Genomic DNA, 57,436 nt, shown 5'->3' with positions numbered 1-57,436 from the left:
CCCACCCACACCGCCCCACCTCTGACAGATCTTCGCGGCTGTTGGTAGGCGTCGACCTTGGTCGACACGATTTTTCTGTCAGATATCGAAATCGATCTGGGGTCAGATCCGTTTTCCTGCGGAAAACGGATCTGACCCCAAGAGCATCTCCAACAGTTCGCGGAAAACTGTCGAAGGCGGGGTGGGTCCGGTTGCGGGAGTGTCCGCGGCATGGATGCCGCGGCCAAGCCCCCATGGATGGGTTTACGGCGTCTCCCGCAACCGGACCCACCCCGCCATCCCACGGGAAACCCGCTGTTGCTTCGGCTGTTGCTTCTGAGGTTGCCGGCCAGCGGCCGGCACTACGGCGGGTGCAGGGCGCAGCCCTGCCGATACCCCTCCCCCCGGCCGGGCTGGCAGAATAGACGTCTCTGCCGTTATCCGAAGCCGACGATGCGCCTCTCCCAGTTCCACCTGCACACCACCAAGGAAACCCCCAGCGACGCCGAGCTGACCAGCCACCGGCTGATGCTGCGCGCGGGCATGATCCGCAAGCTGGCATCGGGCCTGTACACCTGGTCGCCGCTGGGCCTGCGCGTGCTGCGCAAGGTCGAGCGCATTGTTCGCGAGGAAATGGACCGGGCCGGCGCGGTGGAATTCCAGATCCCGACCATCCAGCCGAAGGAACTGTGGGAGCAGACCGGCCGCTGGCAGAAGTTCGGCCCGCAGCTGCTGAAGATCAAGGACCGCAAGGACCAGGTGTTCTGCTACAGCCCGACCGCCGAAGAAGCCGCCTGCGACTTCGCGCGCAGCGAGCTGTCCAGCTACAAGCAGCTGCCGGTGAACTTCTACCAGATTCAGACCAAGTTCCGCGACGAGATCCGCCCGCGCTTCGGCGTGATGCGCGCGCGCGAATTCCTGATGAAGGACGCCTATTCGTTCCACCTGCACGATGAGTGCCTGGTGCGCGAGTACGAGAACATGAAGTCGGCCTACAGCCGCATCTTCACCCGCCTCGGCCTGGATTTCCGCATGGTGCAGGCAGACTCCGGCGCGATCGGCGGCGATGCCTCGCAGGAATTCCACGTGATCGCCGATTCCGGCGAAGACGCGCTGGTGTTCTCCACCGGTTCGGACTACGCGGCGAACATGGAGGCGGCGATCGCCGCCGATCCGGCACCGCGTGCGGCCGCCACCGAAACAATGCGCAAGGTGGATACCCCCACCCAGAAGACCTGCGAGGACGTCGCGGCCCTGCTCGGCATCGACCTGCAGCGCACGGTGAAGTCGGTGGCACTGATCGCCGGCGAAGGCGAGGCACAGCAGTTCGTGCTGGTGCTGGTGCGTGGCGACCATGAGGTCAATGAAATCAAGCTGGCCAAGGTGGCCGGGCTGGACGAGCAACGCTTCGCCAGCGAGGCGGAAATCGCCGAGCACCTGGGCAGCGTGCCAGGCTTCCTCGGCCCGGTCGCGCCGGCCAAGGCCATCCGCGTGGTCGCCGATCGCGAAGTGGCGGCAATGGCCGACTTCGTCGTCGGCGCCAACGAGGCCGGTTTCCACCTGGCCGGCGTCAACTGGGGCCGCGACCTGCCGGAACCGGAAGTGGCCGACATCCGCAACGTGCGTGCCGGCGATCGTGCCGTGGACGGCGGTGAACTGAAGATCGCCCGTGGCATCGAAGTCGGCCACGTGTTCCAGCTCGGCCGCAAGTACGCCGAAGCGCTGGATGCCACCGTGCTGGATGAAAACGGCAAGGCGGCGGTGATGGCGATGGGCTGCTACGGTATCGGTATCTCGCGCGTGGTGGCTGCCGCGATCGAACAGAACCATGACGATGCCGGCATCATCTGGCCGGACGCGATGGCGCCGTGGCAGGTCGTGGTGTGCGTGATCAACCCGAAGGGCGATGCCGTTGTGGCCGACGCTGCAGCCAATCTGCTGCAGGAGCTGCGCGACGCCGGCCTGGACGCCGCGCTCGACGATCGCGGCCTGCGCCCGGGCGCGATGTTCGCCGACATGGAACTGATCGGCATCCCGCACCGCGTGGTGGTCAGCGAACGTGGCCTGGCCGCCGGCACCTACGAGTACCGCGCGCGCCGCGCCAGCGAGGCGGAGAGCCTGGACAAGGCCACCCTGCTGCAGCGACTGCAGGGCTGACGTGGAAAGACCGGGGCCTGCCCCGGTCTTTTTTTTTGGGGGCGCGCGGCCTTTCCCTATATTGCAGCGGACATAATCCGGTCAAAATCACCGCGATAGCGTCTGCATGCCGCCACGCCATGACCCGCCTGCATTTGTGCTGTGATTAATTCATCTCTATTCTGTCCGCCGACGCCATGGACTGGCTTGTCCCGTCCACACATTAGTTTCCGGAGTAACCGTAAATGAGCATTGACCTGACCGGCCTGTCAGCACGCGAGCTGGGCGCCCTGATCCGTACCGCCAAGAAGCAGCAGACCATCGTCGCCAAGCGCCGGCCGATCACCAAGGTGCGCGCCCAGCTGACCAAGCTGGCCAAGACCGAGGGCTACACCATCGAGGAACTGTTCGGCGACGCCCCGGCACCGCGCGCGCGCAAGGTGGCCAAGGTCGCCAAGGCACCGTCGAAGACCGCCGGCCGCAAGCTGGGCAAGGTTGCCCCGAAGTACCGCAACCCGGCCAACCCCAAGGAAACCTGGACCGGCCGTGGCAAGCAGCCGCGCTGGATGGCTGAACTGACCGCCAAGGGCAACAAGAAGCCGGAAGATTTCCTGATCAAGAAGGCCTGAGGCCGGATCGGGGAGCAATAAAAAACGCCGGCGAAAGCCGGCGTTTCCTGTTTGTAGAGCCGCGCCCACGCTCGGCTATCCATATGCAAAGCCGAGCGTGGGCTCGGCTCTACAGGGTCTTGCGCGCCGGCATCAGCAGGTTGCCGAACAGCAGGCCCGCCACCAGCGCCATCACCACGTTCAGAACGGTGAGGAACACGCTCTGGCCGGCGCCCACGTCCTGCTGCTGGACCAGGGTCAGCACGCCACGCAGGCTGGTGCTGCCGGGCACCATCATGATGATGCCCGGCAGGCGGATGATCGCGCCCGGACGCCCGACCAGGCGACCGAACAGGTTGCCACCGGCGGTCAGCAGCATTGCCGACAGGAAGATGCCGGCCGGCGCGCCCCAGGCGTGGCCGCCGAACTTGGAGATCGCGTAACCGGCCACCGAGGCGGCGATCACCCACGGATAATCGCGGCGATTGGCCTTGAACAGCATCGCGAAGGCAAATGCGGCGGTCAGCAGCGAGCCCCACTCCACCCACGGCCCCTGCGGACGCGCGGCCCGGATCACCGGATCCAGGCCGAGCACATCGGCCAGGGTCACCGCGATCATCGCGCCGACGCTGAGCTTCATGATGGTGGTCAGCGCGCCGGCAAAGCGCGCGGTACCCGATACCCAGTGCTGGCTGGCCAGCTCATTGACCGCATTGGTCAGCGACATGCCGGGCAGCAGCACCACCAGCGAGGCGATGATCACCGTATTGAGGTTGAGCGCACCAATGAACGACGCGACCAGGGTGGCGACCATGCCGGCCAGCAGCGCGGCCAGTGCCTCGGCGGCTTCGCGGGTGGCCGGGCGGCGATCGGTGACCATGCCGAGCAGGCCGATCATCAGGCCGATGACACCGGCGGTGGCGATGTCCAGCCACGGCAGCTTCCACATGCCCGCCACGCCCGCCGCGCCGAGGGTGAACGACAGGATGGTGCGCAGCTTGCCGCGCCGGCCCGGATCCTTGTCCAGCTGGCGCAGCGCAGTGTGGCCCTGGGCGATGCTCATCCGCCCGTTGGACACTTCTTCGGCGATGTGGTCGGCAACGCTGAGCTTGTGCAGGTCGTTCTCACCCGGTGCCAGGCGGATCACGCGGGTGATGTCGCTGGAGCCGATCGCCTGGGCCGGATCGCTGAAGCTGAGGATGATACCGGTGGGATTCGACCACGGTTCACAATCCAGATCGAGCTGGCGGGCCAGTGCAACCACCGCCGTTTCCAGGCGCTGGGCCGTGGTGCCATAGCTGTGCAGGCGTCCGGCGATCTCGGAAACAAAGGCCACGCGCTGTGCGTAGGTGGCCTGGGGTGTGGGGATCGTGTGAGCATCTGCGGACATGCGCCGTAGTATTACCTACGCTGGGGCCCGCCGGAGAAATTCATCCAAGTTCGACGCGAAGCCCGATACAGAACGGTTATGCTGCGACCCGAATGGCCCACGTCACCCCGAACCTCGCTCCCCAGCTCGAACAGGATGCCCACGACCCGGGCCTGATCCGCCTGTCCGGCACCTGGACCTTGAAGACCGCGCTGGCCGCGGCCGAAGTCCTGCGCGGCGTTCCCGACGCGCTGACCGGCATCGATGCCACCGGCATCGAGCAGCTCGATTCGGCCGGCGTGCTGCAGGTGCTGCGCGTGGCCCATCGCGCCGATCTCCACGAAGACGCGCTGCAGTTCCGCCCGGACCACCAGGCGCTGGTGTGCACCATCGAGGAAGTGGCCGATGACCGGCCCAAGGCCAAGCGCGATTTCGGCGTGCTGGCCGCGCTGGAGCGGCTGGGCGTCAGCGTCCACGCCACCGGCCACAACATCAAGGCCCTGTGCAGTTTCCTCGGCGAGAACCTGGTCAAGGCGGCGCGGCTGGTCAAGGAACCCCGCCGCTTCCGGCTGACCGCCACCGTGCATCAGATGGAGCAGGTCGGGCTGGATGCGGTGCCGCTGGTGGCGCTGTTGTCCTACCTGGTGGGTGCGGTGATCGCCTTCCTCGGCTCGACCATCCTGCGCGACTTCGGCGCCGAGATCTACGTGGTCGAGCTGGTCAACATCGCCTTCCTGCGCGAGTTCGCCGTGCTGCTGACCGCGATCGTGCTGGCCGGCCGTACCGCCAGCGCGTTCACCGCGCAGATCGGTGCGATGAAGGCACGCGAGGAGATCGATGCGATGCGTACGCTGGGCCTGGACCCGGTCGACCTGCTGGTGCTGCCACGCTTGCTCGCCCTGCTGGTCACCCTGCCCTTGCTGACCTTCATCGCGATGATCGCCGGCCTGGCCGGCGGCATCACCGTCGGTGCGTTCGACCTCGACATCCCGCCGCAGATGTACATCGCGCGCATGCACGAGACGATGGAAGTGCGGCACCTGCTGGTGGGCCTGTCGAAGGCGCCGGTATTCGCCCTGGTGATCGGCCTGATCGGCTGCCTGGAGGGCCTGAAGGTCGAGGGCACCGCGCAGTCGGTCGGCGAGCGCACCACTTCCAGCGTGGTGCAGACGATCTCGCTGGTGATCATCATCGACGCCTTCGCAGCGTTGTGGTTCATGCACATGGACTGGTGACATGAGCACATCCGCCCTCCCCGAATCCATCGACATGCGCGACGACCAGGGCCACGAACTGGCCATCCGCGTGCGTGGTCTGGTCAACCGGTTCGGCAGCCAGACCGTGCACGAAGACCTGGATCTGGACGTACGCCGCGGCGAGATCCTGGGCGTGGTCGGCGGCTCCGGCACCGGCAAGTCGGTGCTGATGCGCTCGATCCTCGGCCTGCGTGTGCCGGATGCTGGGCAGATCGAAGTCCTCGGCCGCGATGCGCGTGCCGACGACGCCGAGAGCCGCCTGCACATCGAACGCAATACCGGTGTGCTGTTCCAGGACGGTGCCCTGTTCTCGTCGCTGACCGTGGGTGAGAACGTCCAGGTTCCATTGAAGGAACACCACCGCGAACTGCCCGAGCGCTGGCACTACGAACTGGCGCTGCTGAAAGTGAAACTGGCCGGCCTGCCCGCCGACGCGATCAACAAGCTGCCTTCGCAGCTGTCCGGCGGCATGCGCAAGCGCGCCGGCCTGGCCCGGGCGCTGGCGCTGGATCCGCCGTTGCTGTTCCTGGACGAACCCACCGCCGGCCTCGACCCGATCGGCGCGGCCGCGTTCGACCGCCTGATCAAGACGCTGCAGGAAGCGCTGGGGCTGACCGTGTTCCTGATCACCCACGACCTGGACACGCTGTACGCCATCTGCGACCGCGTCGCCGTGCTGGCCGACCGCAGGGTGGTGGCCAATGCGCCGCTGCCGGACATCGAGAAACTGGATCATCCGTGGATCCAGGAATACTTCCACGGACCCCGCGCGCGCGCCGCGCGTGGCGAACAGATCGAGAGTGCCTGAGCCATGGAAACCAAAGCCAACTACGTGCTGATCGGCGCGTTCACCCTGATCACCGGCCTGGCCCTGCTGGCCTTCGGCCTGTGGGCGGCCAAGTACTCCTCCGACCGCACCTGGCAGGAGTACCGCGTGGTGTTCCGCGAAGCGGTGACCGGCCTGTCGGTGGGCAGCCCGGTGCAGTACAACGGCATCGCGGTGGGCTCGATCACCGAACTGAACCTGGTGCCGGACGACCCGCGCCAGGTGGTCGCGCGCATCCGCCTGAACTCCAACACGCCGGTCAAGACCGATACCCGCGCCAAGCTGGCGATCACCAGCCTGACCGGCCCGTCGATCATCCAGCTCAGCGGCGGCACGCCGCAGTCGCCGGCACTGACCACGGTCAACAAGGATCCGGCACCGATCATCCCGACCACGCCCTCGGCGCTGCAGAACATCACCGACGTGGCCAACCGCATCGTCGAGCGCATGGACCAGATCCTCAGCGACCGCAACGTGGCCTCGATCAACGCGACGCTGGCCAACCTGGAGACGATCAGTGGTGGCCTGGCCGACCGTGACCAGGGTACGCAGGCGCTGCTGCTCAGCGCGCGCGATGCCGCCCGCAGCCTGGACACCACGCTGAAGACCACCAACGGCACCATCGAGCGCCTGGACAGGAACCTGGTGCAGCAGCTGCCCGGCATCATCGACAAGCTCGACACGACCCTGGCCAAGCTCGATTCGGCCGCCGGCAACGCCGATTCGATCCTTGGCGAGAACCGAGCCGCGATCAACAGCTTTGCCAACGATGGCCTTGGCCAGCTGGGCCCGACGCTGACCGAACTGCGCGGCCTGATCCGCGACCTGCGCCGGGTCAGCGACCGCCTCGAGAACAACCCCGCGCGCTACCTGCTGGGCCGCGACGCACCGAAGGAGTTCGAACCCAAATGAGCCCGACCACCCTTCCGCGCCTGCTGCTGGCCGCTTCGATGGTCACCCTGCTGGGCGGCTGCTCCATCCTCGGCAGCAGCGAGAAAACCGCGGTGACGCTGTACTCGCCGTCCGTGCAGGTCAAGGCGGACCCGGCATGGCCGCAGGCCAGCTGGCAGCTGGTGCTGGCCAAGCCCAGCGCCGCGCGCATGGTCGACAGCCCGCGCATCAATGTGCGGCCGACACCCTCCCAGCTTGAGATCTACAAAGGGGCCAGCTGGGCGCAGCCGGCCACCGACATGATCGAGGACACCCTGCTGCGTGGCTTCGAGGATTCCGGCCGCATCCGCGGCGTGGCCCGCAGCACTGCCGGCATCCGCGCCGACTACAAGCTGTCCACCGACGTGCGCCGCTTCGAATCGGATTACCAGGGCCAGGCCACGCCGACCGTGGTGATCGAGGTCAACGCCAAGCTGATCCATGTCGCCGACCAGCGCGTGGTGGCTGACCGCACCTTCCGCCAGGCGCAGCCGGTCGGCAGCACAGACATACCAGCGGTGACCGCAGCCTTCGAGCGCGGCCTGCAGCAGCTGGCGCAGGACATGGTGGGCTGGACGTTGACCAGCGGCCAGGCCGACCAGCCGAACGTTGCGCGCTGATCTCCGCATTCGCCGGGCACGTGGTTGCGGGGTCAGATCCCTTTCCTGCCGGAAAGGGATCTGACCCCTTCTTCGTCAACGCGGCGCAATCCAGCGGAACGTCAGGTTGATGCGCTCGCCCTGCACCCGCGTCATCTTCGGCAACGCGTGCTGGTAGAAGCGCTGGGTATGCCCGGCCATCAGCAGCAGGTCACCATGGCCAAGCACGAATTCAGCCTTGCGCGCCGGATCGTCGCGTCGGCGCAGCAGGAAACGGCGCGCCGCACCCAGGCTCAGCGACGCGATCACCGGGGCCGGCCCCAGCTCCGGCTCGTCATCGCTGTGCCAGCCCATGTAGTCGCCGCCACCGCGATAGCGGTTCAGCAGCACGCTGTTGAAGCGGCCGTAGCCTTCAGCCCGCAGGCGCTCGCGCACGGCCTGCAACACAGGCGGCCACGGATGCGGCACGAACTCGGCACCGGAGTAGCGGTAGCGCGCCTGCGGGTCGCCGATCCAGCAGCTCAGCCGCGGCGAATCCACCCAGTTGCCGAACATGCGGATGCGGTGGACGTCCCACCGCACGTCGGCCTGCAGCGCCCCCATGAGCCGGTCGGCGTCGGCAGCAGCCAGCCATCCCGGCAGGTGCAGGACATCGGCATCGGGCAGGTCGTGGGGGAACAGCATGGTCACACGCTAGCACGCCGCCGTTTGCCGTCATGGCCGCCAACACCGAAAATGGCGCCATGACCGTTGCCCAGATGCTGATCCCGTCCTACCGCCCGCTGTCGCGAGGCCTCACCCGATGAGCCTGCGCCAGTCGCTGTTCCCGTTGCTGCGCGCCGTGTTCCGGGCCTTGCCGTTGCCGCAGGCGCAGCGCGACCGGTTGCGCACCCGGCTGTTGGCACGGCATGGCGACTGGGTGCCGCCGCCGCCCAAGGGGCAGCAGGATGAGTGGGGCGCGCGCGCCAGTGCCCAGCTGCGCTGGCGTGCCGATGAACCGGCGATCGGCCACGTGCCATGGCGTGAGGGAGCATTGCCGTCACCCATGCCAGCGACGCTGGTCGCTTTCTACCTGCCGCAGTTCCACACCTTCCCGGAGAACGACGCCTGGTGGGGCAAGGGCTTTACCGAGTGGCGCAACGTGACCCGCGCCCTGCCGCAGTTCGAGGGTCACATCCAACCCCGCCTGCCGGCCGACCTCGGCTTCTATGACCTGCGCAACCCGCAGGTGATGCGTGACCAGGCACGCTTGGCTGCGGAGTACGGCATCGGCGCATTCTGCTTCTACTACTATTGGTTCAGCGGCCGCACGCTGATGGAAGACCCGCTGCGTCAATGGCTGGCCGATGACAGCATCGACCTGCCGTTCTGCCTGTGCTGGGCCAACGAGAACTGGGCACGACGCTGGGACGGCCGCGACGACGACATCCTGATCGGCCAGCAGCACAGCGCAGAGGACGATCTGGCCTTCATCGCACATGTCGCGCCCTACCTGCGCGACCGCCGTGCATTGAAGGTCGAGGGGCGGCCGATGCTGCTGGTCTATCGCCCGAACCTGCTGCCCGACGCCAGTGCGACTGCCGAGCGCTGGCGCCGCTGGTGCCGCGACAACGGTGTAGGCGAGATCCACCTGGCCTACGTCCAGGGCTTCGAGCGCCCCGACCCGCGCGACATCGGCTTCGATGCGGCGGTCGAGTTCCCGCCCAACATGAGTAATCCGCGCTCACTTTCGGCGCAGCAGTGGCTGCTCAATCCCGACTTCAATGGCGACGTGCGCGACTGGCGCGAACTGGCAAGCGAAATCGCCGCCCGTCCGCTGCCCGATTACCCGCTCTATCCCGGGGTCAACCCCGGTTGGGACAACGAGGCCCGACGTTCCGGTCGCGGCCGCGTGTACCTGCACGCTTCACCACGTGGTTACCGTGACTGGTTGCGCACCACGATCCATGAACGCCTCTCCGCAGCACCGCAGGCGCAGCGACTGGTGTTCATAAACGCCTGGAACGAGTGGGCTGAAGGTGCCGTGCTGGAACCGGATGCCCGCCTCGGCCATGCCTGGCTGCAGGCCACCCGTGAGGCGCTGTTGCCGTCTGCCGTCCGGCAGACGCCGGCAAGACCATGCGTGGTGATTCATGCCTGGTATCCGGACGTTTTCGCCGAACTGCTGGACAAGCTGAAGGCCACCGGTCTGCCCTGGCGCGTGGTTGTCACCACCACCCACGAGCGGCATGCTCAGATCAGGCAGGTGCTGAAAGCCAGTGGCATCAATGCTGAGATCCGCGCATTTGCCAACCATGGCCGGGACATTCTTCCCTTCCTGCACGCGGCCGAATCGCTGCTTGAAGACGGCGAGGATATTGTCTTGAAGCTGCACACCAAGCGCTCCATCCACCGCAACGATGGCGACCGCTGGCGTAACGAGCTGATTGATCGCCTAATGGCGCCCGACCGGGCGTCCGGTATCGTCGATGCGTTTGCCAAGGACCCCTCTCTTGGCCTGGTACCGCCGGAAGGGCACGTCCAACGCCTGGACTATTTCTGGGGCGCGAACGAACGTAACGTGCAGGCATTGCTGAGCCGTTTCGGCGTATCTCAGGGCGACATCAACGCCGATAGTTTCATCGCTGGCAGCATGTTCTGGGTGCGGCTTGAAGCCCTGCGGCCCATGCTGGACACGCACCTGCAACCGTCGCTGTTCGACACCGAGGCCGGGCAGGTGGACGGCACCCTCGCCCACGCCATCGAGCGGACCTTCACACTCGTCGCGCGCCATGCGGGCTACCGCCAGCAGGATGCGGCCGCCCTGCTAGGCCTACCCTCGCCCCAGGACACGACGTACGCCTACGCTCGCCGCAGTTGAGCGCCGGGGGCCAACGGCCCCCATGCTTTCGATCAGTCGCGCTGGAACGCAACGCCGGTCTTTTCCTTCAGCTCTTGATCGCTGACGCCCGGCGCGGCTTCCACGAGCTGCAGACCAGTATCAGTCACGTCGAACACCGCCAGGTCGGTGATGATGCGGTCGACCACGCCCACGCCGGTCAGCGGCAGCGTGCATTCGGCCAGGATCTTGTGCTCACCGTTTTTGGCGGTGTGCTCCATCAGCACCACCACGCGCTGCACGCCGGCCACCAGGTCCATCGCACCGCCCATGCCCTTGACCATCTTGCCGGGCACCATCCAGTTGGCCAGGTCGCCCTTGTCGGTGACCTGCATGGCGCCGAGGATGGCCAGGTTGACGTGGCCACCGCGGATCATCGCGAAGCTGTCGTGGCTGCCGAAGTAGCTGGCGCCGGCGCGTGCGGTGACGGTCTGCTTGCCGGCGTTGATCAGGTCGGCGTCGACCTCGGCGTCGGTCGGGAACGGCCCAATGCCGAGCAGGCCGTTCTCCGACTGCAGCCACACATCCACGCCGTCGGGAATGTGGTTGGCGACCAGGGTCGGCAGGCCGATGCCAAGGTTCACGTAGGCGCCATCGGTCAGTTCCTGGGCGGCACGGGCCGCCATTTCATCGCGGGTCCACGCCATGTCAGTTGCCCTCCGCGCGGATGGTGCGCTGTTCGATTCGCTTCTCAGGATGCGCGTTGTGCACGATGCGGTGCACATAGATGCCCGGCAGGTGAACCTGGTCCGGATCAATCGCACCGACCGGCACCACGTCCTCCACTTCCACGATGCAGACCTTGCCGGCCATCGCACAGGCAGGGTTGAAGTTGCGTGCGGTCTTGCGGAACACCAGGTTGCCAGCCTCGTCGGCCTTCCAGGCCTTGACCAGCGCCACGTCGGCGCGCAACGCGGTCTCCATCACGTAGTGCTTGCCGTCGAATTCGCGGGTTTCCTTGCCCTCGGCCACCACCGTGCCGTAGCCGGTGGCAGTGAAGAACGCCGGAATACCCGCGCCACCGGCACGCAGGCGCTCGGCCAGGGTGCCCTGTGGGTTGAACTCCAGCTCCAGCTCGCCGGCCAGGAACTGCCGTTCGAATTCCTTGTTCTCGCCCACATAGGACGAAATCATCTTCTTGATCTGCCGCGTTTCCAGCAGCTGGCCCAGGCCGAAACCATCGACGCCGGCATTGTTGGAGATCACGGTCAGGCCCTTGGCGCCGCTGTCGCGCAGCGCAGCGATCAGTGCCTCGGGAATGCCACACAGGCCAAAGCCGCCCACGGCCAGGGTCTGGCCATCGGCGACCACCCCCTGCAGGGCCTCCGCCGCACTGGCGAAGCGCTTGCCGCGCTTACCGCCGGTCGTTGCTGGGTTGCTCATCTACGCCCTCACCTCGTTGGTGTAATCCGCCCATTCTAGGGCAGCGCACCGGTCGGTCACGTGGCGTTGCGGCATGGAAACGATTCCCATACAGGACTGGGACTACAATCTTGGGCTGAGTTCCCCAAGGATCCGATCAATGCCCCTGCCCGCCTTCAAGGCCTATGACATCCGCGGCCGCGTGCCGGAAGAACTGAACGAAGCGCTGGCGCGCCGCATCGGCGTGGCGCTGGCGGCGCAGCTTGCGCCGGGCCCGGTGGTACTGGGCCACGACGTGCGCCTGACCAGCCCCGCGCTGCAGGATGCATTGGCCGCAGGCCTGCGCGGTACCGGGCGCGAGGTGATCGACATCGGACTGTGCGGCACGGAAGAAGTCTATTTCCAGACCGACCATCTGGGCGCGGCCGGCGGCGTGATGGTCACCGCCAGCCACAACCCGATGGACTACAACGGCATGAAGCTGGTCAAGGAGAACGCGCGGCCGATCAGCTCCGATACCGGCCTGTTCGCGATTTCCGATGCGGTCGCCGCCGACACGTCCGAGGCGCAACCGCCGCGTGCCGCGCAGAGCGCCCGGCACGACAAGAGCGCGTATATCCAGCATCTGCTGAGCTATGTCGATGCTGGCAAGCTGCGCCCACTGAAGCTGGTGGTCAACGCCGGCAACGGCGGCGCCGGTGCCATCGTCGACCTGCTGGCACCGCACCTGCCGTTCGAATTCATCCGCATCTGCCACGAACCGGACGGCAGCTTCCCCAACGGCATTCCCAACCCGCTGCTGCCGGAGAACCGCGCCGCCACTGCCGACGCGGTGCGCGAACACGGCGCCGATTTCGGCATTGCCTGGGATGGTGACTTCGACCGTTGCTTCTTCTTCGACCACACCGGCCGCTTCATCGAGGGCTACTACCTGGTCGGCCTGCTGGCCAAGGCAATCCTGGCGCGCAACCCCGGCGGCAAGGTCGTGCACGACCCGCGCCTGGTCTGGAACACCGTGGACATGGTCGAACAGGCCGGCGGCGTACCGGTGCAGTGCAAGAGCGGCCACGCCTTCATCAAGGAAAAGATGCGCGCCGAAGACGCGGTGTACGGCGGCGAGATGAGCGCCCACCACTACTTCCGCGAGTTCGCCTATGCAGACTCCGGCATGATCCCGTGGTTGCTGATCGCCCAGCTGGTTTCCGAAAGCGGGCGCTCGCTGGCCGATTGGGTCGAAGACCGCATGGCGGCCTACCCCTGCAGCGGCGAGATCAACTTCAAGGTCACCGATGCAAAGGCCGCTGTCGCGCGCGTGATGGAGCACTTCGCGGCGCAGTCGCCCACCCTGGACCACACCGATGGCATCAGTGCCGACTTCGGCGACTGGCGCTTCAACCTGCGCAGCTCCAACACCGAGCCGCTGCTGCGCCTGAATGTTGAAGCCCGGGGCGATGCCGCGCTGATGCAGGCGCGCACCGACGACATCTCCCGCCTCATCCAGCAGTAACCGAGGAACGCATGAGCAGCATCCAGCCCGTCATCCTGTCCGGTGGATCCGGTACCCGCCTGTGGCCACTGTCGCGCGAGGCGTATCCGAAGCAGTTCCTGCCCTTGGCGGGTGAACTGACGATGCTGCAGGTCACCTGGAAGCGTGTCGCGCCGATCGCCGCGCGCGGACCGCTGGTGATCGCCAACGAAGAGCATCGCTTCGTCGCCGCCGAGCAGCTGCAGCAGGTTGGCGCCGAGCCGGCCGCGATCATCCTCGAGCCGGTCGGCCGCAACACGGCCCCGGCGATCGCGGTGGCCGCGCTGGAGGCCACCCGCGACGGTGCCGACGCCCTGCTGCTGGTGCTGCCCTCCGATCACGTGATCACCAACGAGACTGCGTTCCGCAGCGCCGTGCAGGCGGCGGCCGGCGCTGCCCAGGCCGGCAAGCTGGTGACCTTCGGTATCGTGCCGACCGGCCCGGAAACCGGCTATGGCTACATCAAGGCCGCCGATGGCCAGGGCCTGCGCGCGGTCGAGCGCTTCGTCGAGAAGCCGGACCTGGACACCGCGACCGGCTACGTCAGCAGCGGCCAGTATTACTGGAACAGTGGCATGTTCCTGTTCAAGGCCTCGCGCTACCTGCAGGAGCTGGAACGCTTCCAGCCCGCGATGCTGGCTGGCAGCCGCCAGGCCTGGCAGCAGGCGCGCCGAGATGCCGACTTCACCCGCCTGGACAAGGACGCCTTCACTGCCGTTCCGTCCGATTCGATCGACTACGCGGTGATGGAGAAGACCGCCGACGCGGTGGTGATTCCACTGGATGCGGGCTGGAACGATGTCGGATCGTGGACTGCGCTGCGCGACGTCTCGCAGCAGGACGGCGATGGCAACGCGCACCAGGGCGACGTGATCGCCATCGACTGCCGCAATACCTATGCCTACGGCCAGCGCCTGGTGGCCATGGTCGGCCTTGATGACGTGATCGTGGTCGAGACCGACGATGCGGTGCTGGTGGGCCAGGCCGACCGCATGCAGGAGGTCAAGACCGTGGTGGCACAGCTCAAGGCCGAAGGCCGCAGCGAGGCCACCTGGCATCGCAAGGTCTATCGCCCATGGGGCGCCTACGATTCGATCGACAACGGCGAGCGCTTCCAGGTCAAGCGCATCACGGTCAAGCCCGGTGGCACGCTCAGCCTGCAGATGCACCACCATCGCGCCGAGCACTGGATCGTGGTCAGCGGCACCGCCGAGGTGACCCGTGGCGATGAAGTGATCCTGCTCAGCGAGAACCAGAGCACCTACATTCCGTTGGGCGTGACCCACCGCCTGCGCAACCCGGGCAAGCTGCCGCTGGAACTGATCGAAGTGCAGTCGGGCAGCTACCTGGGCGAGGATGACATCGTTCGGTTCGAGGATACCTACGGGCGCAGCTGAGGTTTGCCCGGGGTCGGATCCGGTTGCTGCGCAGCGGGCTGTGACCCGTTCCTGATCGGCCCGGCCGCGCTGCGTCGCCGGGCATGGCCCGGCGCTACGGCCATCAGGCCAGCTCCGCCATCACCCGCTTCAGGCCGTCCTGCCAGGTTGGCAGCACGATGCCGAAATCCTGCTGCAGCTTGCGGTTGTCCAGCACCGACCAGGCCGGACGCTTGGCCGGGGTCGGGTACTCGGAGCTGGGAATCGCCTCGACCGTCGGCACCTTGGCCAACACGCCGGTGGCCAACGCTTCGGCGAAGATCGCCTCGGCAAACCCATGCCAGCTGGTCTGGCCGCTGGCGGTCAGGTGCCAGGTCCCGGACAGCTGTCCTGGATGCTGCACCGCCTGCAAGGTGACATCGGCGATCAGCGCGGCCGGCGTCGGCGTACCGACCTGGTCGGCCACCACCCGCAGCGCATCGCGCTCGGCCCCGACGCGCAGCATGGTGCGCAGGAAATTCGCGCCGTGCGAGGCATACACCCACGCCGTGCGGAAAATCAGATGGCGGCCACCGGCCGCACGCACCGCGTCCTCGCCATCGCGCTTGCTGGTGCCATACACGCCCAGCGGTGCGGTCGGCTCGTCCTCGCGATAGGGCGCGCTGCCCTGGCCATCGAACACGTAGTCGGTCGAATAGTGTACGAACGGCACGCCGTGGGCCGCGCACCAGCGCGCGATTGCGCCCGGCGCCTGCGCGTTGGCAGCGAAGGTCGCATCAGCGTCCTGCTCTGCGCGGTCAACGGCGGTGTAGGCGGCCGCATTGACCACCAGCGACGGCTGCACGCGATCCAGCAGTGCCGGCAGGCTGTCGGGCTGGCCGAAGTCGGCCGTTTCGCATGCACTGCCGTCCGGCAGCTGGCCGCTGCGGGTAGTCGCGACCACCTTGCCCAGCGGCACCAGCGCGCGCAGCAGCTCCTGGCCGACCTGGCCATTGCCACCGAACACCAGCACGGTCATGGCACGTAGACCGGCAGGCGGTCTTCAGCAATGTCCTTCAGGAATGGCGCGTTCTCGTCCTTGGCCGACAAGGTCGGGGCACTGACCGGCCAGTCCACGGCGATGTCCGCATCGTTCCAGCGCACGCCGGCATCGAAGTCCTTGAGGTACACCTCGGTGCACAGGTAGCTGAACACCGCACGCTCGGACAGCACAGCGAAGCCGTGCGCGAAGCCCTCCGGAATCCAGAACTGCTTCTTGTTCTCCGCGCTCAGCACCACCGCTTCCCACTGGCCGAAGGTCGGCGAGCCGCGACGGATGTCGACGGCCACATCGTAGACCTCGCCTTCGAGCACGCTGACCAGCTTGCCCTGGGGGCGCGGCCACTGGTAATGCAGTCCGCGCAGTACGCCCTGCGCGGACGTCGACACGTTGCTCTGCACGAAGCGATCGGGCAGGCCCAGCGCGGCGAAGCGCTCGGCATTCCAGGTTTCGAAGAAATAACCGCGGGCATCGCCGAACACCGCCGGCTCGATCACCACGCAACCGGGCAACTTGGTTTCAATCACTTTCACGGAACGACTCCACGCAGGGCAAGCTTGTGCAGGTACTGGCCGTAGCCATTCTTGATCAGCGGCGCAGCCAGTGCTTCCAGCTGCTCGGCGTTGATCCAGCCCTTGCCGAACGCGATTTCTTCCGGGCAGCAGACCTGCAGGCCCTGGCGGGTCTGGATGGTCTCGATGAAGTTGGAGGCCTCCAGCAGCGACTGGTGCGTGCCGGTATCGAGCCAGGCATAGCCACGGCCGAGGGCCTCCAGGTGCAGGTGGCCCTCGCGCAGGTAGCGCTGGTTCAGATCGGTGATCTCCAGCTCGCCACGCGGCGACGGCTTGAGCTCGGCCGCATAGTCGCTGGCATTGCCATCGTAGAAGTACAGGCCGGTGACCGCGTAGTTCGAACGCGGATTCTCCGGCTTCTCGACCAGATCGATGACCTTGCCGTCCTTATCGAACTCGGCTACTCCGTAACGTTCCGGGTCGTTGACCCAGTAACCGAATACGGTCGCGCCCTGCTCTCGCTGGTCGGCGTTGCGCAGCACTTCGCGCAGGCCGTGGCCGTGGAAGATGTTGTCGCCCAGCACCAGGCAGCTCGGCTTGCCGGCGACGAAGTCGCGGCCGATCAGGTAAGCCTGGGCCAGGCCGTCCGGACTCGGCTGCACCGCGTACTGGATGTCCATACCCCACTGCGAGCCGTCGCCCAGCAGCTGCTGGAACAGCGCCTGCTCGTGCGGGGTGTTGATGATCAGAACTTCGCGGATGCCCGCCAGCATCAGCACGCTGAGCGGGTAGTAGATCATCGGCTTGTCGTACACCGGCAGCAGCTGCTTGCTGACGCCCTTGGTGATCGGATACAGCCGAGTGCCGGAGCCACCGGCGAGGATGATGCCTTTACGCTGCGTCATGTCGTCTCCAGGGTTCAGGCCGCAGTGCCGATGCGCTGCAGACGGTAGCTGCCGTCCAGCACGCCGTTGACCCACTCCTGGTTGCCCAGGTACCAGTCGACGGTGAAGGCGATGCCCTGCTCGAAGGTGTAGGCCGGCTCCCAGCCCAGATCGTTCTTCAGCTTGGACGCATCGATCGCATAGCGGCGGTCGTGGCCGGGGCGGTCAGTGACATAGGTGATCTGGCTGCTGCGCGGCTGGCCATCCGCACGCGGGCGGCGCTGGTCCAGCAGTGCGCAGATCGCCTGCACCACTTCGATGTTCTGCTTTTCCGAATTGCCGCCGACGTTGTAGGTCTCGCCGACCTTGCCCTTGGCCAGCACGGTGCGGATCGCCTCACAGTGGTCGGACACGAACAGCCAGTCGCGCACCTGCTTGCCATCGCCGTACACCGGCAGCGGCTCGCCGGCCAGCGCCTTGGCGATCACCAGCGGAATGAGCTTCTCCGGGAAGTGATACGGGCCGTAGTTGTTGGAGCAGTTGGTGGTCAGCACCGGCAGCCCGTAGGTGTGGTGGAAGGCACGCACCAGGTGGTCCGAAGCGGCCTTCGACGCCGAATACGGGGAATTCGGGGCGTACGGCGTGGTTTCGCTGAACTTGCCGGTCTCGCCCAGGGTGCCGTAAACCTCGTCGGTGGACACGTGCAGGAAGCGGAAGGCCGCGCCCTGTTCGGCCGGCAGCGCCTTCCAATAGTCACGGACCGCTTCCAGCAGGCCCAGGGTGCCCACCACGTTGGTCTGGATGAAAGCGCCCGGGCCGTCGATGGAACGGTCCACGTGGCTCTCAGCGGCGAAATTCAGTACGGCATCGGGCTGGTGTTCGGCCAGCAGGCGGGTGACCAGGGCGCTGTCGCCGATGTCACCCTGCACGAACACGTGGTTCGGGTTGCCGTCCAGGCTGGACAGGGTCTTCAGATTGCCGGCATAGGTCAGGGCGTCGAGATTGACGACCTTGATGCCACGGGCGACCGCTTCGAGAACAAAGTTACCGCCAATGAATCCGGCACCGCCGGTGACAAGCCATGTGGGCACTACCTGTTCTCCTGATCGAAATTCATCCAAGGGGTGCCATGAAGCACCCCAGCACAGCAGCACAGGATACATGTGGTTCGTCTTCACGACTGCCTGCGTGACGTGAACGACGCACTGGATTCACGCGAGCCATGCCGCAGCGCAGCATAACCATACGCATTCGCATGGTCGTCCCAAGCCAGCTAGAATCGGGATCCCACCCCCGAACCGGTTGCTGTTGCAGGACCGGACGTTCTCCCCGTTATTGAAGGACCCCGTACCAGATGAAAATCCTCGTCGCGTACAAGCGCGTGGTGGACTATAACGTCCGCATTCAGGTCAAGCCGGACGGTTCCGGCGTGGTCACCGACGGCGTCAAGCTGTCCCCCAACCCCTTCGATGAAATCGCCCTGGAAGAAGCGCTGCGCCTGCGCGACAAGGGCATCGCCAGCGAAGTCGTGGTCGCCACCATTGCTCCGGCCGATGCCCAGGCGCACCTGCGCAACGGCCTGGCCATGGGCGCCAACCGCGCCATCCATGTGGTCACCGACCAGGCCATCCAGCCGCTGACCGCCGCACGGACCCTGCTCAAGCTGATCGAGAAGGAACAGCCGGACCTGGTGATCCTCGGCAAGCAGGCCATCGACGACGACGCCAACCAGACCGGCCAGATGCTGGCCACGCTGTGGGGCCGCCCGCAGGCGACCTTCGCCAGCAAGCTGGACATTGCCGACGGCAAGGCCACGGTGACCCGCGAAGTCGACGCCGGCCTGGAAACGCTGGAAGTCGATCTGCCGGCGGTGGTCACCACCGACCTGCGCCTGAACGAGCCGCGCTTCATCAAGCTGCCGGACATCATGAAGGCCAAGGCCAAGCCGCTGGAGACCCTGCAGCTGACCGACCTCGGCGTTGAAGCCGCCGACACCTTCAAGACCACCCAGTACGCCGCACCGTCCAAGCGCAGCAAGGGTGTGATGGTCAAGGACGCGGCCGAACTGGTGGCCGCACTCAAGCAGAAGGGGCTGCTGTAATGAGCAAGATTCTCGTCATCGCCGAGCACCACGACGGCAAGCTCAACGGCGCCACCGCCAAGACCGTCAGCGCTGCTGCCGCCATCGGCGGGGCCAGCATCGACGTGCTGGTGCTGGCCGCCGATCCGGCCGCCGTCGCCGCCGAGGCCGCGAAGATCACCGGCGTCGCCAAGGTCCTGACCGTTGCCAACGCTGCCAACGCGCAGGCCATCGCGCAGGTGCTGGCGCCGCAGATCGCGCAGCTGGCCAAGGGCTACACCCACGTGTTCGGCCCGTCGACCACCTTCGGCAAGGACCTGATGCCGTGCGTGGCTGCCCTGCTGGGCGTCAACCAGGTCTCCGACCTGATGACCGTCGAAGGCAGCCACACCTTCAAGCGCCCGATCTATGCCGGCAACGCGATCATCACCGTGGAAGCCCCGGCCGACCAGATCGTGGTCGCCACCGTGCGTGCCGCGTCGTGGCCGGAAGCCGCCCAGGGCGGTAGCGCCGCCATCGAAGCGGCCAGCGTCGACGCTGCCCTGCCGACTCACACCCGCTTCGTCGGCCTCGCCGCGGGTGCCAGCGACCGCCCGGACCTGCAGAGCGCCAAGCGCGTGGTCTCCGGTGGCCGTGGCGTCGGTTCGGAAGAGAACTTCAAGGTGATCTTCCAGCTGGCCGACAAGCTCGGTGCCGCCGTTGGTGCCTCGCGCGCCGCGGTCGATGCCGGCTACGTGCCCAGCGACCTGCAGGTGGGCCAGACGGGCAAGATCATCGCCCCGGAGCTGTACGTGGCCGTGGGTATCAGCGGTGCGATCCAGCATCTGACCGGCATCAAGGACGCCGGCACGATCGTCGCGATCAACAAGGATCCGGATTCGCCGATCTTTGAGATTGCCGATATTGGGTTGGTGGGGGATCTGTTTGCGATCCTGCCGGAGCTGGAAGCTGCGCTGTAATGTCCGGCTGCACGTCCCCGGCGCCGGTAAAGCCGGCTCGCCGGGGCCGCGCAGGCCTGTGGGTCGCCGCCACGGCGGCGGCCTATCTGGCGGTTCTCTGGTACATCGACCGCGACCGCAACATCGTTTCGCAGCTGGCCGCGCAGGCCAACACGCTGCTGCTATGCAGCGGCCTGGTGCTGACCAGCTATGTGTTCCGCTACCAGCGCTGGCGCGCTGCGCTCGCCGCACAAGGGTTGCGCCCGCACAGTTGGGGCCGGGGCGCACTGGCCTACCTGGCCGGCTTTGCCTTTACCGCCTCGCCCGGCAAGGCGGGCGAATTGCTGCGCATCCGCTACTTCGGCTGGCAGGGCGTACCGGCGGGCGCCACCCTGGCAACATTCATCTTCGAGCGCGCCCTGGATCTGTTGGTGATCACCGCGCTGGCGATCGGCGCGGCCCACCTGATCCCGGCGTTCGGCGTACTGGTGGCGATCATTCTGGGTGTAGTGCTGGCCTTGGCCCTGCTGGGCTGCTGGCCGCCGCTGGCGCGCACCGCGCATCGCATCATCGAGCACCTGCCGGGATCGCCGGTGCGGCGGCTGGGCCACTTCCTGGTCAGCGGCGCAGGCGCGCTTGGCCCGCTGTTGCGCGTACGCCTGCTGCTGCCCGCCAGCCTGCAGGGCGCTGCCGCATGGTTGTTGACCGCCGCTGCTTTCGCCCTGCTGTGCCAGGCGCTTGGCATTACCCTGCCGTGGCCGTTGGCGGTGGGCATCTACCCGCTGGCCATGCTGGTCGGTGCCCTGTCCTTCGTCCCCGGCGGCGTGGGCACCACCGAAGCGGCGATCGTGGTCATGCTCGGTGCCAGCGGCGTTTCGGTCGATACCGCGCTGACTGTAGCCATCGGCATCCGCTTGGTCAGCCTGTGGCTGGCGGTGGCCGTGGGAATGATTGCAATGGCGTTTCTGGAGCTGAAAGCCCGGCCGTGACGATCAAAAGGTGGATGGCTGCGCGTCACAGCCGGTTCCCTTATCATTCAGGGTGAATTTAACCGTGTGGGAAAGGAAGTACATGCAGTTTTACGCCGCATTCTCCGAAAAGGCACGTTCGCTGTGACCTCATCACGTGCCCTGTGCGTCGACCTGGATGGCACCCTGCTCCGCTCGGACATCCTGTACGAATCGCTGCTGGCCCTGCTGGCCCACAACCCCCTGTACATCTTCCTGGTGCCGTTCTGGCTGCTGCGGGGCAAGGCCTACGTAAAGCGCCAGCTGGCCTCGCGCGTGCACCTGCCCGCCGAGACCCTGCCCTATGACGAGCGGGTCCTGGAGATCCTGCGTACGACCACCCAGCGCCCGCGCGTACTGTGCACGGCCTCCGATCGGCTGCTGGTACAGCCCATTGCAGACCATCTCGGGCTGTTTGAAGAGGTGATGGCCAGCGACGGCCACACCAATCTGTCCGGCAACAACAAGGGCCAGGCACTGGCAGCGCGCTTTGGCGAACGAGGCTTCGATTACATGGGAAACGGTACGGTCGATCTGAAGGTCTGGGCCCATGCCGGCGGTGCGATCGTGGTCAACAACGGGGCCGGGCTGGCCAAGGCCGCGGCCAAGCAGACCGAAGTGCTCGCCCACCTGCCCTCGCAGAACGGCGGTCTGATCACCTGGATCAAGGCGCTGCGCGTCTACCAGTGGCTGAAGAACCTACTGGTGCTGGTGCCGCTACTGACTGCCCACCGCTTCTTCGATCTCACCTCGATCGTCGATGCAGGCACGGCCTTCCTGGCCTTCGGTCTGTGCGCATCAGGCGTATATCTACTCAATGACCTGCTCGACCTGACCCCAGATCGCATGCATCCGCGTAAGCGCAAACGGCCCTTCGCAGCAGGCACACTGCCGCTGCTGCACGGCCTGCTGGTGGCGCCGTTGATCACCCTAGCCGGCTTTGCGCTGGCGCTGGCCTGCAGCCCGACATTTGCCGCGGTACTGCTCTGCTACTACGTGATGACCCTGAGCTACTCGCTCAAGCTAAAGCGCGTGGTGATGATCGACGTAGTAATGCTGGCAGCCCTGTACACGGTGCGCATCATTGGCGGTGCCGTGGCGATCGGCTCGGAACTGTCGTTCTGGCTGCTGGCGTTCTCGATGTTCGTGTTCCTCAGCCTAGCCATGCTCAAGCGCTACACGGAACTGGCATCTGCCCTGGCCAACGGCAAGGACGTGGCCATCGGCCGCGGTTACTCGGTGACCGACCTGCCGCTGGTGCAGTCACTGGGGGCGGCGGCCGGCTATATCGGCGTGCTCGTGTTCGCGCTGTACATCAATAGCCCCGAGAGCCTTGAGCTCTACAGCAATCCCAAACTGCTGTGGCTGCTGTGCCCGATCCTGCTGTATTGGATCAGCCGCATGTGGATCGTCTCGCACCGTGGCGACATGCATGACGACCCGATCGTGTTCGCCGCACTAGATCGCGGCAGCCAGATCGTCATCGGCCTGTGCGTGCTGATCGTACTGATTGCCATATGAGCGCAGTGCCCGGCCAATCCTGGGGCCGCTACCCGCGTGTGCAGCAACGGATTGTTCCCGTGCTCGACCGCAGTGCGCCGCTGCTGCTGCCGCCCGAGGGCGGCACGGTGCTGCCCCATGGCAATGGCCGGAGCTATGGCGACAGCTGCCTAAATCCTGGTGCCACACTGCTGACCAGCCGCGCTTTGGACCGCTTCATCGACTTCGACCCAGCCACCGGCGTCGTGCGCTGCGAAGGCGGGGTTACCCTGGCCGATATCCTGGATATCGCCCTGCCGCGCGGCTGGTTTCTGGCGGTCACCCCGGGCACTCGTTATGCCACGGTGGGCGGTGCGATCGGCAATGATGTACACGGCAAGAACCACCATCGCGCAGGCACGTTCGGGCACCACGTACGCCGCCTGGAACTGCTGCGCAGCGATGGCGTGCGGCGCGAACTGGCGCCTGGCGATTCCAGTGGGCTGTTTGAAGCCACCGTGGGCGGCCTGGGCCTGACCGGCTTCATCACCTGGGCCGAGTTGCAGCTGCGACGCGTGCCGGGACCGTGGATCGAAACCGAATCGATCCGCTTCGACAATCTGGACGAGTTCTTCGCGCTTTCGCGCGCTTCGGCCAACGATTTCGAGTACACCGTGGCCTGGATCGACTGCCTGGCCAGTGGCAGGCACCTGGGCCGTGGCCACTTCCTGCGCGGCGACCACGCGCCGGGCAATGCACAAGCGGCAACCCCCAGTTCCGCGCCTCGTCGCAGCATGCCGGTGGTGCCGCCGGTATCGCTGGTCAACCGGCTGACCCTGCGTCCGTTCAATACGCTCTACTACTGGCGCCAGCTGGCGCGGCGTGCGCGCCACCTGTCGCATTACCAGAGCTACTTCTACCCACTGGATGGCATCAACCACTGGAACCGCATGTACGGCCCGCGCGGCTTCCTGCAGCACCAGTGCGTGCTGCCTCCAGAGACTGCCCGCGACGCGACCGCGGCCCTGCTGGCCGAGATCGCCCGCAGCGGGCGCGGTTCGTTTCTGGCCGTGCTGAAGGAATTTGGCGCACGTCCCTCGCCGGGGCTGCTGTCGTTCCCCCGCCCGGGCACTACCCTCGCGCTGGACTTCCCCAACGACGGTCCCGAGCTGCTGAAGATGCTCGACCGGCTCGATCGCATCGTCAGCGAGGCCGGCGGTGCGGTGTACGCGGCCAAGGACGCGCGCATGTCCGGCACCCTGTTCCGCCAGGCCTATCCGGCCTGGGAAGCATTCTCCCGCTTCATCGACCCACGATTCTCATCCGGCTTCTGGCGCCGGGTGATGGAGTAAGCATGCAGAAGATCCTGATTATCGGCGCGACCTCCGCCATCGCCGAATCGGTTGCCCGCCTGTACGCGTCACGTGGCGCCGCGCTCTACCTGGCGGGCCGCAGTGCCGACAAGCTGGACACCATCGCCGCCGATCTGCGGGTGCGCGGTGCGCAGCGCGCAGAGTACGGCGTGCTCGAAGTCAACGACGTGGCCGCCCACGGCGCGCTGCTCGACACCGCCTGGAGCACGCTGGGAGGCATCGACACCGTACTCATCGCCCACGGCACCCTGCCCGACCAGGCCGCCTGTGATGCCTCGGTCGAGCTGTCGCTGCAGGAATTCGCCACCAACGGCACCTCGACCATCGCGCTTTCCGCCGCGCTAGCGCAGCGCCTGCAGTCCGGGGCCAGCCTGGCGGTCATCTCCTCCGTGGCCGGTGACCGTGGCCGCGCCAGCAACTATCTGTACGGTAGCGCCAAGGCAGCGGTCACCGCCTACCTGAGCGGCCTGGGCCAGCGCCTGCGCCCGGCCGGCGTCAACGTGCTGGTGATCAAGCCGGGTTTCGTCGATACGCCGATGACGGCCGCCTTCAAGAAGGGGGCGCTGTGGGCCACGCCGGACAAGGTGGCGGCGGGCATCCTCAAGGCTATTGGCAAGCGCAGGGCCGTGGCCTACCTGCCGGGCTTCTGGTGGGCAATCATGATGATCATCAAGAACATTCCCGAATTCGTCTTCCGCAGGATCAAGCTCTGACATGACCGACAAGCACGCCAAGATCGTCATTACCGGCGCCGCCGGCCTGGTCGGTCAGAACCTGATCGTCGAGCTGAAGCAGCAGGGTTATACCCAGCTGGTAGCCATCGACAAGCACGCGCACAATCTGCGAATTCTGCAGGACCTGCATCCGGAGGTGCGGGTACTGCACGCAGACCTGGCCGAGCCGGGTGACTGGGCTGCCGAGTTCAACGGCGCGGCCTGCGTGGTGCAGTTGCATGCACAGATCACTGGCAAGACCACCGACCTGTTCGTGCGCAACAACATCACCGCTACCAGTCATGTGCTGAAGGCCACCCAGAACGCGGCCGTGCCGTACATGGTGCACATCAGTTCCTCGGTAGTGAATTCGGTGGCCAAGGATGACTACACCGACACCAAGCGCGAACAGGAACAAATGGTAGTGGCCAGCGGCCAGCGCCATTGTGTGCTTCGCCCTACCCTGATGTTCGGGTGGTTCGATCCCAAGCACCTGGGCTGGTTGTCGCGCTTCATGGCACGCACCCCCGTGTTCCCCATTCCTGGCGACGGCAAGTTCATGCGTCAACCGCTGTACGAACGCGACTTCTGCCGCTGCATCGCCAAGTGCATCGAGACCGAACCGTATGGCGAGGTGTTCGACATCGTGGGCGATACCCGCGTGGATTACGTGGACATCATCCGCACCATCAAGCGGGTCAAGAAGCTGCGCACGGTGATCGTGCACATCCCGATCAGCTTCTTCGGTTTCCTTCTGAAGGTCTACAGTCTGTTTAGCAGCAAGCCGCCCTTCACCGCCGACCAGTTGAAGGCACTCAGTGCCGGCGACGACTTCAAGGGCGTCGATACCGAAGCAGTCTTTGGGGTAAAGCAGACGCCGTTTGAGGAAGCAATCCGCGAAAGCTATACCGACCCGCGCTACAGCCACATCGTGCTGCAGCGCTGAACAAACAGAACAGACGGAACCCAATTCGAATGAGCACTTTCGCCATCATTGGTAGTGGCCCGATGGGCTTGATGGCAGCCCTTGAGCTGCTGAAGAAAGGTCACCAGGTTGATGTGTACGAGCGTGATGACCGTATCGGCGGCATGTCGGCCGACTTCGATTTCGACGGCCTGCGCATCGAACGCTACTACCACTTCATCTGCAAGACCGACTATCCGCTGTTCAAGCTGTTGGACGAGATGCAGCTGTCCGATCGTCTGCATTGGACGGATACGAAGATGGGCTATTACTACCAGGGCAAGCTCCACAAGTGGGGCACGCCGTTCGCCCTGCTAGGCTTCCCGCATCTGGGCCTGATCGACAAGGTGCGCTACGCCCTGCACGTGATGCACACCAAGGGCATCCAGGATTGGACGGCTCTGGACAAGGCGAACGCGCGCGACTGGATCACCCGCTGGATCGGCCCGAACGCCTACAAGGTGATGTGGGAAAAGGCATTCGCGCTGAAGTTCTTCGAGTACCAGAATGATCTGTCGGCATCCTGGATCGGCACACGCATCAAGCGCGTGGCGCTATCGCGTCGCAATCTGTTCAACGAGAGCATGGGTTACCTGCAAGGCGGCTCGGCTGTGCTGCTCGACAGGATGGCCAAGGAAGTCGTTCGCCTCGGCGGGCGCATCCTGCTTTCCCAGCCGATCCAGGAAGTCACCTCTGTCGAGGGCAAGGTCACCGGCATCCGCACGCCCGACGGTCATCATCCCTATGAAACCGTGGTTTCCACCGCGCCCATCCAGTACGTGCCCGGCATGGTTCCGGGCCTGCCGAAGGCATTTGCCGACCAGGTCGGCGCCATCAAGAACATTCCCGTAGCCTGCGTGATCCTGAAGCTTTCGCACCCGGTCAGCGAGAATTTCTGGATGAACATCAGCGATGATCGAATCACCATTCCCGGCCTGATCGAGTACAGCAACCTCAATCCTGGTAGTGGTACTGGTGAGCACATCGTGTATGCGCCGTACTACATGCCCAAGACCCATCCGAAGTGGCAATGGAGCAACCAGCAACTCATCGATGAGGTCATCAGCTACCTGCCGATGATCAATCCTGCGTTCAGGCCGGAATGGATCAAGGCCACCCATTGCCACCGTTACGAGTACGCGCAGACCATCTGCCCGCCGGGGTTCCAGGAAATGTTGCCGCCGATGAAGACGCCACTGCAGGGATTCTTCATGGCCGATACGGCGTACTACTATCCGGAAGATCGCTCGATCAATGAGAGCATCGACGTAGGCGCGAAGCTGGCTGCTGTCGCAGCCTCCCAGGCATAGAGCTTGATTACATGCTCACTCGACAATTCACCATGTTTCTGTTGGTTGGCGGCCTTGCAGCCGCCGTCAATTTTGGATCACGGATTGCACTCGGCACGGTACTCAACTATGTACCATCAATCTTCATCGCCTACTGCCTTGGAATGGCAACTGCATTTGTGCTCAACCGTGCGTTGGTGTTCAAGTCAGCCAGCAAAGCTCTCCATCACCAAGCAGCCTGGTTCGTTGCTATCAACGGACTGGCGGTGATCCAGACTGTATTGGTGAGCCTTGTACTTGCACGCTGGGCTCTGCCCGGCCTGGGTGTCGAACAACACGCAGAAACGATTGCACATGCCATCGGCGTCGCGGTTCCCGTAGTTACGAGCTACTTCGGGCACAAGTACCTTTCATTCTCGAACAGATAGTACGCCCCCGTCTGCAACCCCTGCGCCTGTCGGCGGGCCAGTACCGGATTACGGAAAACCCCTACAATGACCACCCCAACCAACGCAACAGCGAACAAGAGCAGCTGGATCACAGGAGACCGGATCGTCTTCTTCCTGATCATCCTGTTCGCAATGGCGTACAAGAGCAATGATGCGCTGAGCAATCCGCAGTTCTGGGCAGAAGACGCTACTGTGTTCTTCAAGGAACAGTTCGGACAGTCGATTCCTCAGTTCTTTACTCCCTACGCCGGATATTTGCACTTTGTACCGCGGCTGGTTGCGTGGATCGCGTCATGGGCTCCGGCCGCAAAAGCACCTCTGATCTACAACGCATCCGCAATCCTTTTGACGACAGCCGCCATTGTTGTCACCTGCCGGCGGATGAAGCTCGTTGTGCCTGTGTGGATTGTCGCGCTTTCATTTCTCGCCGTCCCCACCAGTGGTGAGATCCTGGGCACGATCACCAACGCCCAGTGGTTTCTCCAATTTGCCCTCGCCGCCGTTTGCCTGACCCCATATCAATCGGAGCGCGGCTGGATGAACTGGTTGCGCCCGTTGGCGGTCCTGGTGATCTCGCTTACCGGCCCATTCTCCATCGTCTTGGCCTTGATCATCGCAGGCATGTTGGCGGCGTCCCTCCTGTCGCTACGGATCAAGGTGGATCCTTTCAATGGTGCGTTGGGAGAGTTCGCCACAACGCGGGATTGGACTGCGCTGGCAGCACTGTGTGTGGGTGCGATCATTCAAGCCGCCGTAGTGATGACAGATCCGCCTATCAAAGCCGAGGGTCATTACGGTCTATTTACTCTGCTCAAGATCACCTTTGGCGAGCTGGTGCCCATTCACGCATTCGGTGGTACTTTCCTAACTGCCACAGCTTGGATCATTCTCTTTTCCTTGATATTTGGGACATTGATCCTTTCAAAGAAGATTGAAGGTCGCTCCCGCTTGATTGTGCTTGGATTCGCCGCCTTTGCAGGAGCTGAAGTATTCGCACCAGTGAGGCTGAGGGACTTTTCTCCCCTATATCATTTCATGCTTGCTGACCGTTACTTCTACCTAATCAAGGTTGTACTGTGGTGGGCAGTATGGTTGTCGATGACCGGGCTCAGTCGCCGAAGTCGATTGAATGCCACCGTTGCAACAACCGCGCTACTGTGCCTGGTAGCAGTAGGCAACCCACAGTTCCTACGTCGCCCCGCGTTCGTTGACTTTGATTGGCGGAGCCACGCGAGGGAGCTGGAAGCTCCTGGCTCCCACACAATCCCACTCAATCCTCAGGGCTGGGGCGTAATGATCGAATCGAAGCCCGCCGAGGTCGAGCATGACCGCTAACACGTAAGAACGACTCCATCGCCCTGCGCTGCCGGGTGCCTGAACAAGCGCGAGTGCAGAGGCGATCAAGGAGAGGCAGAGGGTGAGCGCTTTCCTCGTGCAGTTGCGGACGTCAACATGGAGCCCGCTGATCTGAAGAAGGTAACGGCACACTTCGGAAGGAAAATGAAGTTTGGAGCAGCCTCATCAAGCACAATCGATCGCTTGGCTGATTAAGGTAAATCTCGCGCACCTGATGAGTCAGCATTTGTGAGGCACGGAACTTCCCAACCAAACCATGATCCTGCGCGGCGCATCAGCAACGGAGGCTTGCTTAGGCAGGCACGGCCAGCGGTCATGTAACTCGGTCCGCGGGGAACCTCTGGCAAGCTGCTCGCACGCGAGCGGGCAGAATAAAAGGGCGCCGCGGCTTCGTAAGCCACGGCGCCCATCTTCTACCGATTGACCACAATCGTTCTACATCGCCATCCCGGCATCAACGCAGCGAACAACTTGCAGTCAGTCACCTGGACTCTGTACGCAGCTTTCCCAGCGGCGCGCCACCGCCGCTTGAAAAACACTCCTGCCTACGCGCTGTCGAGCATGAGTCGCAATCTCACCCAAAGGCAGCGCCCCATCAATGATCGCCGCGATACGCTTCGCCCATTCCTCAGGCTTATTGTCCACCAGGATACGGTCGTTCATCGCGTCATCGCGGTAGGCGGGGACATTGGATGCCAGCGTGACCATGCCAGCGGACGCATAGTCGAGCACCTTAATGGAGCTCTTGCATCGGTTGAAGCGCGTGTCCAGCAGAGGCGCCAGACCGAGATGGAAACCGCGCAACCTTGAGAACCAATGGACGAATGCAGGATAAGACGCACCGACATGAGGCGGAGGGCTCTCAGCGTACAACCACGGGCGGGACTGCGAAGCCTCAGCATTCACTCCGACCAAGGTGAGCGAGAACGTGCGCGGCTTTCTCGCCCAGATCAGCTGCAGCGCTTCATCCAGCAGTCGGAAATCTTCGTCATGAGTGCGCGTCCCCATGTACAGCAATCGCAGCTCGGCATCGCGCGCTATACTTACCGGGCTAGGATCCGCCGCCTGCCAGAGAACGTCGTCCAGCGCATTTGGCATGCAAACCGCGATACCGCCCTCCGCTTCAACAACTTCGGCCAAGCGAGCGGTGGAACACCAAGTGACGTCTGCCAAGGCAATAGAACGGCGCACGGCATCGATGATGCCTGCATACGCGTTACGCTCCGGATGTTCGTCCATAGCCAACAGATTGTCGTCAAGATCGTACAGCAGCCGCGCGCCGCGGTGCCGGGCTGCCGCCAAACTGGCAAAACCCGCCTCATCAGCTACTGCGCCTCGATTCCACAGCACAACGTGAGGAGCGAACGCATCGAGTTCTTCCGGAATCAGATAGCGAACATCAGCTGGGAAGTGCTCGGTGAACGCGTGCAGGCGTATGCTTGCGCACGGCGACATCACCAAGCCGTAGCGTTCGGGGATCACAGCAATTCGCCGGGCGTACTGGGAGCGCAGCGAGTAGCGCGGCTCCGTGCCATATCGCTGGTTCATGAGGTTTCCTTCTCGTACAGACCTTCCAGCCACGTCACCAGAGCCTGCACCGCGTCCGCCGCAACTGCATCATGGGACAGCATCAACGAATTGGGAACGCCTTCCAGCCGCTCGGTGAATGCACCAAGGCGGTTGGCAGCAATCGGCCGGCCATCGCGCAAAGCGTGCGACAAAGTGTAGGAATAGGTTTCCGGCGCCTGGGAAAGGAACAGGAACGCGTCGGGATTGTGAGCCTGAATTAGGTCGTCCAGGTCCTGCTCCGCGTAAGGCCCGCTCCAGCTGAATCCCGGACTTTTGGGAATGTCGGCCTGCGGGTATCCGATCAGATGGAACGCCAGCGGTGCACGAACACGTCGAGACTCCTCGGCAATGGCAAGTAGCTGGTTTAGACCCTTGTGCGCGGCCATCACCCCCAGGAGCAGTACTCGATACGGCCTCTTGCCCCGTCCAAGCTGTCCCGGGTTCGCGTCGATGCGGGACTCGTGGTACACGGCCTGGACTGGAATACCGGTGTAGCGCTGCATACGTTGGGCCGCGTCACAGCTCGGTGCGAACACAGCCTGCGCGCCCAGCAGAGGCCACTGATTGTTGGCCCGCCAGTTACGGATATCCGACGCGCCGTGAGAAGGCCGCTCGGCTATGCAGCTATCACAGGCATTCTCACTGGGTTCGCCACAGTAGTTGCCGGCAGCATCGGTGAGAGTGATCTGCGGGCAGATTGCATAGTTGTCATGCACGTGGAAGCTGTAGGGCAGCCCGGTCAGTGCCACCGCGCGACGCACCGACGGGCCAAATCCGACCAGATGGTGGATCTGGAGACCACTGGTGCCCAGGGCTTGCAGCATCACCGCCAGCTCATGAGGAGCGCGGTAGCGGAATTGGAACTCGAAGCCATCAAAGTCTGACGCATGGCTGACGTTGACCAACCCCGCCCCGTTGTTATCCTCCATCGGTCGTACGATCACCACTTCGCCGGTCTCAGCCAGCGAGGCACACATAGCCTGCACGGCACGCTCAGTGCCTCCGCCCCAGGTGTGGGTCAACAGCACCGAAACCGGACGTGCCCTCGCCTTCCAGACTTCCAGGGTCAGCCGCACGCGCGCCGAGAAGCCCGGATCCATTGAACAGAATCGGGCAACCTGCGAACCGTAGTCTGGGTAACGCTCGTCGATGATCTTCTGCGCGATGATCTTGCCGGGCTTGCTGTCGTCGGCGAAGCTCACTTCACCCACGTGTTCAACGAACACGTCCATGGCCAAGCAATGGCGGAAGCCGAGACGCCCTGAGCGCATGCAGAAGTCGTTCTCCTCGCCGTAGCCCTTGCCGAAGGCCTCAGCATCGAACAGGCCGGCCTTTTCCAGCGCGGCGCGTGAGATCAGCATGCAGAAGCCGACGCCGGTTGGAACATCAACGGCCACACCTGCATTGATATGCCGGGTCAGGCGATCCAGCGCCGACGCATTGATCCCCTCCGGCAGCGCGTTAGCACCCAACTGGGGATAGCTGCAGATCGTGGCATTGTTGGAAAGCGCCGTGACCGAGCCAACATTCGCCCCCAGATGGGCAACCATCCGGTCGATCCAGTCACCGGTCACGATCGTGTCACTATTGAGCAACAGGGCACCGATGCTGTCGGGTTGCTGCAGGGCATATCCCATGCCCGCATTTACGGTTAGCACGAATCCCAGGTTATGCGGATTCTCAACTAGGCGCACTGACGGTTCGCTAATGGCCAGCTCACGCAGATAGGCGGTCACTTCCGGCTCAGGCGAGCAGTCGTTGTAGATATGCAGGCGGGAACGGTTGCGGTTCTTGGAGCGCAGCACCGAATCAATGCAGTTTCGCGTCTCTTCCAGACCGCGGTAGACCGGCAGCACAATGTCGACCACGCCGGCCTGACCCGATGTGCCTGCAGACTCCGCAGGAGGGAGAAGATCGGCCAGCGAGAAGGGACGTTTGCCCAGCTCGCGACCATCACGGCGTCCCACCGCCAGATAGTGCGCTAGCGCATTCATGCCGGACAGTGCAACGTCCGGATTCCGATCCAGGTACTGTCGCGCGTTGAATTCGGGCCCTGGGCTGCGCCCTTCCGCCGCACCATGCGCAAAGAAATGCGCGAATGGATCAATCCCTGCCACGTCCGGATAGGTTTCCAGGTACCATCCCGGCGCGAAGTACGGATTGGGCAGTCGTCCCTCCGGGATGCCGTCGTAGAGAAAATGCAACAACGGGTTGGTGCCACTGTCGCGCACATCCGGGTAGTGGTTGAGATACCACTCTTGGTCGAACAACGGATGTGGCAGTCCAGATACGCGGTAATCGATCAGATATTGGCCGAGCACCGGCCGCAGACCACAGGAGGATGGCGCGGTCCGCCGGCAGTAGCGAGGGTCGAACCACGGGCTAGGCGCCAAGCCGAGGCGGTCGCCGATGCACACGTACTGCATCAGCGCGTCGAGCGGGGACGCCTTGAGTCCGAAACGCGCCGAGTACCAAACTGGGTCAAACAGCGGGCTTGGTGACTTTCCCTCAGCATTGCCATAGGACAGGAAGTGGCTAGCCCCTTCGGAAACTGACCCCGGCGATCGGAGGATGAAGCGCGCGTACCAATGCCAGTCACAGACCCCTGCCCGACGGGCGACCAGCAGCTTCAGGCGATCAGGAAAGACTGCGAACCAATTGATGGACAGCGCTTTTGCTGCCACGCGCTTGAGACCGCGCTTGAGAAGGGTCTTGTCGATGGACATGTAGTTGCCTTACAGATTCCTTTTGAATCAGCGGCCGAGCATACGGCGCCACCATGGGCGCGCGAGGAGAGTCAGCTTTCGGTCCTGTTCGTCAAGGCGGGGAATCACAGACGCCACGACATTGGCTACAGAGAGCTCACGGGAGTCGTCTAGCGCTTGACGCGTTTCGTTCATTCCCTCAATGACACGCCGCTCCAGCATTGACAAGCCCTGTGCCAAGGCTGGCAACTGCGACTCGACCACGGCATAGTGTTCCTCGGTGACATCGCTGTTTTTATCCAGCAATGCGCGCAGACGAGCTTCCTCGCCATTGAGTCGGGCGACCTCATTGTTGAGTCGCCCAATTTCGCCGTGGGCAGCTGCCAAGCCTTGGTTCACCCGTTCGATCTCTTCCACATTCTTGATGTTGCGGCCTAGCGCATCGAAGAATTGGTTGATCGTTGCGAACTGGCCATTACGCGCTGCCTCAGCAAGCCGCAGTAGCTCTTGTGGCTGCTCCTCACCTACCAGCAGCACACCCAGACCATGAGTGTGGGTGAATTCGAACGACGGAAACTGCGAACAGATCTCGCTCCAGTATTGCCACACGCCAAACCCGCGCTCGCGCACGCAGCTGTCGTGGAACAGCACCACTGCGCGTCGCGACAGTTTGCTGCGCCACGTTTCGAAGTCTTCGCGTACAGCTTCGTAGGTATGGAGGCCGTCCACATGCAGGATGTCGACCGATCCTTCCGCGAAGTACTCCAGCGCTTGGTCAAAGCGCATGCGCATCATCTCGGAAATTCCGGCGTAATGGCGTTGCTGATAATCGCGGAGTTCGGCATAGACCTCGTCGCCGTAGAAACCAGCATGCTCGTCGCCTTCCCAAGTATCCACCGCGAAAACACGCGCACTGACGTGCTGGGTTTCTACCGCTTGGCAGAAGGCTAGAAACGACGCGCCGTTGTGCGTACCGAGCTCCACGATGCTCTTTGGTCGCACCGTCTCCACCAACCAGCTGGCGAACGGAATGTGCCCAAGCCACGCGCTGTGAGGAAGCTTGCGGGGCATCATCAGCATGTTCGGGGACAACTGGAAATCGATCATTTCAGTCTCTATCACGTGAGCGACGCCGCAGCGTCCGGGTCGGCCAGCGCGGCCGTAATGAATGCATCGATGTTGGGGCTGCAAAGCAGTGATTCGAACTGCTTGATCCGTTCCACAGGCCAGTTCCACCACGCAATCTGCAGCAACCGCTCAATCTGCAACTCGCTGAAGCGCATGCGCACGACACGACCAGGATTCCCCGCGATGATGGCGTAGGGTGGGACGTCCTTGCTGACCACGGCACCGGCTCCGATACAGGCGCCATGGCCCACGGTCACTCCGGAGAGAATCAACGCGCCGTGGCCGATCCACACATCGTTGCCGATACGGGTCACGCCCTTGCTGTGCGGATGGCCGTCCTGACCCGCACCCGGCGAATTGAACGCGATGCGTAACGGATGGGTGGTAACCCAATCCACACGGTGCTCGCCACCGCCGAAGATCAGTACGTCTTCGGCGAATGAACAGAACGCCCCAACCTCGACACGCTCGCCGGCGCTCCACAGTTTAAAGGTGGCGCCGCCGTAGGTGAAGCGACCGATGCTGACGCGCGGATCGTCGGTGGTCAGCGGTGGAATGAAACCATGGTTCATTCCGCCCCCCCTACACGCTTCATGGTCACCTCATCGAAGGGGATGCCCACCAAGCCATATCGCAGCTTGGGCGAGGCGACCTTGATCAGCACGGCGTCATGCAGCCACGCGTGCTGGGTATTGGCAAACGGATCACCGTCGGCAATGGAAACAGTCATGGAGTAATCGCCATTGGGCAGCATCGGCAACGTGAAGCGGAAACTTGCCTCAAGTGTCGTCCCGGCCTCGACCTGCATCGGTGGCTGAATATAGGTGAAGGTGTGCTCGCCGAACAACGACTGACCCAAACGGTCCTTCACAAAGAAGCCGATCAACGGGCTGGACAGCGCCTGGTGCGCAGTGGCGCGCACACGCAACAGGACATCCTCGCCACCTGCGAACGAGGTGAGTGTTTCCCCATGCGCATCACTGAGCAGCACCGAATCGATGCTGGCGACACCGGAATGCCAGCCAGCCGAATTTGCGACGTTATCGAACATCTCCAGTCGCGTGTCCTGCTCCACCTGCGCCTTGGACCGCGACTTGGCGGGTGACTTATCGCGCGATGCTTGGCGCGAGGTCAGCTTCACCGTATCGCCATATACCTCTTGGGAGCAGTACTCGATGTAAGCATTGCAAGTGTCTTCGGCCGTACCGTGCATGACCATGTCACCACGGTTAAGCCACACAGCGCTCTGACAGAAGTTGAGCACCGAAGACGTGTCATGGCTAACGAACAGCAATGTGCCTGTTTCGCGGAACTTGCGAAGGAAGCGCATGCACTTCTGCACGAAGATCGCATCACCCACGGCCAATGCTTCGTCGATGACCAGTATGTCGGCATCGACGTGAGCAATGACCGCGAACGCGAGCCGCACGTACATGCCGCTGGAGTAGGTCTTCACCGGCCTATCGACAAAGTTGCCGATATCCGCGAATGCAATGATGTCATCAAAACGAGCATCGATCTGCGTGCGCGTTAGGCCCAGGATCGACGCACTCAGGTAAACGTTCTCTCGCCCGCTGAACTCAGGGTTGAATCCTGCGCCGAGCTCCAAGAGAGCCGCAACGCGCCCATTCACCTCGACCGTTCCTGACGTCGCCTGCAGTGTGCCGCATATGATCTGCAGCAGCGTCGACTTGCCGGAGCCATTGCGGCCGATGATGCCGACCGTGTCGCCCCTCTTGACTTCGAAATCGACACCCTTCAATGCCCAGAATTCGTCGTAATAACGGCGAGGCGCCATCCCCACGGCGCGGCGCAAGCGCGGCAGGACAGCCTGCTTGAGCCGCTGATGGGGTTGGTCGTAAATCTGGAAACACTTGGTGACGCCAGTGACCCGGATGGCAACGTCGCTGGACGGATCAGAGGACATCGGCAAACCCCCGGCGCATTTTCTGGAACATCGCGTAGCCAAACCACGCGACAAGCGCGGCTCCCACTGCGTACTTGCCTAGGCCAGCAAAGTCCGGGGCATGCCCCCACAGCAAGACTTCGCGCGCCTGTTCAATGATGAATGTGAGCGGGTTGAGATAAATATATGGCCGCAGCTTCTCCGGCAGCGCCTCCACCGGATAAAGCACCGGTGCCATGAAGAGCATCACGGTGGTGACGATGCCAGTAACCTGGCCAATATCACGCAGATAGACACCCAGCGCAGCCAGCAACCAAGACACGCCCATGGTGCCAACGACCAGCGGAAGGATCACCACCGGCAGCCACAGTGCAGTCACCGGAATCGACCCGCGCAAGATCAAGTGGGCAATGAGCAAGACAACCACCGACACCATCGAATGGAACAGTGTGGCACCCATTGCGACCCATGGCAGGGTTTCCAACGGGAATACGACACGCTTCACATAGCTCGCACTGTTGAGTATCAGCCCCGGCGCTCGGTTGACACATTCTGCGAACACGCCATGCACAATGATGCCGACGAACAGGATGACGGCAAAGTCGCCATGGTTGCTGGTCTCCAGTCCCCAGCGCGCCTTGAATACTACCGAGAACACGAAAGTGTAGACCGCCAGCATCAACAGCGGATTAAAAAAGGACCATGCCAGTCCGAACACAGAACCTCGATACCGGCTGATGACCTCACGCTGAGTCAGCTGCCAAATCAACATGCGGTTGGAAACCAGACTGCGTACAAGCGCGCTCGGCGAGCTGCCAAGTTCGGCGTGGATGTTGCTCATACAACCACACCCTCCAGCGCCCTCTCCAGATCCACCTGCAGATCCCCCAACTCTTCCACACCCACGCTCAGCCGCACCAGCGCATCGCTGATCCCCAGCTGCTCCCGACGCGCCACCGGGATCGAGGCATGCGTCATCACCGCCGGATGGTTGACCAGGCTTTCCACACCGCCCAGCGACTCGGCCAGGGTGAACAGTTCGGTCTTCTCGCAGAAACGCTTGGCGGCCTCGAAACCACCCTTCAGCACGATCGAGACAATGCCGCCGTAGCCGGCCATCTGCTTGCGGGCAAGATCATGCTGCGGATGCGACGGCAGGCCCGGATAGATCACCTTGTCCACCTCGGGATGAGTTTCCAGCCATTTGGCCAGCGCCAGCGCGTTGGCACAATGCGCCTTCATGCGCAGCGGCAGGGTCTTCAGGCCGCGCAGGGCCAGGAAGCTGTCGAACGGGCCCTGCACGCCACCCACCGAGTTCTGCAGGAACGCCATCTGCTCGGCCAGCGGCGCGTTGTCGCCGACCACGACCATGCCACCGACCATGTCCGAGTGGCCATTGAGGTATTTGGTGGCCGAGTGCAGCACAAGATCGGCGCCCAGCAGCAGCGGGCGCTGCAGCATCGGCGAGGCGAAGGTGTTGTCCACCACCACGATCAGGCCATGGCGCTTGGCGATGGCAGCGACCGCGGCGATGTCCACGATCTTCAGCATCGGGTTGGTCGGGGTTTCAATCCAGACCATCTTCGTCTTCGGCGTGATCGAGGCTTCAAAGGCCGCCAGATCGGTCAGGTCGACGAAGCTGAAATCCAGCCCGGCGGTGCGGCGGCGCACGCGCTCGAACAGGCGGAAGCTGCCACCGTAGATGTCGTCCATCGCCACCACGTGGCTGCCGGCGTCCAGCAGCTCGATCACCGTCGAGCTGGCCGCCATGCCCGAGGCGAAGGCGAAGCCACGGGTGCCGCCTTCCAGCGAGGCCACGCAGCGCTCATAGGCAAAGCGCGTCGGGTTGTGGGTACGCGAGTACTCAAAGCCCTGATGCTCGCCCGGGCTGGACTGGGCATAGGTCGAGGTGGCGTAGATCGGCGGCATCACCGCGCCGGTGCTGGGATCGGGCGACTGGCCGCCATGGATGGCCAGCGTGGCCAGGGCCAGCGCGCGGTCGGGCGAAGAGGAGTTGGACATGTCGTTTCCTGAATGGCGCCGACGTGCGGCGCCGTCAAAGGATCGGGAGTCTATCAGCGCAGCCTTAACGAGCTTTGACGCGAATAAACCGGAATTCAGCGGTGAACGGCAGCGATCAGCGGTTTACTGCACGCGACGGCGCAGATAGTTCAGCAGGTCGATGCGGGTGATCAGGCCGAGGAAGGCGTCACCGTCCATTATGATCGCCACCTGCCCGCGGTCGAACACCGGCAGCAGGGCCTCGATCGGCGACTTCACGTCCAGCCGGTCCAGCTTGCTGACCATCGCGGTGGCCACGGTGTCGCGGAAGCGCGCTTCGTCACCATAGACATGCAGCAGCACGTCGCTTTCATCGACGATGCCGACCAGCTGGTCACCGTCCATCACCGGCAGCTGCGACACGTCATACAGCTTCATACGCTGGTAGGCGGTGGTCAACAGGTCGTTCGGGCCGATCACCACCGTGTCGCGCTGGCCGTACGGACGCAGGATCAGGTCGCGCAGGTCACCGTGCTGCGGGCGCTCCAGGAAGCCGTTGTCCAGCATCCAGTAGTCGTTGTACATCTTCGACAGGTACTTGTTGCCGGTATCGCAGACCAGCACCAGCACCTTCTTCGGCGTGGTCTGCTCCTTGCAGTACTTCAGTGCCGCGGCCAGCAGGGTGCCGGTGGACGAACCGCCGAGGATGCCTTCCTTGCCCAGCAGCTCGCGCGCGGTGTGGAAGCTCTCGGCGTCGCTGATGGCATAGGCCTTCTTGACGCGGCTGAAGTCGGAGATCGAGGGCAGGAAGTCCTCGCCGATGCCCTCCACCAGCCAGCTGCCCGACTTGTCGTTGAGCACGCCGTCGTTGATGTACTCGGCCAGGATCGAGCCGACCGGATCGGCCAGCACCAGCTCGGTCTTGGGCGACAGCCTGGCGAACGCACGCGACAGGCCGGTCATGGTGCCGGAGCTGCCGCAGCCGAACACGATGGCGTCGAGGTCACCGCCCATCTGCTCCAGGATTTCCGGGCCGGTGCCGAACTCATGCGCGGCCGGGTTGTCCGGGTTGCCGAACTGGTTGATGAAGTAGGCGCCCGGGGTCTGCTCGGCGATGGTCTTAGCCAGATCCTGGTAGTACTCCGGGTGGCCCTTGGCGACGTCCGAACGGGTCAGGCGCACTTCGGCGCCCATCGCCTTCAGGTTGAAGATCTTTTCCCGGCTCATCTTGTCGGGAACAACCAGGATCAGCTTGTAGCCCTTCTGCTGGGCCACCAGTGCCAGGCCCAGGCCGGTATTGCCAGCGGTACCCTCGACCAGGGTCGCCCCCGGCTTCAGGTCACCCCGCTGCTCCGCTGCCTCGATCATCGACAGGCCGATGCGATCCTTGATCGAACCGCCCGGGTTGGCGCTCTCGAGCTTCAGGTAAAGCTCGCAGACGCCGGTGTCCAGGCGCTGGGCCTTGACGATCGGGGTCTGGCCGATGAGTTCGAGGACGGAAGAATGGATGGGCATTCGGAGGACTTTCGATTCGCGCCACGCAGGGCCGGACCGATGATTATCCGACGGATGACGCTGAATGTCAGGTCGGCGCGGGCATGCCGCCCGCCGTCCCGTAGAGGGATGCGGACGGCCCCGGGTCGACGAGGAGACCGGTACCGCCCGCATCGGTGAGTTGTGCCTGCAGGCCAAGGCACCACCGCCTGTGGTGCCTTGGCGCGGCCGCCTCATCGGCGGTGCCGCGATGCCGGGGCAGGAGCGCCCGGCCGGGCCATCGATGGCCGGGTCACGCCGTTCCGGGCGTGACGGGGTGCGTCAAAGCGTGGGGGACGTCGTTGGGAGCGGTGTTTCGTACATTCGCAGAAGTCGTTGCTTGGCCAGCAGCTTCTCGCGCTTCATGCGACCCAGGGTGACATCATCGATCGGGAGTACACCCAGCTCCGCGTCCATGCACTTCTTGTTCAACTTGCGGTGCTGGTCATGGAGTGCCCTGAACTCCGGATCACGCGCGCGACGTGCGTCGATCTCGCTCTGGGGCTGATCTTCAAACATGATGGACCTCCTTCGACAGATACACGAACGCCCCGGCCGCAAGGCACGGGGCGTTGTTCATGGAGGAGTGCCGGCCGATGGCCACCTGGACGCCTGCAACGACCTGCGGCACTGGCCTGCGCACGTCGATCTGCTGCGGTTCGCGCCCTGCTTGCATCGGCCCGGCCCTCCCATCGTCCGGTCCGCGGCATTGCGTCCCGGACGATTGACCCTACGCCTGCTCAAGGCGGGGTACAAGACCCCTGCGTCAAAAAGACCGAACCCCGCCGGGGCGGGGTTCAGGCTGAATGCTCATCGCAACGAAAAACAAACAATATCAATGCATTACGGCGCGATGATGACCTCGGCCGAGCGCGCCCGGGTGGACGCAGCCTTCTTGCCGCTGACCTGGATCCGGTTGCTGGCGACACCACCCGCGACCAGGGCGTCGCGCAGCGCTTCGGCACGCTTCTGGCCCACGCCGTTGGCGCTGTCGTAGGCCTCGATGCGCAGGCGCCCCTTCTTGCCGATGTTCAGGTACTCGGCCAGGGCCTTGGCCTGGTTGCGGGCGCCACCCGACAGGCTGGAGGCGCCTGCGGCGAACGCGTCACCCCCGAAGGTGAAGACCTCACCGCGAGCGTCGAACTTCGAACCGGGCAGCTTCTGCCCGGACACCAGCTCGGCTTCCTCCCGGGCCAGCCTGGCAGCGTTCTGCTGGGCAGCGCTCAGACGCTGCTGCTGCTTGCCGGCCACGCTGGTCAGGGCATTCTCGGCGTCCTGGCGGGCCAGGGTCTCGGCCTCGGCCGCCTGGCGCAGGCGTTCGGCCTCCTCGGCCTGCATCTGTGCCTGCATGCGCAGCTGCTCGGCTTCCTGGCGGGCACGGGCGGCATCGCGGCGGCTGGCCTCGATCAGCAGGTCGCTGCGGGTACGCTCCAGGCGGTCGACCTCGCGCGCGGCCAGCGCGGTGCGCACGGCGGTCTCGGCAATCTCCACCCGTCGCTCGGCCAGGTACGTGGCCAGCTCCTGGTCGCGGCGCTTGGCCTTGTCCAGGGTGGCGATGGCCTGCTGCGCCTGCATGCGCTCGAAGGCGCCCAGCTCAGCGGTATCGGGGTTGGCCTGGATGGCCATCAGGCGCTGGCTCAGCTGCGCCACCATCGGGTTGTCGGCGGCCGTGGCCAGGGTTGGCAGCGCCAGCAGCGCGGCCAGGGTTGCGGCGGTCATCGGCTTCACCGGCGGTCCTCCCCGGTCGACAGCTGGCGCTGCAGCTGGTTGACCTCGTTGCGGCGCAGCTGCAGCTGCGCGGTGACGGTGGCTTCCTCACTGCGGACGCGGGCCAGGTCGGCATCGGCGGCGGCGCGCAGGGCCATCGCCGGGGCGTTCTTGCGCTCGCGGCGGTCGCCGGCGGCGCGCTGGGCCTGCTCCAGCCCCTGCCGGGCCAGCCCGATCAGGTCCGGGGCGTACTGGTCGGCATCGGCCTGGGTGGCCTTGTCGACCGCCTGCCGGGCCTGCGCCAGTTCCAGGGCAGCGTCCTGCGCCCAGGCGGGGGCAGACAGTGCGAATGCAAACGCCATCACATACAGGCCATGGCGCATTCGTGCGAAGCTAAGTCGTTTCATTGGGGAGGCCGTACCGGTTGTCGGTTCACGGCCATTGTCGTCAAGCCGACACCGTGCTGGCAACGGGCGTCGGCCGTTTCGTTGGGGAAAATTCGCAATGGATATCGGCTACTTCCTGAAGCTGATGACCGAAAAGAACGCTTCGGACATGTTTCTGACCACCGGGGCACCGGTCTACATCAAGATCGAAGGGAAGCTCTATCCGCTGGGCAACACCGGCCTGCCGCCGGGCATGGTCAAGAAGATCGCCTACTCGCTGATGGACGAGGGCCAGGTGCCGCAGTTCGAGCGCGAGCTGGAGCTCAACATGGCCATCGCCCTGCCCGATGCCGGGCGCTTCCGCGTCAACGTGTTCAAGCAGCGGGGCGAGGTCGGCATGGTCATCCGCGCCATCCGCAGCCGCATCCCGAGCATCGAGGAGCTGAACCTGCCGCAGGTGCTGAAGGACGTCATCATGACCCCGCGCGGGCTGGTGCTGGTGGTGGGGTCCACCGGTTCCGGCAAGTCCACCTCGCTGGCATCGATGATCGACCACCGCAACAGCACCACCACCGGTCACATCCTCACCATCGAGGATCCGATCGAGTACCTGCACAAGCACAAGATGTCGATCGTCAACCAGCGCGAGGTCGGCCTGGACACCCACGCCTTCCACAACGCGCTGAAGAACGCGATGCGTGAAGCGCCGGACGTGATCCTGATCGGCGAGATCCTGGATGCGGAAACGATGGAGGCGGCGATCGCCTTCGCCGAGACCGGCCACCTGTGCCTGGCCACCCTGCACTCCAACAACGCCGACCAGACCATCGAGCGCATCCTCAACTTCTTCCCGGAGAGCGCGCACAAGAACGTGCTGATGAACCTGGCGCTGAACCTGCGTGCGGTGATCAGCCAGCGCCTGGTGAAGAACAAGGAGGGCCGTCGCCTGCCGGCCACCGAGGTACTGATCAACACGCCGATGATCCGCGACCTGCTGCGCCGCGGCCAGGTGCACGAGATCAAGGCGGCGATGGAAGCCTCGCTGGAAGAAGGCATGGAGAGCTTCGACCAGTGCCTGTTCCGGCTGGCCAAGGCCGGCACCATCGAGCAGGAGGAAGCGCTGCGCGCGGCCGATTCGCGCGATGGCCTGGCCCTGAAGTTCCGCCTGTCCGAAGGCAGTAGCGGCGAGCACGACCCGTACGCCGATTTCTCGGCAGGCGCACCCAGCATCACCCACGGCTTCTGATCCCACGAAAAAGGGGACGGAGGGGATTAAGTCGTTTGTGCACTTGCGACTGGATCCCCCGTCCCCTTTTTCTGAAGAATTCAGGGGCGGTCTCATCCAATGAGACCGCTCATCCGTAGGTTTCCTCAATGGAAACCATCCGCAAGCTGGCCATTCTGGCTGATGCCGCCAAGTACGATGCCTCCTGCGCCTCCAGCGGTTCGGGCAAGCGCGATTCGCGCGCCAGTGGCGGTATCGGCAGCACCGAGGGCATGGGCATCTGCCACAGCTACACGCCCGATGGCCGCTGTGTTTCGTTGCTGAAGATCCTGCTGACCAACTTCTGCGTCTACGACTGCGCCTATTGCGTGAACCGGGTTTCCAGCAACGTGCCCCGTGCACGTTTCAGCGTGGATGAGGTGGTCACGCTCACCCTGGACTTCTACAAGCGCAACTACATCGAGGGACTGTTCCTGTCCAGCGGCATCATCCGCAATGCGGACTACACCATGGAACAGATGGTGGAGGTCGCCCGGCAACTGCGCGAAGAACACCGCTATGCCGGCTACATCCACCTCAAGACCATTCCCGAGGCCTCGCCGGAACTGCTGGCCAGTGCCGGGCGCTATGCCGACCGCCTGTCCATCAACGTGGAACTGCCCACCGAAGCCGGCCTGAGCGCCTTGGCGCCGGAGAAGACGGTTCATTCCATCCGTGGCGCGATGGGGGAACTGCGCTGGCGCATCGAGGAAGCCAAGGAAGCTCGCAAGGCCCCCGCAGCGGTGGCACCGACGGCCAGCCGCAGCACTCCCCCGCGCCCTCCCCGTTTCGCACCGGCCGGGCAGAGCACCCAGATGATCGTCGGCGCGGACGGGGCAAACGACCAGCAGATCCTGGCCAGCGCCGACAGCCTGTACGGCAACTACCGCATGCGCCGGGTCTACTACTCCGCGTTCAGCCCGATTCCGGACGCCAGCCGGCAGCTGCCACTGCAGCCGCCACCGCTGCAGCGCGAACATCGCCTTTACCAGGCTGACTGGTTGCTGCGCTTCTACGGGTACGGCGTGGATGAGATTACCGATACCACCCAGGACGGCATGCTCGACCTGGATATCGACCCGAAGATGGCCTGGGCAATCCGCCATCCCGAGCGCTTTCCGGTCGATCTGAACCGGGCACCGAAGGAGATGCTGCTGCGCGTGCCCGGCCTTGGCGTGCGCAACGTCAAGCGCGTGCTGATGGCGCGCCGTCACGGGCGGCTGCGCGTGGCCGACATCGCACGCCTGAAGGCACCGATGAGCAAGCTGCTGCCGTTCGTGCTGCTGGCCGACCATCACCCGCGCAAAGCACTGGACGATCCGGCGGCGCTGCGCGCGCAGCTGGCCCCGCCGCCGCGACAGGGTTCGCTGTTCGATGCCCCGTCCGCGGCCTGACGCGCAGCGCTGGTCGCTGCGGGTGGATCCGCCATGGTCGCTGGAGGCCTGGCGCAGCGGTGCGCGCGAAGCCCTGCTGCGCGGCGTCGCGCCGGAGCAGCTGGACTGGCTCGAGGGCAGCGACGCATCACTGCTGGACGCGCCAGCGGTCACCTCGGCGCCCGCACAGGCCGACGCTGGCGCACCGACGGTACCGCGCGACTTCCTGGAGCTGGCGGACACCTGCCTGTGCCATCGCGACGGACAACGCATGGCCCTCCTGTACCGGTTGCTGTGGCGCATCGCCCATGGCGAACGCTCGGTGCTGTCAAACCCTGCCGATGCCGACGTACTGAGGGCGATGTCCATGGCCCAGGCGGTCCGCCGCGACACGCACAAGATGAAGGCATTCGTGCGCTTCCGCGAAGTGCCTGGCCAGCCTGATGCGTTCATCGCCTGGTTCGAGCCACAGCACCACATCGTCGACCGGGTCGCGCCGTTCTTCGCGCGCCGCTTCACCGGCATGCGCTGGGCCATCCTCACGCCTTCGCGCAGTGCCTCCTGGGATGGGCAGGCGCTTGCCTTCGGCCCCGGTGCACGACGCGAGGATGCCCCGGCCGAGGATGCACGCGAGTCGCTGTGGCAGACCTATTACGCCAGCATTTTCAATCCGGCCCGGCTCAACACGCGGATGATGATGCAGGAGATGCCGGCCAAGTACTGGCGCCACCTGCCTGAAGCCCGATTGCTGCCTCGCCTGGTACGCGACGCCGCCGACCGCGTGCAGGAAATGCATGACCGTCCCGCGCAGGCACCGCAACGCAGGATTCCGCTGCGAGCGAACCCTCCGGCATCGGCAGCCGAAGCCAGCAGCCTGGACAATCTGCGCGGGCAGGCCAGCGCCTGCCGCCAGTGCCCGTTGTGGGAGCAGGCCACGCAGACCGTATTCGGACAGGGGCCGGCAGGGGCCGGGGTGATGCTGGTCGGAGAGCAACCCGGTGACACCGAAGATCTGCGTGGGCAGCCATTTGCAGGACCTGCCGGCCAGGTGCTGGACCGCGCATTGGCGGAACTGGGGATCGATCGCGCCACGCTGTACCTCACCAACGCGGTGAAGCACTTCCACCATGAACGGCGCGGCAAGGTGCGGCTGCACAAGCGGCCGGAGAGCCGTCACATCCAGGCCTGCCGGCCCTGGCTGATGGGTGAGATCGCGCGCGTGCGGCCCCAGGTGATCGTGTGCCTCGGCGCGACAGCGGCAGCCTCGGTGTTCGGCCATGATTTCGACCTCTCGCGTGACCGCGGGCGCTGGCACACCCTCGAGGACGGCACGCGCGGCTACGCCACGGTGCACCCGGCATGGGTGCTGCGACAGACCGACGATGCCCGCCGCGAGGAGGCCTACCGGTTGTTCCGCGATGACCTGGCCCGATTGCAACAGAAAGGGGACGGAGGGGATTAAGTCGTAAGTGCATATACGACTTAATCCCCTCCGTCCCCTTTTTTCAGGCGGCGTCGAGCTGGTGTTCCGGGCGGGCGCGGTCGAAGGCATCCAGTGCCTGGCAGGCCGCTTCGATGCGGCGCAGGGTCGGGTACGGTGCCAGGTCCAGGCCGAAGCGGTGGGCGTTGTACAGCTGCGGCAACAGGCAGATGTCGGCCAGGCCAGGGCGGTCGCCGTGGCAGAAGGTGCCGGTGTCGCGGCTGTTGGCCAGCATCGCTTCCATCGCGTCAAAGCCTTCGGCGATCCAGTGCAGGGTCCACTGCGTGCGGGTGTCGGCAGGCAGCTGCAGGTCGCGTTCCAGGTGCTGCATCACCCGCAGGTTGTTGATCGGATGGATATCGCAGGCCACAAGCTGCGCCAGCGCCCGCACCCGTGCGCGGCCCGCAGCGTCGGCCGGCAGCAGCGGCACCTGTGGGAAGCGCTCTTCCAGGTACTCGATGATCGCCAGCGACTGGGTCAGCGTGTGCCCATCATGCAGCAGGGTCGGCACCAGCTGCTGCGGATTGAGCGCGCGATAAGCCTCATGGTGCTGCTCGCCACCGTCGCGCACCAGATGCACCGGCCGCGCCTCCCAGGCCAGGCCCTTCAGCTCCAGGCCGATGCGCACGCGGTAGGCGGCGCTGGATCGCCAGTAGGTGTACAGCACGATGCCGTCGTCGACCGGGATCTCCATCGCCGCCTCCATGCTCAGGGCTTGGCCGCCTGTTCGATGCGCTGCTCGATCGCACCGAAGATGCTGTTGCCGGCAGCATCGAGCATCTCGATGCGGACCACGTCGCCGAAGGACATGAACGGCGTGCTCGGCTTGCCGTCACGCAGGGTCTCGACCACGCGCTGCTCGGCGAAGCACGAGGCACCCTTGCTGGTGTCTTCATTGGCGATGGTGCCCGAGCCGACGATGGTGCCGGCACCCAGCGGGCGGGTCTTGGCCGCATGCGCGACCAGCTGGGCGAAGTTGAACTGCATGTCCACGCCCGCCTCCGGCGCACCGAACCACTGGCCGTTGATGTGGGTCAGCAGCGGCAGGTGCACCTTGCTGTCCTGCCACGCAGCACCCAGCTCATCGGGGGTGACGAACACCGGCGACAGCGCCGAACGCGGCTTGGACTGCAGGAAGCCGAAGCCCTTGGCCAGCTCGCCCGGGATCAGGTTGCGCAGCGAGACATCGTTGACCAGGCCGACCAGCTGGATATGGCCGGCGGCCTGTTCGGGGGTGGCCGCCATCGGCACGTCGTCGGTGATCACCACGATCTCCGCTTCCAGGTCGATGCCGTAGTCCTCGCTGACCACCTTGACCGCATCGCGCGGGCCGTAGAAGCCTGCGCTGGTGGCCTGGTACATCAGCGGGTCGGTATAGAAGCTCTCCGGCACCTCGGCACCGCGGGCGCGGCGCACGCGCTCGACGTGCGGCAGGTAGGCGCTGCCATCGACGAACTCATAGGCACGCGGCATCGGTGCGGCCAGCGCCTGCGGATCGAGGTCGAACACGCCATCGGCGTCGCCAGCGTTGAGCGATTCGTACAGGGCGTTCAGGCGCGGTGCGATGTGGCTCCAGTCCTCCAGGGCCTGCTGCAGGGTGGCGGCGATGCCAGTGGCGCGCACGCCGTGGCGCAGGTCACGCGAGACGACGATCAGGGTGCCGTCGCGGCCGCCTTCCTTCAAAGAACCAAGCTTCATGGGTGGGTGTCCGGAGTCGTGGGCAAACAAGTTTCAAGTGTAATCAAATCTGCGGCGGCGCCAAGCTGCAGCGCGGCATCGGCCCACCCTACCGTAGTGGGGGCTTCGGCAGGGCTTGCAGCCCTGCACCTGCTTCAAGCCAGGGCAACAGCCGAAGCAACAGCAACAGCGGGCATTCCGTGGGATGGCGAGGCACTGTGGGTTTGCGGGGACGCGGTAAACCCATCCATGGGGGCTTGGTCGCGGCATCCATGCCGCTCACACCCCGCAAACCCACAGTACCCCGCCTTCGACAGTAGACCGGTGGCCAATAGATCCACGCTATGCGTGGATGAAATCTGTCAGATTTCGAATGAAATTCCGGGGTCAGATCCGTTTTCCTGCGGAAAACGGATCTGACCCCATGCCATTCCGACAGATCGCGGGAAACTGTCGAAGGCGGGGTGGGTCCGGTGGCGGGAGTGTCCGCGGCATGGATGCCGCGGCCAAGCCCCCATGGACGGGTTTACGGCGTCTCCCACCACCGGACCCACCCCGCCATCTCTCAGGAAACCCGCTTTTGACGTTGACGTCGCTTTGGCCTCTGCGGGTGCAGGGCGCAGCCCTGCAGAGAGCCCCCCTTACCTGAACGGGGCTTTTTGCGCGAGGTCTCAGCCATCGGTTAGACTAGGCAGGTCTGCAGCGGCCGTCCGTTTCCCTCCGGGATCGCCGGCGACCAGGGTCCGCCCTCTTCGCCCGCCCCCACTCCGACGCCGTTCGTCACGCATTCCAGCCTGCGCTTCGTGCCGGCTGCACCCAACTTCTCGCAGCGCGGTTCACGGGAACGCTCCGAGTCAGCCGATCACTTTGATCTGCCCCCGTCTGTCCGCTCGGACAGGCGTTTCTTGTACCTGGAGCAATCTCAATGTCTTTTGAATCGCTGGGCCTGGCGCCCTTCCTGCTGCGTGCGCTTGCCGAGCAGGGCTACGAAACCCCGACCCCGATCCAGCAGCAGGCGATCCCGCTGGCGCTGGCCGGTCGCGACCTGCTGGCCGGCGCACAGACCGGTACCGGCAAGACTGCTGCGTTCGGCCTGCCGTTGCTGCAGCACCTGGGCACCGCCTCGCAGGAGGTGCGTGCCGGCCCGCGCAAGCCGCGTGCGCTGATCCTGGCCCCGACCCGCGAACTGGCCACCCAGGTGCATGACAGCCTGCGCGGCTACAGCAAGTACCTGCGCATTCCCAGCGCCTGCATCTACGGCGGTGTCGGCATGGGCAACCAGCTGGACATCCTGCGCCGTGGCGTGGACCTGCTGGTGGCCTGCCCGGGCCGCCTGATCGACCATCTGGAACGTCGCAGTGTCGACCTGTCCGGCATTGAACTGCTGGTGCTGGACGAAGCCGACCGCATGCTCGACATGGGCTTCCTGCCGTCGATCAAGCGCATCCTGGCCAAGCTGCCGAAGCAGAACCGCCAGACGCTGCTGTTCTCGGCCACCTTCGAGGACAACATCCGCCAGCTGGCGCTGGAGTTCATGCGCAACCCGGAACAGATCCAGGTGACGCCGAAGAACACCGTGGCCGAAACCATCACCCATCGCGTGCATCCGGTCGATGCCGGCCGCAAGCGCGACCTGCTGCTGCACCTGCTGGCGCAGGACAGCCGCGAGCAGACCCTGGTGTTCGCACGCACCAAGCACGGCAGCGACAAGCTGGCCACGTTCCTGGAAAAGTCAGGCATCAAGACCGCGGCGATCCATGGCAACAAGAGCCAGGGCCAGCGCCTGCGTGCGCTGGGCGACTTCAAGGCCGGCCGCGTGACCGTGCTGGTGGCCACCGACATCGCTGCGCGCGGCATCGACATCAACGAGCTGCCGAAGGTGATCAACTTCGACCTGCCGATGGTGGCCGAGGACTACGTGCACCGCATCGGTCGTACCGGCCGCAACGGCGCGACCGGCCAGGCGATTTCGCTGGTGGCGCAGGATGAAGTGAAGCTGCTGCGCGCGATCGTGCGCCTGCTGGGCCGCGACATGGACATCCGCGATGTGCCGGGCTTCGAACTGCAGGTTCCGATCCGCTGGGGCAACAGTGCGCCGGGCAAGGCCGAGCACGATACCGGCGAGCGCGCACCGCGCAAGAGCCACGCACGCCGTCCGCACGGTGATGCACCGCGCCATGCGCATGCCGGCCCGAAGAAGGCCGGCGGTGGCCGTCGCGAGGGTGGTGGCAACGGCCAGCAGCGTGCGGGTGCAGGCGCCGGTCAGGGCCAGCGTCGTGGCGGTGGCGGTAATGGTGGCGGCCGTGGCCGCGGCCAGGGCGGCGGCGGCGGTCGCGCCGGCTGATCCCAGCTGCCAGGGAGGGTGCTTCCCGCTGCGCGGGGGCTATCGAGGGACGGCGCTGACGCGCCGTCCTTTTTTTTGCTGGCTACCGGGTGACAAAGCACGCGGTGGCAGTACCGAGGGCGGATGGGCATGGGGGCAGCGCAGAACACGCTGTAAATACGTCCATGTAAGCTCGATGGCGCCATCCATGGCGCCAACGGTTCTGCGCTGCCCCCATGCCCATCCGCTTCAAGCATTGCCTGCGCCTTCTTCTCCCGCCGGGTAGCCGGGAGAAGAAAGATCAAATTCAAATTCAAATTCAAATTCAAAGTCAAAAGCCGAAGCCGCAATTCCTGGCTTTGCCTTTGCCTTTGCCTTTGCCCTTGCTCCCGCCTTGGGGTCTGATGCGTCCGCGCCCGCAGGAAACTGTCATGGGAGGCAGGGGGCCTCAGCCAGGACCGTTGGCGCCAAGGATGGCGCCATCGAGCCCCCATGGATGGGTTCACGGCGTGTCCTGGCTGAGGCCCCCTGCCTCCCAAGCACAACAACGACTCGGCGCCAAACGCCTCAACCCCGCGCTTTACTCGGATTCACCAGATTCCCGAAGAAGATCGCGTTGATCAGCAGCCGATCCGTACCGTGCCAGTACTTGCGGTGCGCCGGGTCATCGGCAAACAGCACCACGTTGCCCTGCCCCTGCGCCGACACCAGCAGCCACGCGCTGCCCGCCACCCGCGCACGGTTGCGCTCGGAAAGATAGCCATTCACCCGCGGCGGCGTGTCGATGCGTACCACCGTCGAGAATGGGTTCGCACTCGGCTGCAGCGTCACCGTGTTCTCCTTGTTGATCGCCAGTTGTCGGCGCGGCACACCGAACGCCAGCGGATGACTGGTGTCCACATCGGCGCTGAGGATGTTGCCGCTGACCCGCTCGATCGCGGCGATGTCGCGCTGGTCGCCGAATGCACGGCGGCTCTCGTCGGCAGTCTCTTCGTCCTTGCCGAGCTTCTCGCCGTCGGCGAGCTTCTGTTCGATCGCCCACTTCGAGGCACTGCCATAGGTCACCAATGAACCACCGGCCTGCACCCAGCGCTTCAGTGCAGCCACCGCCGCGGCATCGACGCCGGTATAGGTGCCACCGGACAGCACGATCGTGGTGTAGCGGTCCAGCGGCACCTTGGCCAGCTGCTGTGGGTCCAGCTTGCTGGCCGGAAGGTGCAGTTGCTGGTCGAGCAGGAACCAGGCCGAGCCGATCTCGGTGGCGGCCACGCCCTCCCCCATCACCAGCGCAACCGCGGGTTTGCGCAGCGCCTTGATGCCGTCACTGCCCAGATCGATGCCTTCGCGGCTGCGGCCACTGGACAGCGCGTGCACCTGCACACCTGCCTCGCGCGCGGCAGATGTCACTGCCTCAAGCAGCGCCGCGCCCTGCAGCGTTTGCCCGGCAACTGGAATCACCAGGCTGCCGGCGGCGAAGCTTACGTCGCCCTGCGCGGTCGCGGTGGTGAACGGCTGGAATGCCGCACGTGCGCTCACGCCCTTGCCCTGCAGCGCGGCCAGCGCGCGCCCGGCGTTGTAGTCGCGCCAGTCGATCGCGTACGCGAATCCGGCCTGGCCACCCAGCACCGTGCCCTGCTCAGCCGGCAGCGCAGTCACGCGTGCGCCACCCTCGATACGGCTACGGCTGCCGGCGAAAGCCACGCCGTAGGCCGGTGCGATCGCATAGCTGGTGCTGCCGTAAAACACATCCCCCTTGATCGGCGGTGTCTCGGCAAAGATCGAATGCACCAGGCGGAACTGCGCCTGCTGCACCGGCACCACATAGGCGCTGCCGGCATCGAAGCGCTGCCCATCGACGGTGATTGCACGCTCCAGCGCGCGTACCTCGATGCGATGCAGCAGCAACAGTTCCAGCAGGCGGCGGGTCAGCGCCGGATCATGCACATCACCGAACACGAAGCTCTTCACCGGCTGCTGTGCGGCCTGCTTCAGCGCGCTCTGGAAGAACTGCTTCTGCAGGTCGAATAGGCCGCTGCGCTCAGTTACCGCGCCACGCACCGTGCCCAGCCCGGTGGCGACCTGGTTGCGGATGGTGAACGGGAAGGTCAGCAGGCCGTTCACCGATTCCTGCACGCGGCCACGCGAACTGGCCTGCTCGACGGTAACGCCGACGGCACCATGGAAGTCCGGGTAGGTGGAACCGTACACCGGCGAGAAGTTGTCGAAGTTCTCGCCGGTGTAGTACAGCGAACCCAAGGCATCCAGCGCCTGCGCGTGGTACTTGGCCAGGGTCTTGTTGAATTCATACGACGCCGCCGGAATCAGCGGGCTGTGCATGCTCTTCGGCGAGGGCTCGAAGTAGTAGGTGCTGTCCTTGCCCATTTCGTGGAAGTCGATCTGCACGTTCGGGTACCACTGGTGGAACACCTCCACCTTCGGCCGCGAGTCCTGCTGTGTGAGGGCAAGCCAGTCGCGGTTGAGATCGGTGAAGTAGTGGTTGGTGCGGCCCTGCGGGAACGGTTCGACGTGTTCCTTGTCGGCCGGGTCGGCCGAGGCCGGATCGGAGGCCCAGGCGTTGTGCCAGTTGGCCGCACGATCGCGGCCATCCGGGTTCTGTGCCGGATCGAACAGCACCACCGCGTGCTGCAGCCACTGCTGGGTTTCAGCACTGCGGTTGGCCACCAGGTAGTAAGCAGTCAGCATCGCCGCCTCGGCACTGGACGTCTCGTTGCCATGCACGCTGTAACCCAGCCACACCACCACCGGGCTGTCACCGGCCGCGCTGCGCGGTTGCGCCGGATCGGCCAGGGTCGCGTGCTGTTGGCGCAGCTGTTCCAGCCGCGCGTGATTGCCGGCGGCGGTGACGGTGGCGATCAGCAGCGGCCGGCCCTCGTAGCTTCGTCCGATCTCGCGCACGCTGATCTTGTCCGAGCGTCTGGCCAGCTCCTGGAAGTACGCCACCAGTTGGTCGTGCCGGGTGTAGCGGCTACCGATCGGGTAGCCGAGGAACTGCTCTGGCGTCGGCACCGCTGCATCGAAGGCTGCCGCATCCGTGACCTGCGGGAAGAAATAGGCACTCTGTGCCTGCGCCGGCTGCGGGCAGGACAGTACAGTGGCGGCGGCAAGCAGCAACGGAAGAACGGCACGGCGATGCAAGGACACGGTGACTCCCCTGGAACACAACGGCAGACAGTTGCGCGGCCGGTCCCTTCAGGTGGCCGGCCGCGGCGGATGGATCAGAAGCGGTAATCGAAGCCCAGCGTGAAGTAGCGGCCGCGCAGGTCGTACTGGCTGAAGTCGTATGGCGCGCGGATGCCCGGGAACGAGGCGTCGTACGGCGGCGTCTTGTCGGCCAGGTTCTGCACCTTGGCATACAGCGTCAGCTTGTCGATGCCGGTGTAGGCCAGGTACAGGTCGTACTGGCTGTAGCTGCCGACGCGCTGCTGCACGGCCTTGGCTGCGGTGCTGGCTTCCTGGCGGTAGCTGCTGGTGTAGTACCAGGTCACGGCTGCGTTGAAATCACCGTACTTCCAGTCCAGCGTGGTGGTGGCCTTGTCCTTGGGCAGGGTCGCGCCCAGGTTGCTGCCGGCGTAGTCGACCAGCGGGCCACCGACCACGGTCGGGCGACGGTAGTCGCGCACGTGGGTGTAAGCCGAGGACACGGTGAAGTCACCCAGCACCGCGGTCGGGATGCGCTGGCGCAGTTCGACGTCGATGCCCGAGGTCCTCAGCTCGCTCAGGTTCTGGTAGCGGTTGTAGACCGCCTGCAGCTTGCCGCGCTCATCGCGCTGCACCGCGCCAGCCACGTTGTCGTTGACCAGGGTCTGGGTGTTGTTGGTGCCGACCAGGTTGTCCAGCTGGATGCGGTAGTAGTCCACGCTCAGGTTGGTGTTGGCCCACGGCGACAGCACCACACCGAAGTTCACGCTCCTGGTGCGCTCGGGCTTCAGTTCGTTGTTGCCGACGGTGAAGAAGGTCGGGTTCTGCCGCGAACCCGGCACGTCCGGATCACGCGGATCGACCACGCTGCCATAGGCGATGCTGGTGCTGTTGGAGTTTTCCGACAGCGACGGTGCGCGGAAGCCCTTGGAAGCGGACGCACGCACCAGCAGGACATCCAGGGGCTGCCAGCGCAGGCCGATCTTCGGCGAGAATGCATCGCCGAAATCGTCGTAGTGGTCGGCGCGCGCGGCGGCGGACAGCTCCAGCGTCGAGGCCAGCGGCACGTTCACTTCGGCGTAGGCCGCACTGACCTGGCGCTTGCCGTGTACTTCGGCAATGGCCGGGCGCACCTGCAGGCCGGCATCGATCTGCCACGGGTTGTTGGAGTCGAGCTTTTCGCGGCGCCACTCGGCACCGGCCGCGAAGCCGATCTCACCCGCCCAGGTGTGGCCCAGGCTGCCGGAAATCTTTGCATCGATGCCCTGCAGCTTGGATTCGGCCGGACGCAGCGTGGCGATGTTGATCGAGTCGCGCACCGACTGCGGCGTCGCCGCCGGGTTGAGCAGGTTGTAGCTGCCCGTGGCCAGCGCATCGGCCAGCGCCCAGCGGTTGGCGAAGCCGCCGGACACGCTCTCGCGTTCGCTGCTGCGCGCACCGAATGCAGCGACTTCCCAGTCCCAGTTGGCGGTGGTGCCGCGCAGGCCGAACACGCCGCGATAGGCCGTGGATCGGTTGGTCTTGATGGTGCCGCCAAGGTCGAAGAACGTGTACTCGATCGGGATCGCACGGCCGTACGGGTTGTACGGATTGTTGGCCGGCAGCAGCGACGACACCGGCTCGGCCAGGCCGCTGTTGGCGTTCAGTGCGAAGCGGCCGCTCTCCAGGGTGAAGAACGGGCTGCTGCCGAACCACGCGGCGCTCTTGATCTGGCTGTACAGCACTTCGCCGAAGGCCTCGACGTTGTCGTTCAGGCGGAAGGTGCCGTTGGCATAGGCCTGGTAACGCTTGGTCGAGGGGATCAGCGTGGTGAACGGCGCCTGGTTGAAGCCGCAGGTGTCACCGGACAGGCCATCAATCGGCGCGCTGGCAACGCGGGTGGTGCCGGCCGGGCAGTTGCCGTTGGCGTCGAGCATCGGTACCGACACGCCGTTGACCAGGTAGCGCGCACCCTTGGCCGACCAGCCGTTCCAGCGGCCACCCGGCTTGTCGGTGTAGATGCCGCTCCTGGTCAGGTTGCGTTCGTCCTGGTCCAGGCGCTCACGGTTGTACCCCTGCAGGCTGAAGAGGATGTTGTAGCCATCGGTGTCGAGATCACCCAGGCCGCCGACGAACTTCAGGTTCTGCTCGTGCAGGCCGCCCTGGTCGGCACCGCCGAAGCTGCCGCCGATCTCGGCGCCTTCGAAGTTCTGCCGGGTGATGATGTTGACCACGCCGGCCACGGCATCGGAGCCGTACACCGCCGAGGCGCCGTCCTTGAGCACTTCGATGCGCTCGACGGCCACCAGCGGCAGCGCGTTGAGATCGACGAATGTGTCGGACAGACCGCCGGCCGGGAAGCCGTAGTTGGCCAGGCGGCGGCCGTTGAGCAGCACCAGCGTGTTCTTCTGCGACAGGCCGCGCAGGCCGATGCCGGCCGAGCCGGAGGCCCAGCCGTTGTTGGTGGTTTCGTTGGCGGCGTTGCCGGTGTTGGCCGAGATCGAACGCAGCACGTCGGCCACGGTGGCCTTGCCGGTCTGTTCCAGCTGCTGGCGACCGATCACCTGCACCGGGTTGGAGGCCTCGGTATCGGTGCGCTTGATGTTGGAACCGGTGACACGCACGGCGGCCAGGGTGCTGGCTTCGCCACTGGCGTCGGCGGAGGTTTCGGCGGCGGCAGGCAAAGGCGCGGCCAGAGCGACGGCCAGGGCCGCCACGAGCAGGGTGTGCTTGGGCATGACGATGTGGGGGAGGTGGTAAGGACGACGAAGTTCCGCAGTAGTCCATGCCTGGCCGGCGCCCGGCCAATAACATCTCTTCATACGGATATAAGAGAAACTATCATCTCTTCATCCGGATGGAAAGAGTCACTTCACGAAAGCCCGGCGTCCGCTCAGGCTGCCGGGCCGCCTGCGGCGTACAATTGCGCCATGGAAATCTTCAAAGTCTTCATGCTCGAGGCGGCGCACCGCCTTCCCAACGTGCCGCCGGGGCACAAGTGCGCGCGCCTGCACGGCCACTCGTTCCGGGTGGAACTGAAGGTCGAGGGCGAGCCGGGTGCGCAGACCGGCTGGATCATGGACTTCGGCGACGTGAAGGCGGCCTTCCAGCCGATCTACGACCGCCTGGACCATCACTACCTCAATGACATCCCCGGCCTGGAGAATCCGACCAGCGAGAACCTGGCGGTGTGGATCTGGAACGAACTCAAGCCCAGCCTGCCGGCGCTGAGCGAGATCACCGTGCACGAAACCTGCACCTCCGGCTGTCGCTACCGCGGCCCGACGGCCTGATCAACCCATTGATCTGAAAGGCTTTTTAAAGGCGCCCTGAGCGCCTTTGTTATTTTTGTTGCATTGCCGCATCAACGGCGTATGCTGCAATGCATCAAGCCACTCCCTGATGCCCCCATGGCCGCCGCCTTCAGCGATCGCTTCAGTGATGCCACCCGCCAGTTCGCCGCCGCCGCAACGCGCGCAAACCGATTGGCGTTGGAGAACGCGGAAAGCATGTTCGGCGTGCAGTTGAAGGTGATGGAGCGCAACCTGACCGCGACCGGCGGCTGGCTGGGCGAACTGGCCCGCAGCGACGACGCGGCCGGGATGCTCAACAGGGGCGCACAGCTGTGGCAGGACAACCTGCAGCGGCTGGGCCAGGCCCAGCAGGATGTGGTCGGTCTCGGCCTGCAGGCCAGCAAGGCCTGGTCCGAACTGGTGCAGGGTTACAACGAATCAACGGCGGACGCGAGCAACCACTGACGCGACGCAACGCTCATTGCGTGGGTCCCTCCCCCCATGCAATCCGGACCCGGCAGATCCCTCCCTCTGCCGGGTCTTTTTTTGCCTGGTGTTCGGATTCCGAAGTGCGTCTTCGTCCGATGTCTCTGCGAGCTGAGGGGCCCCGCCGTGACAGGCAGGGGCCTGGGCAAATGTCCCCCGGCGCCGGCCGTTGGCCGTCACCTCCTCCTTTACTTTGCCCAGACCCCTGCCCGCCCCGACGAGGCTCGGCTTGCGGTGGGTAGAGCGCAGTGCTCGCGGCAACCTTTCAATGACGCGCCGACGAACTCCGAACGCAGGGCGGAGGCCCTTGCGTACGAAGTAAAGGAGGAGGTGACGGCCAACGGCCGGCGCCGGAGGACATTCGTACGCGAGGGCCTCCGCCCTGCTCCACGCAGAATGAGCCCGCCACAAGCGTGTCTTCGTCTCGATTCCCCGCGAACTGATGGGCCCCGCCGGGGCAGGCAGGGGTCTGGGCAAATGTCCCCCGGCGTCGGCCGTTGGCCGTCACCTCCTCCTTTACTTTGCCCAGACCCCTGCCCG

Annotated in this window: 48 protein-coding genes; 25 read left to right on the top strand and 23 right to left on the bottom strand. The window is 64.8% G+C overall.

Going from position 1 to position 57,436, the window contains the following annotated elements; translation table 11 throughout:
• Positions 1-432: 432 nt before the first annotated feature.
• Positions 433-2,136: a proline--tRNA ligase gene (locus ACM0O9_RS06520; RefSeq protein WP_065186252.1), complete on the top strand. Its 1,704-nt coding sequence runs from the start codon at positions 433-435 to the stop codon at positions 2,134-2,136.
• A 224-nt stretch (positions 2,137-2,360) separates the two neighbouring features.
• Positions 2,361-2,744, top strand: coding sequence for an H-NS histone family protein (locus ACM0O9_RS06515; protein WP_005415203.1), 384 nt, complete (start codon positions 2,361-2,363; stop codon positions 2,742-2,744).
• Positions 2,745-2,853: 109 nt separating this feature from the next.
• On the opposite strand, the gene ACM0O9_RS06510 is transcribed toward ACM0O9_RS06515, so the two are convergent.
• A complete protein-coding gene (locus ACM0O9_RS06510; protein WP_046428410.1) occupies positions 2,854-4,113 on the bottom strand; it encodes a threonine/serine exporter family protein in 1,260 nt (419 codons plus the stop codon).
• A gap of 92 nt (positions 4,114-4,205) precedes the next feature.
• Here ACM0O9_RS06510 and ACM0O9_RS06505 point away from each other — a divergent pair, with 92 nt between their 5' ends.
• The 4 genes from ACM0O9_RS06505 to ACM0O9_RS06490 are packed head-to-tail and all read left to right on the top strand — an operon-like array spanning position 4,206 to position 7,724.
• Positions 4,206-5,327, top strand: coding sequence for an MlaE family ABC transporter permease (locus ACM0O9_RS06505; RefSeq protein WP_065179137.1), 1,122 nt, complete (start codon positions 4,206-4,208; stop codon positions 5,325-5,327).
• 1 nt (position 5,328) lies between these two features.
• A complete protein-coding gene (locus tag ACM0O9_RS06500) occupies positions 5,329-6,156 on the top strand; it encodes an ABC transporter ATP-binding protein (protein ID WP_061480218.1) in 828 nt (275 codons plus the stop codon).
• A gap of 3 nt (positions 6,157-6,159) precedes the next feature.
• The gene (locus ACM0O9_RS06495) at positions 6,160-7,086 is read left to right on the top strand and encodes an MlaD family protein (RefSeq protein WP_005415199.1); all 927 of its coding nucleotides are present in this window, start codon (positions 6,160-6,162) and stop codon (positions 7,084-7,086) included.
• A complete protein-coding gene (locus ACM0O9_RS06490; RefSeq protein WP_065196227.1) occupies positions 7,083-7,724 on the top strand; it encodes an ABC-type transport auxiliary lipoprotein family protein in 642 nt (213 codons plus the stop codon). The genes ACM0O9_RS06495 and ACM0O9_RS06490 overlap by 4 nt, the downstream gene beginning before the upstream one ends.
• A 75-nt stretch (positions 7,725-7,799) precedes the next feature.
• Here ACM0O9_RS06490 and ACM0O9_RS06485 read toward each other — a convergent pair whose 3' ends face one another.
• Positions 7,800-8,387, bottom strand: a complete 588-nt coding sequence (locus ACM0O9_RS06485) for an alpha-ketoglutarate-dependent dioxygenase AlkB family protein (protein WP_235649846.1) — start codon at positions 8,385-8,387, stop codon at positions 7,800-7,802.
• 118 nt (positions 8,388-8,505) lie between these two features.
• Between ACM0O9_RS06485 and ACM0O9_RS06480 the strand changes: the two genes are divergently transcribed.
• Positions 8,506-10,563, top strand: a complete 2,058-nt coding sequence (locus ACM0O9_RS06480) for a glycoside hydrolase family 99-like domain-containing protein (protein ID WP_235649847.1) — start codon at positions 8,506-8,508, stop codon at positions 10,561-10,563.
• Positions 10,564-10,595: 32 nt separating this feature from the next.
• Here the strand turns inward: ACM0O9_RS06480 and ACM0O9_RS06475 are convergent, their stop codons facing one another.
• Positions 10,596-11,228, bottom strand: a complete 633-nt coding sequence (locus ACM0O9_RS06475; protein WP_197599128.1) for a CoA transferase subunit B — start codon at positions 11,226-11,228, stop codon at positions 10,596-10,598.
• A gap of 1 nt (position 11,229) precedes the next feature.
• A complete protein-coding gene (locus ACM0O9_RS06470; RefSeq protein ID WP_235649848.1) occupies positions 11,230-11,964 on the bottom strand; it encodes a CoA transferase subunit A in 735 nt (244 codons plus the stop codon).
• Between the two features lie 139 nt (positions 11,965-12,103).
• On the opposite strand from ACM0O9_RS06470, the gene ACM0O9_RS06465 reads away from it, so the two are divergent.
• Both ACM0O9_RS06465 and ACM0O9_RS06460 read left to right on the top strand, forming a co-directional pair.
• On the top strand, positions 12,104-13,450 hold the full coding sequence (locus ACM0O9_RS06465; RefSeq protein ID WP_235649849.1) for a phosphohexomutase domain-containing protein: 1,347 nt from the start codon (positions 12,104-12,106) through the stop codon (positions 13,448-13,450).
• 11 nt (positions 13,451-13,461) lie between these two features.
• Positions 13,462-14,865: a mannose-1-phosphate guanylyltransferase/mannose-6-phosphate isomerase gene (locus ACM0O9_RS06460; RefSeq protein ID WP_414604103.1), complete on the top strand. Its 1,404-nt coding sequence runs from the start codon at positions 13,462-13,464 to the stop codon at positions 14,863-14,865.
• Positions 14,866-14,968: 103 nt separating this feature from the next.
• On the opposite strand, the gene rfbD is transcribed toward ACM0O9_RS06460, so the two are convergent.
• Genes rfbD through rfbB form a run of 4 tightly spaced genes read right to left on the bottom strand, consistent with a single transcriptional unit; the run spans position 14,969 to position 18,370 of the window.
• Positions 14,969-15,862 (bottom strand): dTDP-4-dehydrorhamnose reductase, encoded by an 894-nt coding sequence (gene rfbD, locus ACM0O9_RS06455; RefSeq protein WP_235649851.1) that lies wholly within the window; start codon positions 15,860-15,862, stop codon positions 14,969-14,971.
• Positions 15,859-16,416, bottom strand: a complete 558-nt coding sequence (gene rfbC, locus ACM0O9_RS06450; RefSeq protein WP_004141806.1) for a dTDP-4-dehydrorhamnose 3,5-epimerase — start codon at positions 16,414-16,416, stop codon at positions 15,859-15,861. The genes rfbD and rfbC overlap by 4 nt, the downstream gene beginning before the upstream one ends.
• Positions 16,413-17,300 (bottom strand): glucose-1-phosphate thymidylyltransferase RfbA, encoded by an 888-nt coding sequence (gene rfbA, locus ACM0O9_RS06445; RefSeq protein WP_014645856.1) that lies wholly within the window; start codon positions 17,298-17,300, stop codon positions 16,413-16,415. The genes rfbC and rfbA overlap by 4 nt, the downstream gene beginning before the upstream one ends.
• A 14-nt stretch (positions 17,301-17,314) precedes the next feature.
• Positions 17,315-18,370, bottom strand: a complete 1,056-nt coding sequence (gene rfbB, locus ACM0O9_RS06440; RefSeq protein ID WP_235649852.1) for a dTDP-glucose 4,6-dehydratase — start codon at positions 18,368-18,370, stop codon at positions 17,315-17,317.
• A gap of 263 nt (positions 18,371-18,633) precedes the next feature.
• Between rfbB and ACM0O9_RS06435 the strand changes: the two genes are divergently transcribed.
• The 10 genes from ACM0O9_RS06435 to ACM0O9_RS06390 all read left to right on the top strand — a co-directional run bounded on the left by ACM0O9_RS06435 (position 18,634) and on the right by ACM0O9_RS06390 (position 28,906).
• Positions 18,634-19,380, top strand: a complete 747-nt coding sequence (locus ACM0O9_RS06435; protein ID WP_095378665.1) for an electron transfer flavoprotein subunit beta/FixA family protein — start codon at positions 18,634-18,636, stop codon at positions 19,378-19,380.
• Positions 19,380-20,318 carry an electron transfer flavoprotein subunit alpha/FixB family protein gene (locus tag ACM0O9_RS06430; protein ID WP_414604102.1) on the top strand — a complete coding sequence of 313 codons (939 nt, stop codon included), beginning with the start codon at positions 19,380-19,382 and terminating at the stop codon, positions 20,316-20,318. The genes ACM0O9_RS06435 and ACM0O9_RS06430 overlap by 1 nt, the downstream gene beginning before the upstream one ends.
• On the top strand, positions 20,318-21,286 hold the full coding sequence (locus tag ACM0O9_RS06425; RefSeq protein WP_235649854.1) for a lysylphosphatidylglycerol synthase transmembrane domain-containing protein: 969 nt from the start codon (positions 20,318-20,320) through the stop codon (positions 21,284-21,286). The genes ACM0O9_RS06430 and ACM0O9_RS06425 overlap by 1 nt, the downstream gene beginning before the upstream one ends.
• Before the next feature lie 141 nt (positions 21,287-21,427).
• Positions 21,428-22,825, top strand: a complete 1,398-nt coding sequence (locus ACM0O9_RS06420; RefSeq protein ID WP_235649874.1) for a UbiA family prenyltransferase — start codon at positions 21,428-21,430, stop codon at positions 22,823-22,825.
• The gene (locus ACM0O9_RS06415) at positions 22,822-24,135 is read left to right on the top strand and encodes an FAD-binding oxidoreductase (RefSeq protein ID WP_414604101.1); all 1,314 of its coding nucleotides are present in this window, start codon (positions 22,822-22,824) and stop codon (positions 24,133-24,135) included. The genes ACM0O9_RS06420 and ACM0O9_RS06415 overlap by 4 nt, the downstream gene beginning before the upstream one ends.
• A 2-nt stretch (positions 24,136-24,137) precedes the next feature.
• Positions 24,138-24,869: an SDR family oxidoreductase gene (locus ACM0O9_RS06410; protein ID WP_235649856.1), complete on the top strand. Its 732-nt coding sequence runs from the start codon at positions 24,138-24,140 to the stop codon at positions 24,867-24,869.
• 1 nt (position 24,870) lies between these two features.
• Positions 24,871-25,815 (top strand): NAD-dependent epimerase/dehydratase family protein, encoded by a 945-nt coding sequence (locus tag ACM0O9_RS06405; RefSeq protein ID WP_235649857.1) that lies wholly within the window; start codon positions 24,871-24,873, stop codon positions 25,813-25,815.
• Between the two features lie 29 nt (positions 25,816-25,844).
• Positions 25,845-27,143 (top strand): NAD(P)/FAD-dependent oxidoreductase, encoded by a 1,299-nt coding sequence (locus ACM0O9_RS06400; protein WP_235649858.1) that lies wholly within the window; start codon positions 25,845-25,847, stop codon positions 27,141-27,143.
• An 11-nt stretch (positions 27,144-27,154) separates the two neighbouring features.
• Positions 27,155-27,550, top strand: a complete 396-nt coding sequence (locus tag ACM0O9_RS06395) for a GtrA family protein (protein ID WP_235649859.1) — start codon at positions 27,155-27,157, stop codon at positions 27,548-27,550.
• A gap of 66 nt (positions 27,551-27,616) precedes the next feature.
• Positions 27,617-28,906, top strand: a complete 1,290-nt coding sequence (locus ACM0O9_RS06390; RefSeq protein ID WP_262220092.1) for a hypothetical protein — start codon at positions 27,617-27,619, stop codon at positions 28,904-28,906.
• A gap of 498 nt (positions 28,907-29,404) precedes the next feature.
• Here ACM0O9_RS06390 and ACM0O9_RS06385 read toward each other — a convergent pair whose 3' ends face one another.
• From ACM0O9_RS06385 to ACM0O9_RS06335, 11 genes are all read right to left on the bottom strand, one after another.
• A complete protein-coding gene (locus ACM0O9_RS06385) occupies positions 29,405-30,475 on the bottom strand; it encodes a glycosyltransferase family protein (protein WP_235649861.1) in 1,071 nt (356 codons plus the stop codon).
• A complete protein-coding gene (locus tag ACM0O9_RS06380) occupies positions 30,472-33,222 on the bottom strand; it encodes a glycosyltransferase family 2 protein (protein ID WP_235649862.1) in 2,751 nt (916 codons plus the stop codon). The genes ACM0O9_RS06385 and ACM0O9_RS06380 overlap by 4 nt, the downstream gene beginning before the upstream one ends.
• A gap of 27 nt (positions 33,223-33,249) precedes the next feature.
• Positions 33,250-34,308: a class I SAM-dependent methyltransferase gene (locus ACM0O9_RS06375; protein WP_235649863.1), complete on the bottom strand. Its 1,059-nt coding sequence runs from the start codon at positions 34,306-34,308 to the stop codon at positions 33,250-33,252.
• 11 nt (positions 34,309-34,319) lie between these two features.
• Positions 34,320-34,901, bottom strand: coding sequence for a CatB-related O-acetyltransferase (locus tag ACM0O9_RS06370; protein ID WP_235649864.1), 582 nt, complete (start codon positions 34,899-34,901; stop codon positions 34,320-34,322).
• Positions 34,898-36,256 (bottom strand): ABC transporter ATP-binding protein, encoded by a 1,359-nt coding sequence (locus tag ACM0O9_RS06365; RefSeq protein WP_235649865.1) that lies wholly within the window; start codon positions 36,254-36,256, stop codon positions 34,898-34,900. The genes ACM0O9_RS06370 and ACM0O9_RS06365 overlap by 4 nt, the downstream gene beginning before the upstream one ends.
• Positions 36,246-37,076 (bottom strand): ABC transporter permease, encoded by an 831-nt coding sequence (locus ACM0O9_RS06360; protein ID WP_235649866.1) that lies wholly within the window; start codon positions 37,074-37,076, stop codon positions 36,246-36,248. Before ACM0O9_RS06360 ends, ACM0O9_RS06365 begins: the two co-directional genes overlap by 11 nt.
• Positions 37,073-38,257, bottom strand: coding sequence for a cystathionine gamma-synthase (locus tag ACM0O9_RS06355; RefSeq protein ID WP_235649867.1), 1,185 nt, complete (start codon positions 38,255-38,257; stop codon positions 37,073-37,075). Before ACM0O9_RS06355 ends, ACM0O9_RS06360 begins: the two co-directional genes overlap by 4 nt.
• A 123-nt stretch (positions 38,258-38,380) precedes the next feature.
• Positions 38,381-39,751: a pyridoxal-phosphate dependent enzyme gene (locus ACM0O9_RS06350; protein WP_253136791.1), complete on the bottom strand. Its 1,371-nt coding sequence runs from the start codon at positions 39,749-39,751 to the stop codon at positions 38,381-38,383.
• 300 nt (positions 39,752-40,051) lie between these two features.
• A complete protein-coding gene (locus tag ACM0O9_RS06345; RefSeq protein WP_005407964.1) occupies positions 40,052-40,288 on the bottom strand; it encodes an HP1242/YdcH family protein in 237 nt (78 codons plus the stop codon).
• Between the two features lie 324 nt (positions 40,289-40,612).
• Positions 40,613-41,497, bottom strand: coding sequence for an OmpA family protein (locus ACM0O9_RS06340; RefSeq protein WP_080375071.1), 885 nt, complete (start codon positions 41,495-41,497; stop codon positions 40,613-40,615).
• Entirely contained in the window at positions 41,494-41,859 is a 366-nt protein-coding gene (locus ACM0O9_RS06335; protein ID WP_005415160.1) for a DUF4398 domain-containing protein, read from the bottom strand. Before ACM0O9_RS06335 ends, ACM0O9_RS06340 begins: the two co-directional genes overlap by 4 nt.
• Before the next feature lie 121 nt (positions 41,860-41,980).
• On the opposite strand from ACM0O9_RS06335, the gene ACM0O9_RS06330 reads away from it, so the two are divergent.
• The 3 genes from ACM0O9_RS06330 to ACM0O9_RS06320 all read left to right on the top strand — a co-directional run bounded on the left by ACM0O9_RS06330 (position 41,981) and on the right by ACM0O9_RS06320 (position 45,961).
• Positions 41,981-43,108, top strand: coding sequence for a PilT/PilU family type 4a pilus ATPase (locus ACM0O9_RS06330; RefSeq protein WP_049416904.1), 1,128 nt, complete (start codon positions 41,981-41,983; stop codon positions 43,106-43,108).
• Positions 43,109-43,236: 128 nt separating this feature from the next.
• A complete protein-coding gene (locus ACM0O9_RS06325) occupies positions 43,237-44,520 on the top strand; it encodes a putative DNA modification/repair radical SAM protein (protein WP_414604100.1) in 1,284 nt (427 codons plus the stop codon).
• Complete coding sequence (locus ACM0O9_RS06320) at positions 44,501-45,961, top strand: UdgX family uracil-DNA binding protein (RefSeq protein WP_171956401.1); 1,461 nt, start codon at positions 44,501-44,503, stop codon at positions 45,959-45,961. The genes ACM0O9_RS06325 and ACM0O9_RS06320 overlap by 20 nt, the downstream gene beginning before the upstream one ends.
• 43 nt (positions 45,962-46,004) lie before the next feature.
• On the opposite strand, the gene maiA is transcribed toward ACM0O9_RS06320, so the two are convergent.
• Both maiA and ACM0O9_RS06310 read right to left on the bottom strand, forming a co-directional pair.
• Positions 46,005-46,673: a maleylacetoacetate isomerase gene (gene maiA, locus ACM0O9_RS06315; protein ID WP_164093326.1), complete on the bottom strand. Its 669-nt coding sequence runs from the start codon at positions 46,671-46,673 to the stop codon at positions 46,005-46,007.
• Between the two features lie 14 nt (positions 46,674-46,687).
• Complete coding sequence (locus tag ACM0O9_RS06310) at positions 46,688-47,677, bottom strand: fumarylacetoacetate hydrolase family protein (RefSeq protein ID WP_065179110.1); 990 nt, start codon at positions 47,675-47,677, stop codon at positions 46,688-46,690.
• 904 nt (positions 47,678-48,581) lie between these two features.
• On the opposite strand from ACM0O9_RS06310, the gene ACM0O9_RS06305 reads away from it, so the two are divergent.
• Positions 48,582-50,000 (top strand): DEAD/DEAH box helicase, encoded by a 1,419-nt coding sequence (locus ACM0O9_RS06305; RefSeq protein WP_005415154.1) that lies wholly within the window; start codon positions 48,582-48,584, stop codon positions 49,998-50,000.
• Positions 50,001-50,546: 546 nt separating this feature from the next.
• Here the strand turns inward: ACM0O9_RS06305 and ACM0O9_RS06300 are convergent.
• Both ACM0O9_RS06300 and ACM0O9_RS06295 read right to left on the bottom strand, forming a co-directional pair.
• Positions 50,547-53,141, bottom strand: a complete 2,595-nt coding sequence (locus ACM0O9_RS06300; protein ID WP_235649869.1) for a M14 family zinc carboxypeptidase — start codon at positions 53,139-53,141, stop codon at positions 50,547-50,549.
• Positions 53,142-53,215: 74 nt separating this feature from the next.
• On the bottom strand, positions 53,216-55,855 hold the full coding sequence (locus ACM0O9_RS06295; RefSeq protein WP_374082979.1) for a TonB-dependent receptor plug domain-containing protein: 2,640 nt from the start codon (positions 55,853-55,855) through the stop codon (positions 53,216-53,218).
• A gap of 192 nt (positions 55,856-56,047) precedes the next feature.
• Here ACM0O9_RS06295 and queD point away from each other — a divergent pair, with 192 nt between their 5' ends.
• Positions 56,048-56,410 (top strand): 6-carboxytetrahydropterin synthase QueD, encoded by a 363-nt coding sequence (gene queD / locus ACM0O9_RS06290; protein WP_005407953.1) that lies wholly within the window; start codon positions 56,048-56,050, stop codon positions 56,408-56,410.
• Between the two features lie 117 nt (positions 56,411-56,527).
• A complete protein-coding gene (locus tag ACM0O9_RS06285; RefSeq protein ID WP_065179106.1) occupies positions 56,528-56,875 on the top strand; it encodes a phasin family protein in 348 nt (115 codons plus the stop codon).
• The last annotated feature ends 561 nt before the right edge of the window (positions 56,876-57,436 follow it).

Origin of the sequence: Stenotrophomonas sp. FR012 (assembly GCF_047520565.2) — a bacterium.
GTDB classification, from domain to species: Bacteria; Pseudomonadota; Gammaproteobacteria; order Xanthomonadales; family Xanthomonadaceae; genus Stenotrophomonas; species Stenotrophomonas sepilia.
The sequence above is the reverse complement of the archived record's forward strand: the minus strand, read 5'-3'. Positions and strand labels throughout refer to the sequence as shown.

What these genes read in the sequence shown, in the direction of transcription:
- ACM0O9_RS06355 (WP_235649867.1), bottom strand. Translation starts at nt 38,257, where the DNA reads ATGTCCAACTCCTCTTCGCCCGACCGCGCGCTGGCCCTGGCCACGCTG.
- ACM0O9_RS06370 (WP_235649864.1), bottom strand. Translation starts at nt 34,901, where the DNA reads ATGAACCATGGTTTCATTCCACCGCTGACCACCGACGATCCGCGCGTC.
- ACM0O9_RS06490 (WP_065196227.1), top strand. Translation starts at nt 7,083, where the DNA reads ATGAGCCCGACCACCCTTCCGCGCCTGCTGCTGGCCGCTTCGATGGTC.
- ACM0O9_RS06470 (WP_235649848.1), bottom strand. Translation starts at nt 11,964, where the DNA reads ATGAGCAACCCAGCAACGACCGGCGGTAAGCGCGGCAAGCGCTTCGCC.
- maiA (WP_164093326.1), bottom strand. Translation starts at nt 46,673, where the DNA reads ATGGAGATCCCGGTCGACGACGGCATCGTGCTGTACACCTACTGGCGA.
- ACM0O9_RS06365 (WP_235649865.1), bottom strand. Translation starts at nt 36,256, where the DNA reads ATGTCCTCTGATCCGTCCAGCGACGTTGCCATCCGGGTCACTGGCGTC.
- ACM0O9_RS06325 (WP_414604100.1), top strand. Translation starts at nt 43,237, where the DNA reads ATGGAAACCATCCGCAAGCTGGCCATTCTGGCTGATGCCGCCAAGTAC.
- ACM0O9_RS06385 (WP_235649861.1), bottom strand. Translation starts at nt 30,475, where the DNA reads ATGAACCAGCGATATGGCACGGAGCCGCGCTACTCGCTGCGCTCCCAG.
- ACM0O9_RS06515 (WP_005415203.1), top strand. Translation starts at nt 2,361, where the DNA reads ATGAGCATTGACCTGACCGGCCTGTCAGCACGCGAGCTGGGCGCCCTG.
- ACM0O9_RS06415 (WP_414604101.1), top strand. Translation starts at nt 22,822, where the DNA reads ATGAGCGCAGTGCCCGGCCAATCCTGGGGCCGCTACCCGCGTGTGCAG.
- ACM0O9_RS06320 (WP_171956401.1), top strand. Translation starts at nt 44,501, where the DNA reads ATGCCCCGTCCGCGGCCTGACGCGCAGCGCTGGTCGCTGCGGGTGGAT.
- ACM0O9_RS06510 (WP_046428410.1), bottom strand. Translation starts at nt 4,113, where the DNA reads ATGTCCGCAGATGCTCACACGATCCCCACACCCCAGGCCACCTACGCA.
- ACM0O9_RS06520 (WP_065186252.1), top strand. Translation starts at nt 433, where the DNA reads ATGCGCCTCTCCCAGTTCCACCTGCACACCACCAAGGAAACCCCCAGC.
- ACM0O9_RS06390 (WP_262220092.1), top strand. Translation starts at nt 27,617, where the DNA reads ATGACCACCCCAACCAACGCAACAGCGAACAAGAGCAGCTGGATCACA.
- ACM0O9_RS06425 (WP_235649854.1), top strand. Translation starts at nt 20,318, where the DNA reads ATGTCCGGCTGCACGTCCCCGGCGCCGGTAAAGCCGGCTCGCCGGGGC.
- ACM0O9_RS06495 (WP_005415199.1), top strand. Translation starts at nt 6,160, where the DNA reads ATGGAAACCAAAGCCAACTACGTGCTGATCGGCGCGTTCACCCTGATC.
- ACM0O9_RS06330 (WP_049416904.1), top strand. Translation starts at nt 41,981, where the DNA reads ATGGATATCGGCTACTTCCTGAAGCTGATGACCGAAAAGAACGCTTCG.
- ACM0O9_RS06505 (WP_065179137.1), top strand. Translation starts at nt 4,206, where the DNA reads ATGGCCCACGTCACCCCGAACCTCGCTCCCCAGCTCGAACAGGATGCC.
- ACM0O9_RS06400 (WP_235649858.1), top strand. Translation starts at nt 25,845, where the DNA reads ATGAGCACTTTCGCCATCATTGGTAGTGGCCCGATGGGCTTGATGGCA.
- ACM0O9_RS06475 (WP_197599128.1), bottom strand. Translation starts at nt 11,228, where the DNA reads ATGGCGTGGACCCGCGATGAAATGGCGGCCCGTGCCGCCCAGGAACTG.
- ACM0O9_RS06405 (WP_235649857.1), top strand. Translation starts at nt 24,871, where the DNA reads ATGACCGACAAGCACGCCAAGATCGTCATTACCGGCGCCGCCGGCCTG.
- queD (WP_005407953.1), top strand. Translation starts at nt 56,048, where the DNA reads ATGGAAATCTTCAAAGTCTTCATGCTCGAGGCGGCGCACCGCCTTCCC.
- ACM0O9_RS06305 (WP_005415154.1), top strand. Translation starts at nt 48,582, where the DNA reads ATGTCTTTTGAATCGCTGGGCCTGGCGCCCTTCCTGCTGCGTGCGCTT.
- ACM0O9_RS06350 (WP_253136791.1), bottom strand. Translation starts at nt 39,751, where the DNA reads ATGCCCATCCATTCTTCCGTCCTCGAACTCATCGGCCAGACCCCGATC.
- ACM0O9_RS06395 (WP_235649859.1), top strand. Translation starts at nt 27,155, where the DNA reads ATGCTCACTCGACAATTCACCATGTTTCTGTTGGTTGGCGGCCTTGCA.
- ACM0O9_RS06380 (WP_235649862.1), bottom strand. Translation starts at nt 33,222, where the DNA reads ATGTCCATCGACAAGACCCTTCTCAAGCGCGGTCTCAAGCGCGTGGCA.
- ACM0O9_RS06435 (WP_095378665.1), top strand. Translation starts at nt 18,634, where the DNA reads ATGAAAATCCTCGTCGCGTACAAGCGCGTGGTGGACTATAACGTCCGC.
- ACM0O9_RS06480 (WP_235649847.1), top strand. Translation starts at nt 8,506, where the DNA reads ATGAGCCTGCGCCAGTCGCTGTTCCCGTTGCTGCGCGCCGTGTTCCGG.
- ACM0O9_RS06285 (WP_065179106.1), top strand. Translation starts at nt 56,528, where the DNA reads ATGGCCGCCGCCTTCAGCGATCGCTTCAGTGATGCCACCCGCCAGTTC.
- rfbA (WP_014645856.1), bottom strand. Translation starts at nt 17,300, where the DNA reads ATGACGCAGCGTAAAGGCATCATCCTCGCCGGTGGCTCCGGCACTCGG.
- ACM0O9_RS06375 (WP_235649863.1), bottom strand. Translation starts at nt 34,308, where the DNA reads ATGATCGATTTCCAGTTGTCCCCGAACATGCTGATGATGCCCCGCAAG.
- rfbD (WP_235649851.1), bottom strand. Translation starts at nt 15,862, where the DNA reads ATGACCGTGCTGGTGTTCGGTGGCAATGGCCAGGTCGGCCAGGAGCTG.
- ACM0O9_RS06360 (WP_235649866.1), bottom strand. Translation starts at nt 37,076, where the DNA reads ATGAGCAACATCCACGCCGAACTTGGCAGCTCGCCGAGCGCGCTTGTA.
- ACM0O9_RS06335 (WP_005415160.1), bottom strand. Translation starts at nt 41,859, where the DNA reads ATGCGCCATGGCCTGTATGTGATGGCGTTTGCATTCGCACTGTCTGCC.
- ACM0O9_RS06295 (WP_374082979.1), bottom strand. Translation starts at nt 55,855, where the DNA reads ATGCCCAAGCACACCCTGCTCGTGGCGGCCCTGGCCGTCGCTCTGGCC.
- ACM0O9_RS06460 (WP_414604103.1), top strand. Translation starts at nt 13,462, where the DNA reads ATGAGCAGCATCCAGCCCGTCATCCTGTCCGGTGGATCCGGTACCCGC.
- ACM0O9_RS06430 (WP_414604102.1), top strand. Translation starts at nt 19,380, where the DNA reads ATGAGCAAGATTCTCGTCATCGCCGAGCACCACGACGGCAAGCTCAAC.
- ACM0O9_RS06310 (WP_065179110.1), bottom strand. Translation starts at nt 47,677, where the DNA reads ATGAAGCTTGGTTCTTTGAAGGAAGGCGGCCGCGACGGCACCCTGATC.
- ACM0O9_RS06410 (WP_235649856.1), top strand. Translation starts at nt 24,138, where the DNA reads ATGCAGAAGATCCTGATTATCGGCGCGACCTCCGCCATCGCCGAATCG.
- ACM0O9_RS06465 (WP_235649849.1), top strand. Translation starts at nt 12,104, where the DNA reads ATGCCCCTGCCCGCCTTCAAGGCCTATGACATCCGCGGCCGCGTGCCG.
- ACM0O9_RS06485 (WP_235649846.1), bottom strand. Translation starts at nt 8,387, where the DNA reads ATGCTGTTCCCCCACGACCTGCCCGATGCCGATGTCCTGCACCTGCCG.
- ACM0O9_RS06345 (WP_005407964.1), bottom strand. Translation starts at nt 40,288, where the DNA reads ATGTTTGAAGATCAGCCCCAGAGCGAGATCGACGCACGTCGCGCGCGT.
- ACM0O9_RS06500 (WP_061480218.1), top strand. Translation starts at nt 5,329, where the DNA reads ATGAGCACATCCGCCCTCCCCGAATCCATCGACATGCGCGACGACCAG.